General features: G+C 43.4%; 45 protein-coding genes and 1 pseudogene. 9 read left to right on the top strand and 37 right to left on the bottom strand.

Translation table 11 applies throughout. The features are described from left to right. The coding region (locus tag ACRRU2_RS24135) for an extracellular solute-binding protein (protein ID WP_432505632.1) at window positions 1-495 on the bottom strand (495 nt) is incomplete at its 3' end. 193 nt (window positions 496-688) lie between these two features. Between ACRRU2_RS24135 and ACRRU2_RS24130 the strand changes: the two genes are divergently transcribed. Both ACRRU2_RS24130 and ACRRU2_RS24125 read left to right on the top strand, forming a co-directional pair. Further along, window positions 689-2,518, top strand: coding sequence for a sensor histidine kinase (locus ACRRU2_RS24130; RefSeq protein ID WP_432505630.1), 1,830 nt, complete (start codon window positions 689-691; stop codon window positions 2,516-2,518). Further along, window positions 2,515-4,083 carry a response regulator transcription factor gene (locus tag ACRRU2_RS24125; protein WP_432505628.1) on the top strand — a complete coding sequence of 523 codons (1,569 nt, stop codon included), beginning with the start codon at window positions 2,515-2,517 and terminating at the stop codon, window positions 4,081-4,083. Before ACRRU2_RS24130 ends, ACRRU2_RS24125 begins: the two co-directional genes overlap by 4 nt. Here ACRRU2_RS24125 and ACRRU2_RS24120 read toward each other — a convergent pair. The 4 genes from ACRRU2_RS24120 to ACRRU2_RS24105 all read right to left on the bottom strand — a co-directional run bounded on the left by ACRRU2_RS24120 (window position 4,080) and on the right by ACRRU2_RS24105 (window position 8,011). Continuing rightward, on the bottom strand, window positions 4,080-5,033 hold the full coding sequence (locus tag ACRRU2_RS24120; protein WP_432505626.1) for a hypothetical protein: 954 nt from the start codon (window positions 5,031-5,033) through the stop codon (window positions 4,080-4,082). The genes ACRRU2_RS24125 and ACRRU2_RS24120 overlap by 4 nt on opposite strands. Window positions 5,034-5,077: 44 nt before the next feature. Further along, window positions 5,078-5,707 carry a bifunctional 4-hydroxy-2-oxoglutarate aldolase/2-dehydro-3-deoxy-phosphogluconate aldolase gene (locus ACRRU2_RS24115; protein ID WP_432505624.1) on the bottom strand — a complete coding sequence of 210 codons (630 nt, stop codon included), beginning with the start codon at window positions 5,705-5,707 and terminating at the stop codon, window positions 5,078-5,080. A gap of 318 nt (window positions 5,708-6,025) precedes the next feature. Continuing rightward, on the bottom strand, window positions 6,026-7,174 hold the full coding sequence (dgoD, locus tag ACRRU2_RS24110; RefSeq protein WP_432505622.1) for a galactonate dehydratase: 1,149 nt from the start codon (window positions 7,172-7,174) through the stop codon (window positions 6,026-6,028). A gap of 57 nt (window positions 7,175-7,231) precedes the next feature. Then, window positions 7,232-8,011: an SDR family NAD(P)-dependent oxidoreductase gene (locus ACRRU2_RS24105; RefSeq protein ID WP_432505620.1), complete on the bottom strand. Its 780-nt coding sequence runs from the start codon at window positions 8,009-8,011 to the stop codon at window positions 7,232-7,234. 149 nt (window positions 8,012-8,160) lie between these two features. Here ACRRU2_RS24105 and ACRRU2_RS24100 point away from each other — a divergent pair, with 149 nt between their 5' ends. Beyond that, entirely contained in the window at window positions 8,161-9,039 is an 879-nt protein-coding gene (locus ACRRU2_RS24100) for a helix-turn-helix domain-containing protein (protein ID WP_432505618.1), read from the top strand. Between the two features lie 91 nt (window positions 9,040-9,130). On the opposite strand, the gene ACRRU2_RS24095 is transcribed toward ACRRU2_RS24100, so the two are convergent. Further along, window positions 9,131-9,649, bottom strand: coding sequence for an ATP-binding protein (locus ACRRU2_RS24095; RefSeq protein WP_432505616.1), 519 nt, complete (start codon window positions 9,647-9,649; stop codon window positions 9,131-9,133). Between the two features lie 41 nt (window positions 9,650-9,690). Next, a complete protein-coding gene (locus ACRRU2_RS24090) occupies window positions 9,691-10,563 on the bottom strand; it encodes a PAS domain S-box protein (protein WP_432505614.1) in 873 nt (290 codons plus the stop codon). Between the two features lie 307 nt (window positions 10,564-10,870). Here ACRRU2_RS24090 and ACRRU2_RS24085 point away from each other — a divergent pair, with 307 nt between their 5' ends. Continuing rightward, window positions 10,871-11,026, top strand: a complete 156-nt coding sequence (locus tag ACRRU2_RS24085) for a hypothetical protein (RefSeq protein ID WP_432505612.1) — start codon at window positions 10,871-10,873, stop codon at window positions 11,024-11,026. 276 nt (window positions 11,027-11,302) lie between these two features. Here the strand turns inward: ACRRU2_RS24085 and ACRRU2_RS24080 are convergent, their stop codons facing one another. The 8 genes from ACRRU2_RS24080 to ACRRU2_RS24045 all read right to left on the bottom strand — a co-directional run bounded on the left by ACRRU2_RS24080 (window position 11,303) and on the right by ACRRU2_RS24045 (window position 19,631). After that, window positions 11,303-12,241, bottom strand: a complete 939-nt coding sequence (locus ACRRU2_RS24080; protein ID WP_432505610.1) for an NAD(P)-dependent oxidoreductase — start codon at window positions 12,239-12,241, stop codon at window positions 11,303-11,305. A 263-nt stretch (window positions 12,242-12,504) separates the two neighbouring features. Then, the gene (locus ACRRU2_RS24075; protein ID WP_432505608.1) at window positions 12,505-13,437 is read right to left on the bottom strand and encodes a sugar phosphate isomerase/epimerase family protein; all 933 of its coding nucleotides are present in this window, start codon (window positions 13,435-13,437) and stop codon (window positions 12,505-12,507) included. Further along, window positions 13,434-14,168, bottom strand: coding sequence for an HAD hydrolase-like protein (locus tag ACRRU2_RS24070; RefSeq protein ID WP_432505606.1), 735 nt, complete (start codon window positions 14,166-14,168; stop codon window positions 13,434-13,436). Before ACRRU2_RS24070 ends, ACRRU2_RS24075 begins: the two co-directional genes overlap by 4 nt. 41 nt (window positions 14,169-14,209) lie before the next feature. Next, window positions 14,210-15,553: an ABC transporter substrate-binding protein gene (locus ACRRU2_RS24065; RefSeq protein WP_432505604.1), complete on the bottom strand. Its 1,344-nt coding sequence runs from the start codon at window positions 15,551-15,553 to the stop codon at window positions 14,210-14,212. 100 nt (window positions 15,554-15,653) lie between these two features. After that, the gene (locus ACRRU2_RS24060; protein ID WP_432505602.1) at window positions 15,654-16,481 is read right to left on the bottom strand and encodes a carbohydrate ABC transporter permease; all 828 of its coding nucleotides are present in this window, start codon (window positions 16,479-16,481) and stop codon (window positions 15,654-15,656) included. 10 nt (window positions 16,482-16,491) lie between these two features. Then, window positions 16,492-17,379, bottom strand: coding sequence for a carbohydrate ABC transporter permease (locus tag ACRRU2_RS24055; protein WP_432505600.1), 888 nt, complete (start codon window positions 17,377-17,379; stop codon window positions 16,492-16,494). Further along, window positions 17,380-18,543 carry an alkaline phosphatase family protein gene (locus tag ACRRU2_RS24050; RefSeq protein WP_432505598.1) on the bottom strand — a complete coding sequence of 388 codons (1,164 nt, stop codon included), beginning with the start codon at window positions 18,541-18,543 and terminating at the stop codon, window positions 17,380-17,382. It lies immediately after the preceding gene. Beyond that, window positions 18,540-19,631: an ABC transporter ATP-binding protein gene (locus ACRRU2_RS24045; RefSeq protein WP_432505596.1), complete on the bottom strand. Its 1,092-nt coding sequence runs from the start codon at window positions 19,629-19,631 to the stop codon at window positions 18,540-18,542. Before ACRRU2_RS24045 ends, ACRRU2_RS24050 begins: the two co-directional genes overlap by 4 nt. A 250-nt stretch (window positions 19,632-19,881) precedes the next feature. On the opposite strand from ACRRU2_RS24045, the gene ACRRU2_RS24040 reads away from it, so the two are divergent. After that, window positions 19,882-20,448 (top strand): GbsR/MarR family transcriptional regulator, encoded by a 567-nt coding sequence (locus ACRRU2_RS24040; protein WP_432505634.1) that lies wholly within the window; start codon window positions 19,882-19,884, stop codon window positions 20,446-20,448. 79 nt (window positions 20,449-20,527) lie between these two features. Here the strand turns inward: ACRRU2_RS24040 and ACRRU2_RS24035 are convergent, their stop codons facing one another. Together ACRRU2_RS24035 and ACRRU2_RS24030 are read right to left on the bottom strand one after the other, a co-directional pair. Continuing rightward, window positions 20,528-20,602 carry a DUF3502 domain-containing protein gene (locus ACRRU2_RS24035; protein ID WP_331698997.1) on the bottom strand — a complete coding sequence of 25 codons (75 nt, stop codon included), beginning with the start codon at window positions 20,600-20,602 and terminating at the stop codon, window positions 20,528-20,530. A gap of 1,027 nt (window positions 20,603-21,629) precedes the next feature. After that, window positions 21,630-22,412, bottom strand: a pseudogene (locus ACRRU2_RS24030) (ADP-ribosylglycohydrolase family protein); the annotation flags it as partial. 222 nt (window positions 22,413-22,634) lie between these two features. On the opposite strand from ACRRU2_RS24030, the gene ACRRU2_RS24025 reads away from it, so the two are divergent. Then, window positions 22,635-23,543 (top strand): AraC family transcriptional regulator, encoded by a 909-nt coding sequence (locus ACRRU2_RS24025; protein WP_331698889.1) that lies wholly within the window; start codon window positions 22,635-22,637, stop codon window positions 23,541-23,543. Between the two features lie 84 nt (window positions 23,544-23,627). On the opposite strand, the gene ACRRU2_RS24020 is transcribed toward ACRRU2_RS24025, so the two are convergent. Next, complete coding sequence (locus ACRRU2_RS24020; RefSeq protein WP_432505594.1) at window positions 23,628-23,996, bottom strand: DUF4180 domain-containing protein; 369 nt, start codon at window positions 23,994-23,996, stop codon at window positions 23,628-23,630. 333 nt (window positions 23,997-24,329) lie between these two features. Between ACRRU2_RS24020 and ACRRU2_RS24015 the strand changes: the two genes are divergently transcribed. After that, window positions 24,330-24,734, top strand: a complete 405-nt coding sequence (locus ACRRU2_RS24015; RefSeq protein ID WP_331698888.1) for a RidA family protein — start codon at window positions 24,330-24,332, stop codon at window positions 24,732-24,734. A gap of 95 nt (window positions 24,735-24,829) precedes the next feature. Here the strand turns inward: ACRRU2_RS24015 and ACRRU2_RS24010 are convergent, their stop codons facing one another. From ACRRU2_RS24010 to ACRRU2_RS23920, 19 genes are all read right to left on the bottom strand, one after another. Continuing rightward, window positions 24,830-29,194, bottom strand: coding sequence for an S-layer homology domain-containing protein (locus tag ACRRU2_RS24010; RefSeq protein ID WP_432505591.1), 4,365 nt, complete (start codon window positions 29,192-29,194; stop codon window positions 24,830-24,832). A gap of 172 nt (window positions 29,195-29,366) precedes the next feature. Then, window positions 29,367-30,737: an extracellular solute-binding protein gene (locus tag ACRRU2_RS24005; RefSeq protein WP_432505589.1), complete on the bottom strand. Its 1,371-nt coding sequence runs from the start codon at window positions 30,735-30,737 to the stop codon at window positions 29,367-29,369. A gap of 133 nt (window positions 30,738-30,870) precedes the next feature. Beyond that, on the bottom strand, window positions 30,871-32,073 hold the full coding sequence (locus ACRRU2_RS24000; protein WP_432505587.1) for a pectin acetylesterase-family hydrolase: 1,203 nt from the start codon (window positions 32,071-32,073) through the stop codon (window positions 30,871-30,873). A gap of 570 nt (window positions 32,074-32,643) precedes the next feature. Further along, window positions 32,644-33,591, bottom strand: a complete 948-nt coding sequence (locus tag ACRRU2_RS23995; protein ID WP_331698883.1) for an aldo/keto reductase — start codon at window positions 33,589-33,591, stop codon at window positions 32,644-32,646. Beyond that, a complete protein-coding gene (locus tag ACRRU2_RS23990; RefSeq protein WP_432505585.1) occupies window positions 33,585-34,391 on the bottom strand; it encodes an SDR family NAD(P)-dependent oxidoreductase in 807 nt (268 codons plus the stop codon). Before ACRRU2_RS23990 ends, ACRRU2_RS23995 begins: the two co-directional genes overlap by 7 nt. A gap of 219 nt (window positions 34,392-34,610) precedes the next feature. After that, entirely contained in the window at window positions 34,611-35,237 is a 627-nt protein-coding gene (locus ACRRU2_RS23985) for an SGNH/GDSL hydrolase family protein (RefSeq protein ID WP_432505583.1), read from the bottom strand. Between the two features lie 206 nt (window positions 35,238-35,443). Next, window positions 35,444-36,082, bottom strand: a complete 639-nt coding sequence (locus ACRRU2_RS23980; protein ID WP_432505581.1) for an SGNH/GDSL hydrolase family protein — start codon at window positions 36,080-36,082, stop codon at window positions 35,444-35,446. After that, the gene (locus ACRRU2_RS23975) at window positions 36,072-37,715 is read right to left on the bottom strand and encodes a sialidase family protein (protein ID WP_432505579.1); all 1,644 of its coding nucleotides are present in this window, start codon (window positions 37,713-37,715) and stop codon (window positions 36,072-36,074) included. The genes ACRRU2_RS23980 and ACRRU2_RS23975 overlap by 11 nt, the downstream gene beginning before the upstream one ends. A gap of 39 nt (window positions 37,716-37,754) precedes the next feature. Then, entirely contained in the window at window positions 37,755-38,858 is a 1,104-nt protein-coding gene (locus ACRRU2_RS23970; RefSeq protein ID WP_432505577.1) for a sialidase family protein, read from the bottom strand. A gap of 56 nt (window positions 38,859-38,914) precedes the next feature. Beyond that, on the bottom strand, window positions 38,915-39,796 hold the full coding sequence (locus ACRRU2_RS23965; protein WP_432505575.1) for a carbohydrate ABC transporter permease: 882 nt from the start codon (window positions 39,794-39,796) through the stop codon (window positions 38,915-38,917). Window positions 39,797-39,806: 10 nt separating this feature from the next. Then, complete coding sequence (locus ACRRU2_RS23960; RefSeq protein ID WP_432505573.1) at window positions 39,807-40,658, bottom strand: ABC transporter permease; 852 nt, start codon at window positions 40,656-40,658, stop codon at window positions 39,807-39,809. Window positions 40,659-40,837: 179 nt separating this feature from the next. Then, window positions 40,838-42,409, bottom strand: a complete 1,572-nt coding sequence (locus tag ACRRU2_RS23955; RefSeq protein WP_331698875.1) for an extracellular solute-binding protein — start codon at window positions 42,407-42,409, stop codon at window positions 40,838-40,840. A 292-nt stretch (window positions 42,410-42,701) separates the two neighbouring features. Further along, the gene (locus ACRRU2_RS23950) at window positions 42,702-45,110 is read right to left on the bottom strand and encodes a helix-turn-helix domain-containing protein (RefSeq protein ID WP_432505571.1); all 2,409 of its coding nucleotides are present in this window, start codon (window positions 45,108-45,110) and stop codon (window positions 42,702-42,704) included. A gap of 243 nt (window positions 45,111-45,353) precedes the next feature. Further along, window positions 45,354-46,481, bottom strand: a complete 1,128-nt coding sequence (locus ACRRU2_RS23945) for a trans-sulfuration enzyme family protein (protein ID WP_331698873.1) — start codon at window positions 46,479-46,481, stop codon at window positions 45,354-45,356. Continuing rightward, a complete protein-coding gene (locus ACRRU2_RS23940) occupies window positions 46,474-47,619 on the bottom strand; it encodes a hypothetical protein (protein WP_331698872.1) in 1,146 nt (381 codons plus the stop codon). Before ACRRU2_RS23940 ends, ACRRU2_RS23945 begins: the two co-directional genes overlap by 8 nt. Before the next feature lie 54 nt (window positions 47,620-47,673). After that, window positions 47,674-48,696, bottom strand: coding sequence for a succinylglutamate desuccinylase/aspartoacylase family protein (locus tag ACRRU2_RS23935; protein WP_432505568.1), 1,023 nt, complete (start codon window positions 48,694-48,696; stop codon window positions 47,674-47,676). Window positions 48,697-48,708: 12 nt separating this feature from the next. Beyond that, window positions 48,709-49,587, bottom strand: a complete 879-nt coding sequence (locus tag ACRRU2_RS23930; RefSeq protein WP_432505566.1) for a dihydrodipicolinate synthase family protein — start codon at window positions 49,585-49,587, stop codon at window positions 48,709-48,711. Window positions 49,588-49,629: 42 nt separating this feature from the next. Beyond that, a complete protein-coding gene (locus tag ACRRU2_RS23925) occupies window positions 49,630-50,361 on the bottom strand; it encodes an MBL fold metallo-hydrolase (protein ID WP_432505564.1) in 732 nt (243 codons plus the stop codon). Between the two features lie 41 nt (window positions 50,362-50,402). Continuing rightward, window positions 50,403-51,428 (bottom strand): Gfo/Idh/MocA family protein, encoded by a 1,026-nt coding sequence (locus ACRRU2_RS23920; protein ID WP_432505562.1) that lies wholly within the window; start codon window positions 51,426-51,428, stop codon window positions 50,403-50,405. 253 nt (window positions 51,429-51,681) lie between these two features. Between ACRRU2_RS23920 and ACRRU2_RS23915 the strand changes: the two genes are divergently transcribed. Both ACRRU2_RS23915 and ACRRU2_RS23910 read left to right on the top strand, forming a co-directional pair. Next, window positions 51,682-52,779 (top strand): pyridoxal-phosphate dependent enzyme, encoded by a 1,098-nt coding sequence (locus ACRRU2_RS23915; protein WP_432505560.1) that lies wholly within the window; start codon window positions 51,682-51,684, stop codon window positions 52,777-52,779. Between the two features lie 68 nt (window positions 52,780-52,847). Then, window positions 52,848-53,534, top strand: coding sequence for a FadR/GntR family transcriptional regulator (locus ACRRU2_RS23910; protein WP_331698866.1), 687 nt, complete (start codon window positions 52,848-52,850; stop codon window positions 53,532-53,534). The last annotated feature ends 48 nt before the right edge of the window (window positions 53,535-53,582 follow it).

Genomic DNA, 53,582 nt, shown 5'->3' with positions numbered 1-53,582 from the left:
GTCTACGTTCCACGTCATGAAGCCGCTAATTTTATCGTTGATCGTCGTACCTGCCTTGGCGTAAGGCGCATAGCGCGATACCCATTCTTCATTGGATAAATCCGCAAAGTATTTTTCCGGCAAATATTTGTATGCTCCCGAGCCTGCACCGACCATGAATATATCCGGCACTTCGCCGGAAGTCATTTTTGTTTTCAAAACGTTGGCGTACTGATCATCAGGCACCACCTGCAAATCGACTTTAATGCCCGTTTCTTTTGTAAAGGCTTCTATTAATTCCGAATCTACCTTTGATCCTTTATTCACCCAGTTTTGCGAGGCGACAAAGGTCAGCGTAACATTTTTCTTTTCTTCACCGTTTTTTGTCGCCGCAGGCGTTTCGGTATTGCTTGAGCTTGGATTATTGCCTGTCTTTGACCCGCACGCCGCCAAAACAACAAATATGCAAAGCATAAGCAGACTGATGATCCATCCTCTTGATCCCATTCTTTTCATTTCTGATCCTCCCGTTAGTAACTGATCTGTTCTTTCTGCAATTAAATTGTAACCCCTTTCAAATAGGTATTGAATATAAAATACTGACATAAAACTGTGGACATTATTGACCTTTTGCATTTTCATTTTCAAAAAGACAAATAAAATTATTATGTTATAATCAACATGATTATTTGCTGATTGGGAGGATATCGTGTTTACATTCAAAAGTATACAATCCAAATTATTCATCAGTTATTCCAGTTTAATTTTAATTATTTTAATCGGGCTTGGCATATCCTTCTATGTTTCCACAGCAAATGCCTTAAAGAAACAAGCTGCTGAATCCAATCACCAGCTTTCATTAAATCTGTCCGATACGCTTGACTCTCAGTTTAAATACATGGATTCAATTGCAGAAAGAGTCATCAGTGCAGAGCCAGTCAAACAATTATTTTTTTCCAAGAGCACCGATCGAGATATTACTATTCTTCATAATAAATGGGATATTACGAGCATGTTATTTTCAATAACCGGCATTCCTTTGCAATTTTATCAAATGAATCTGTTTGATTTGAGCGGCCACTTCGTCAAGTTTGGAAAAGAATACGATGTCCAAGACCTTGACCCTGCTATTATCCAAAGTAAAAAATGGATTGACCCGATCTTACAATTGGATGGCAGACGAAGTATTTCTATACCTCGCCCTAATGATTGGGATCCATCCGGCACGATCATTATTTCGCTTTCCAGAGCATTCTCCGAAGTTTTCGGCTCCAAGGTTGACAGCATCGTAGAGATTCAACAGGAATACAAACAAATTGAGGCTCTCATCGAGCGATCCGTGAATCAGGATAATCCTCACTCTTCCATAAACACGGCTGTATATGTATACCATTCAGATGGTTTCCTTGTTTATCCTTACCAGCCCGAAAATAACAGCTTGAATGAGCTATCCGCTTTTTACTGGGACAATATGCAAAAACATTCCGAAGCTAAAACCTTTTCAATTAAAAACCCTTTTAATCATCAAACAGACAGCATTTCGTTCACAAAATCAAAGTTCACGGGATGGACTGTCGCATTGGTGCAGTCGGAGGCTAATCTGCTGCAGCCAGTCGTTCATTTTCGCAGCAAATTTCTTTTCTTTGGCGTCATTATTTTATTTATTACAATGATCGTTACATTCTTCGTATCCAAAGGCCTCACCTTGCCTATTAAACGGATTCGAAAATCTATTAAAATGCTCAGTCTGGAAACATTAGAACCGAGGCTAAATAATAATGTGTCATTAAATGAATTAGAAGAGCTTAATCAATCTTTCCTTGACATGTGCAATCGCTTAAAATCCTCACTTGAAGAGGTCGTATCTGCAAAATCACATGAAATACAGGCTAGGCTATTCGCACTGCAAGCTCAGATGAATCCGCATTTTCTATATAACACGCTAGCTATAATCAGCATTAAAGCGGAAAATCAAAATCAGGATGAAATAGTAGAGATGTGCCACAATCTTTCTGAAATGCTGCGTTATATTGCTGTTGAAAGCTCAAAGCCTGTTACGATAGAACGAGAAATCGATTATACACTAAAATACTTGGAACTGATGAAAATACGTTATATGAACCAGTTTCATTATGATATCGACGTACCTGCCGAAATGAACGAGATTCAAGTGCCTCGCCTGCTTATTCAACCGATCGTAGAAAATTGCTTTAAGCACGGCTTTACACAAAAGCCTCCTTGGACGATTTCAATAAAAGGAGAATATACGGATCAGTTTTGGAAAGTAACGATCCGCGATAATGGCGTCGGGTTTGATGAACAAACAATCAGCCAGATCAGGAGCAAAATTAATGAGCAATCGGTCAAATATGGCGATGATTCTGAGCTGTTGAGCAATATTGGCTTAACCAATATTTATTACCGGCTCAAGCTGTTAAACAATCATCACGTCGTATTTGAAATTTCAAATGCTCCCACTAACGGCGGCGCTGTGATCATCATTGGCGGAAAACGATTAGATGAAGGAATGATAAAATGAAAACTGAACATAGCTACACCGTTATCGTTGCCGAAGACGAGCAAATTATTTTAGACAATATCATTCAAAAAATTGAACAAACAGACCTGCATTTCAAAGTTATTGCTTCCGCATTAGATGGAGAGGATGCTTTATCGCTGGTCGAGCAAATGAAGCCTGATATTTTGTTCACGGACATTCATATGCCTGCTATGGATGGCCTGGAGCTGATCCAGCGCGCCAAAATAATGAGGCCGGAGCTGGAAATCGTTATTATTAGCGGCTACAATGATTTTTCTTATGCGCAGCAAGCGATTCGATTAGGTGTGACTGATTATATCCTTAAGCCTGTAAAAAAAGATTTGCTTATGCAAACTATGGTTGGCATCAAAACTAGACTTGATAAAAAAGCTAACAAGCTGGAAAGCGACATTATTGAAAGACTGGTGCATGGCATCAAGCCAGCGTCAGCGTTGCCCGAATCGATCAAAACGGAGCAGTTCCATATGTATTTCATTTGTCTAGGCAATCAATATACATATACTGCCGATGTTCTCGATACCGACTTCTTTGACAGGCTTTGGTCGATGATCGATTGGTCTAAAATAGCAGCGAGTATTTGGGACAAAGCCATGTCATGGCGGGTAATCGACGACAAATTCTTTAATCAGAAATTTCTTGTTCTGTCCAGCAGCGAACAGGCTTATCATGCAGAGGAGCTGATAAATGCGATCTCTTCCTCGCTTCTGGACTCAATTCCTATTACAATCTGTGCCGAGGAGTCGCCTGTAAGCTTGGAACATATTCGGGATACAGCGCGTATGCTGAGGGCTTCCCTTGAACGAAATTTGCTATGCTGCCTTTCCTCGATTATTACGACGAAGGAACGAAAAGCGCCGGACAGACCATCCCATAATTACGATTCTATACACATGAATTCCATGAAATTATTCGTCAAGCAGCAGCAGTTTGATTCGCTGCAAAGCGAACTGCTGCATCTATTCACCGAATGGCAGGCGAGCAGCATGACACAGCGGCAGCTGGAGAAGCTGCTGGTCAATCTGGCGGTGGAGCTTATGGGGCTAATTGGCTGTGAAGACGACGACATTATGGCATCCATCGAAAAAGAGCTTTATGAAATTATTGCGATATCCATCGACAACGAAAGTCTTTTCAACGATGCTTTACAAGTATTGAATAGCTATATGAGCTCTTATATTAATCCACGGAAGAAAGTAAGCGACACTTCGGAGGAGCTATACAACAAGCTGGAAGAATATATTCGTATGAATATATCTGAGCAAATTACAGTTTCCTCGCTGGCTGAGAAATTCAATTTCAACTCGTCCTATATCATCAGAGTGTTTAAAAAATGCAGTGGAGAGCCACCGATGAGATACCTCACCTTGCTGCGAATAAACGAGGCTAAGCGATTGATCGAGAGACAACCCGAGCTGGATTTCAAAGACATTGCTGAAATTATAGGCTATTCCGAGCAGCAGTACTTTTCTCGTGTATTCAAAAATATAACCGGTATGAGTCCTTCCGAATACAGAGAGTCTGCAAAAAAGAGCGGACTATCTTAACGATAGTCCACTCCCAGTTTTACATGGATTGACCAGCTAGCTGATGCTCCTGGTTCTAGCAGCAATGTTTTTTTTCGCTTATGTGCTTCATCCAAGCTATCGTAAAAACCGTTACTTGGCTCGAGAGCGACCATCAGCTTGTCATTGTAATAGCCCTCATTGATCCACAGTCCAAAGTAAGGCAGCTCCTTGACTGACCAAGACAACTGTACAAATTCGCCTGTGTCCTGCTCATACAGCCCCGCCAGTCCTGTTGCAAACGGAATTCCAGCGTAAAATTTCCTCGAATCCTGCGCCGAGACCGGGGCAAGCCGATCTATAGCCATTCCGCTATGAACTACAGCCCCTTGATTCCACTTGTATGACTTTCCCTTTTCGTATCGTTTACCCCCCACTACGCAAAGTACCGAATCAAGCTCTGGCGGTATTTGTATTTGCGTATGCTCAGTAGCGGAAAACAAAGGATGCGCGCACCAAAAAGCGGTTATCGGCTCCTCAGAAGGATTCCTAACCAAATATGAAAATTGAAGAGTCTGCTCATTAATAAAGCTGATCGTTCTAGTAAAGGAATAAGGCAGCGCCTTTCCGCTTGTTTCTGTTACTAAGCTATGTTCTGTCATGTTATACGTCCACACAACAGACCACAGCTCGCCATGATCGGGCAAATAAGTATGTTTATGAGAGCCAGGCAGCGGGTAGTGGCATGCGTCAATCGTCGGGAAGCATTCATCCCAGCCATGCATCATCTCCTCCGAGAATGTATCGCCATAGCTTGCCTGACGAATTCCTTCTCCTAGCGCATTAACAAGCCATTCCTTACCTGTTTCCTTGTATTGCAGTGATACAATGCTGCCTCCCGCTTGCGGCAATACGATTAGCTTAATAGCGGCGCTTTCCATAAGTATGGCGTAGCTGCCTCGAAAGTCCGTTTGCTTGACTATGATGTTCACTCCCAAGACCCTCCATCCAATTCCGTTTTCATTGCGAATTTCGTTTAAAGCTGCTGCGCCGCAGCTGCGTATTGCATAGCATGCTCTTTTAAGCCTTTAAAATCTCCTTCTTGAATGAGTGCCCTATTCACTAAACTTCCTCCCAAACCAAAAGCTCTCGAGCCCGCTTCCGCATATGCTTTCATATTGTCCAAGCTTACTCCCCCAGTCGCCATCATCGAGATATGAGATAAAGGCCCCTGTAGCTCTTTCATATATGAAATACCGAGACTGCCCGCTGGAAACACTTTTACGACATGCGCGCCAAGTGTCCATGCCTTTACAATTTCAGTGGCCGTCATAGCGCCTGGATAGAGGTCAACCCCTGCCTCAAGACCGCATTGAATGACGCCTTCATCAACATTAGGCGAAATAAGAAATTGAGCGCCAGCTTCCACCGCTTCCCGCGCCATTTGCTCATTAAGCACCGTTCCTGCGCCAATGAACATTTCACTGGTGTACCTTTTTCTCCAGCGCGCAATCATGCCGGCCGCGCCTTCCGTGTTCATCGTCACTTCCATAAAACGGATGCCGCCCTGATACAACGCTTCAGCTACATCATCTGCCTTTTCCTCCGGCACGCCCCGTATAATGGCTACGATTTTATGCTTAAATAATTGCTCCGTCAATGACATAGCGTATACCGCCTCTACCTCGAGTCAGATTAGACTGTCGATTCATTATGGATAAGACAACAAGCAATAGAAAAGGATGGCGCTGCGATCCAAGATTGGACTTACAACCGCTGTTGTATTACAATTTTTATTGATTTCATGACCCATTAATTTGTTAAAATTGTAACACAAAGGCGGCCACTATCGTTTCTCCAGTTCCAATCTTGCCCTCCGCTTCCCCTTTGTTTACTTGACGTATTGTTATCCATAATGAATCGACAGCTTCTAGATTAGCCTCACAACCGATGTTGTCCACATTGAATCAAGTCGCTACTGCTCTTACCATTCCGTTACGGATCCGTCCACGTTGCGCCATATAGGATTGCGCCAACGATGGCCGACCGCAGCCATTTCTCTTACCTTTTCCTCATTAATTTTGACTCCCAGACCCGGTGTTTTCATTCTTTCAACAAAGCCATCCTTATAATCAAATACCGAGCGGTCTTCCAAATAATCAAGCAGGTCTGAGCCCTGGTTATAATGAATGCCGAGGCTTTGCTCTTGGATGAATGCATTCGGCGTACAGAAATCCAACTGTAAGGATGCCGCCAGTGCAATCGGTCCGAGCGGACAATGCGGAGCTACGGCAACATCATAAGCCTCTGCCATTGCCGCGATTTTGCGAACCTCCCAAATGCCTCCCGCATGGCTTAAATCGGGCTGAATAATATCCGCGGTTCCCTCGGCAAGCAATTGCTTAAAGCCCCAACGCGTATACATCCGCTCGCCTGTCGCGATCGGGATAGAGCTGATTTGGCTTAGCTGCTTCAAAGCTTCGTTATTTTCCGGCAGCACCGGCTCCTCTATAAACATAGGCTTGAACGGCTCCAGCTCTTTAATAAGCGCCTTGGCCATTCCTTTATGAACCCGGCCGTGAAAATCTATGCCGATTCCGATGCCATACCCGACAGCTTCTCGAACGGTGGCCATATTTTGCACCGCTTGCATAATCTTTTCACTGGAATCGATCCACTCCATGTCAGCCGTACCGTTCATCTTGAGCGCGGTGTAACCGGCAGAGACTTGAGCTTTGGCAGCTGTCGCAACATCCTCGGGACGGTCCCCGCCAATCCATGCGTATACCTTCATCCGGTCGCGAACAGCGCCTCCCAGTAGCTCATACACCGGCACTCCCAGCCGCTGCCCTTTTATATCCCAAAGCGCTTGCTCAATGCCTGATATAGCGCTCGTCAAAATCGGGCCGCCCCGATAAAAGCCGCCCCTGTACATGACCTGCCACAAATCTTCGATTTGTCCAGGGTCCCTGCCTATAAGATAGTCACCAAGCTCCTCGACAGCCGTGCGAACCGTATCCGCTCTTCCTTCAACTACCGGCTCGCCCCAGCCAGCAATTCCTTCATCCGTCGTAATTTTCAGAAATAGCCAGCGCGGCGGCACTTGAAACAGCTCCATTGAAACAATTTTCATATAAATCCTCCTTTTAAATTAGCTTCCGGCATTGAATTGGCAGCCTTTCGTAATCTATTAACAAAGCTTCGAATGATACAGCCTCGTAGATAACCCTCCATCTAGCAAAAGCTCGGCACCTGTCATCATCGCGGAATCATCTGAAGCGAGAAATAAAGCAAGCTTCCCCACATCTTCTGGAGTACCGATCCGGTTGCCCGCATGCAGCGAAATGACTTCCGCTTCAATTTCAGCAGCTTTCCCGTCATTTTCCAGCCATTGACGATAATGTGGGGTATTCGTAAATCCTGGGCAAATCGCATTGACTCGAATACCGAGCTTGCCTAAGCTCAGCGCCATGCTGCGGGTTAAACCGTTCACACCTGCTTTGGCTGCGGCGTACATTTCTGCATCAGGCAATGTGGCTACTGAATGATTCGAAGAGATGTTAATAATGGAGCCTTTTCCTTGCCGCTTCATATGCTCAGCCGCATATTTGCTGCATAAAAATACGCCCCGCAAATCAATGTTCATTAACCGGTCCCAATCGGCTGACGTCGCCTCCAATATTGGCTTAAATACAGTAATTCCCGCGTTGTTAACAAGCACATCAATTCGGCCAAGTGCTTCCACCGTTCGCTTAACCATACCGCAAATGCTCTGTTCACTTGCTACATCCGTTTGGATGAATAGAGCAGATCCTCCTATTTGACGCAGCTCTTCAGCTGTTTGATTACCCGACTGCTCATCTATTTCGCTGACTACGACTAATGCGCCTGCTTTTGCAAATTCCAAGGCAATCCCTTTGCCAATGCCATTGCCGGCTCCGGTTACGATAACTACTTTTCCGTTGTGCAACGCCTCATCCCCTCTCCATTTATTTTATTGCAGCTTATAGCCTAACTTTACTGCGATGTCAGACTATATTAAAATTCATATTAATATGATTGATATGGACAATAGTCTGATAGATACCAAATTAGCACGGTTATGGAGAGGTTTAAACAATGCGAAAAAAAACGGGATTTCCATCCGAGAAGCTATTTGTGCTTCATGAGAGGCTGATCGAGGAATTATCGCAGCACCCGCTTATTAAACCGTTATTTATAACGGATATCGGATTTTTCCCAAAAGCCAAGTACCATTATCGTGAACGAGCCGAAGGCTCGTCCTCTTATATTCTGCTTTTCTGCATAGCTGGCGAAGGCTGGGTGAAGCTTGGTTCATCTGGCAAGCAGCATGTACAAAAGCATGATCTTATCGTCATACCGCCGAACATGCCTCAGAGCTATGGAGCAGCGGAAGCAAATCCGTGGAGCATTTATTGGATTCATTTTACCGGAATCTTAGCTGAGCATTACTTCGAGCTGCTGCCGCTTCAGGAGAATAAAATGCAACTTTCTGGGGCCAGTCCGATTCAATGGATTAAATTATTTGACAGCTGCTACGATACGATTTCGGAAAAAATCTATTCGCTTCCTCACTGCATCTATGCCAATCAGCTGCTTCAGCAAATGCTCTCTTTGCCCTCGCTGCAGCCTGCTGATCCGTCTAACCAGGCTTCAAGCAACTGTGTAGACCGTTCAATCGAATATATGAAGCAGCAGCTAAGTGCTAATCTTACAGTCGGGCAGTTGGCAGAGTTTGTCCATCTTTCCCGGTCACATTATTTATCTGTGTTCAAACGTGTAACAGGAATATCGCCAATGCATTATTTTATGCGATTGAAAATTCAGCAGGCCTGCCAATATCTTGACTTTACCGACTGTTCTATCAAGGAAATCAGCCTAAAGGTCGGCTTTCAAGACCCGCTTTATTTCTCAAGAGCATTCCATAAAATAATAGGGCAATCACCAAGTGATTATCGGAAGATTATGAAAGGGTAATTTTTATAAAAAAACGGCCGTCCCCATAAAAAAGATCCGAACATTCACAAATTGTGGATGTCCAGGTCATTTTTAGGTTATCTTATGCTGATCATTCATGGTAAGGTAAAATAACATCAATTGTTGTTCCTTTATTAACAACACTGTTAATATGTATCCATCCTTTATGGTCATTAATGATCTTATAACACATCATCAAGCCTAATCCAGTTCCGTTATCTTTAGTGGTAAAAAAAGGTTCGCCTAAGCGGGGGATAACACTCTCATTAATCCCTGAACCTTGATCGATGAATCGAATGAGGAGGTTATCTTTTTGGACAACAGCTTTGATACGTATAATTCCGCCATTTTGCATTGCCTCTATTGCGTTTTTTAATATATTAACGAATACTTGTTTAATTTCGATTTCGGAGCTTTCTATTAAAGGAATATTGTCCTTCATTTCAACATGGAATTGAATATTATTTAGAGCAGCCTGTGCTTCAAGTAATGTTACAACGCTTCTTAGAATCATCCCTATATTATTTTTCCGAAAACTTGTTTCATGCGGCTTCGAAATAATTAAGAGTTCATTTACAATACTATTTATGCGATCAATTTCTGAAATCATTATATCGAAATATTCTGCTTTTCCCATGTGGCCGGACATAATTAATTGTAAAAAACCCGCAAAGAAGCTAACGGATTACGGATCTCATGTACAAGTCCAGCAGCTAGCTGCCCAACGACATTCAGTTTATCTGCTTTCCGGAAAAACTCTTCCGATTTTTTTCTTTCCGTTATATCCCGGGTTATGCCAGTCAAAGCAACAACAACATTCCTCGCATCCTTTATCGGCGATAAGGTTAAAAAAACATGTATCAATTCTCCATCTTTTCGTTTACGTATCGTTTCGAGACTTATAGATGATTCCTTTCCAGTAAGTACCGGTTTACAAATTTCTACAAGGCTATCGTATATATTTTCAGGGATACTAGGCAGTTGCTTTCCGATGAGTTCTTTTTCAGACCAGCCGTATATTCTTTCGAATGCATCGTTTACTCGAATAACTTTTCCTTCAGTATCAGTCACACATATACTATCTGCGGAGTTCTTTATTACGGACTCTAGCAATTCCTTTGTTGCCCTTAGTTCTTCTTCTGCTTTCTTTCGTTCGGTAATATCCACACATGAAGCGATTACTTCGATCACTTTGCCGAATTGCCTAATTGGTTGCAGGGATGCCAGATAATATACCCCATTCAATTCACCCTCATATGTAATATCTTCTTTCCCTTCCCATGCCTCCCTATAAAACGATTCTTTATTTTTTGCTATTTCAGCGGGAAGAATCTCGCTTAGTTCCCTCCCAATAACGATTTCCGGTGTTAAGCCTATTTTAGATAACAATTTTCCTGCAATAAAGGTATGAATAATACGACCTTCTACATTTTTGAATTTAAATGTCATACCTTGCTGTTTTATTAGAGTTTCTCCTAATTCTTCACATGAGATTTTCAAGGAATCTTCTGGGGATTTTTCCATAGGCTTTTCATGCTCCTTAGTTGAAATTAAGTGAATAAGAAATTGTTACGATAAATGATTATTCTACATGAATTGTTTTTCACCTTCTCGGAACTTCTTTGTAACCTGTGCTTTCTTTTGGATTTGGTTGAAAAAAGATAGACATTGAGGAACTCCACCTCAGGTATAAAAAGATACTGTTTGGTATTAATATTCCTTACTTCTTCTGTATACTCTTTTAGTTCTGCCTGTTAATTTAACATCTTACGATTCCGCGTTGTCCCCAGTTAAACATCTTATAACCTGCCCACAGTGAATCGACAGCCTTATGGCAACCGTTAGCGGGAACAAGAGAATAGCGAAGAAACAAAAGAACAGTGGTACAGCGAAACAGCAGAGCGGCGGAACAACAGAGCTGCGGAACAGCGGAACAGCAGAGCAAAGAATGACCCTAACGGTTGCCACAGGCGCTATTCAAGCTTAATTTAGTGTCTATTCGCTGACGCGCTAAATTGTACTTTCTGCATGAAAAAGCTCCCCTTTTAGCAGCAGGTTTTGTTATTTCACCTGTCTACTTAAAGGGGAGCTGTTCATTTATGGGTTAGCCCCTATGTGGTAATCACAAATCTAATTATGCTATTCCGTTCTTAGCAGCAAATTAAGCGCTTTGCCCTAAAATGGCTGATGGCCTTGTCCTTAATACAAAAGGGTAAGGCCATTTGTTGAATTGTTTCACTGTACCGTTAAATTTAATCCCCAATTAAATCTGATTCAAATTGTTTTGCGGAGGCTCATTCCCCATCACACGATTAATGTTGGCGACGAAGAAGCGGTATCTCGTTTCATGGAACTTCATTCCATCCGGCATACCTGCTGTATGCGGGGTTAACGTAACGTTGTCCATCGAACGAAGCTCGCTATCCAAGCTTAGCGGCTCTTCGGTGAATACATCGAGACAAGCACCGCCAATTACGCCATTCTTCAAGGCTTCAATGAGATCAGGTTCGCATACAATCGGTCCTCTTGCCGTGTTGACCAATAGCGCGTTGCTTTTCATTTTGTTCAAAAATGCCCGATCAACTAGGTTTCTTGTTTCCTCATTAAGGAAAATGTTAATGGTGATGATATCTGAATGGGCTAGCAATATATCTAGATCCACAAGCTCCACACCATCGCTTGAAAGTGTTGGATTGTTGTCATAGGCCAGCACTTTCATATTAAAAGCTTGAGCAAATTTGCCAACCTTTGAGCCAATTGCGCCATAGCCAATCGTCCCGATGGTTAGTCCTGACAGCTCGCCGCCCGTATACGAGAGCCTGGTTTCATTACCTTTATTTTTCATAAAACGATCCAAGTACGAAATGTTCTTATAGTGGTTCAATATTAGCGCCATAATATGCTCCGCTACTGCATTGGCATTCACGCCAGCTGCATTGCTCACCCAGATGCCGCGCTTCGTGCAAGCTTCAATATCCACATTGTCGTAGCCAGCACCGGTTTGAACTAATTTCAAGCTCTGAGCTTGGTCCAACAAAGCCTCGTTCACTTGAATATGCTCTGGAATAAGCACCTCTGCATCTCCGATGAACTGTTCGATTAATTGCGGCTCAATAATATGAATTTGCCAATCATGCGGAAAGGTTTGTACGACTCGCTGCTTGGAATCATCGTTAAAATAGCCCGTAATGAGTACATTCATGTCTAACTTTTCCCCCTGTTGAGAGTGTCGATTAATTGTGGATAGGGCAACAAGCAATTGAAAGGGCGCTACTATGATCAAGTTTGGGATTCCGACCGCTGTTGTAGTCCAATTTTTTTGAATGAATAACCCCGGTAAAGGATAAAATTGGCCTACAAAGGCGGACGCTACCGCTTCTCCATTCCCAAATCTTGCTCTCCGTTCCCTTTTCTTATTGCTTATCAATAGTTGCCCATAATTAATCGACCCCCTCCTGTTATTCGTTATGCATTAGCCCATGCTTCAAAAAAAGTCCGCTTTATATTAGCAATGACAAGCTTTGGAGATTCCTGCTCGAATCGGCCTACTTCAAAGGTAATGACCGGTTTTCTGGTTGGTTTGGGACTAGTAAAAAATCCAATTTCTCTTAAAGTAGTGATGAATGCGGTTAGCTCGGTTACACCAACCTCTGAATCCTTGATGCCAAATGGCAGATGCTTGTCTCCAAAATAAGAAGCTTGACGATCCTTCATATAGCTGTTGCCGATATGAATATGCGTTAAATAATCTTTGGCCAGCCAAAGTGACTTCCTCGGATCTTCACCCATAAGCGGCAGATGGCTTTGGTCGAGCAACAAGCCAAAGTTATCATATTCGCTGCGAATGATCTGCGCTGCATGAACGGCTTCATTCGTAGGCCCAAGCAAATATTTGCGATCCAAATATCTGTCTCCGGTTTCCAGGCTGATACAAAGCTCATAGGTGTCAGCTTTCGCCTTCGCATACTTGCAAAGCTCCATGGCAGAGGCAATAAACGCATCGATGTTATGCCGTTTGTTTTCTTCACCCTCAAACTTCCCTGTTACGATATGCATAATTTTGGCATCCATCTCGTAGCAATGATCAATAAGCATGAAGCATTGCTGGATAGATCGCTGCCTAACGTCCGCATCCAAGGAGCTCAAATTAATGCTTAATTCCCGAAATGCATCGCCGCCGTTAAAGATCGTTTCCACGCCGCTATACTGCATATACTTTTTGGCAAGCTCCCTAGTTGACTGATCGGCAATGTAGGAAACTTCCACCGCTGTAAAGAAAGGGTCCTCCAATATAGTTAGCAAATCCTCAATCATCAGCTCAGGCTTGTTTTGCGGAAAAGGAAACAGCTTGGGCAGTACAATTCCGATGCCGGCTGTTTTTTCGAGCTGCTCCATCATACGATTTTACCGGACATAATCAGCTCAGGAAGCTCTTTTACAGTATGAATAACATGCGTGTGGTAGTATTTGCCCCATACTTCGATTGGCGTGGAGCCTTGTGTTACACCAATGACTGCTTTGCAGCCCGCATTATAGCCTTCGAGCATATCGGCAGGCGTATCGCCAATTTTGATCACATGTCTCACATTTTGAACATTCAAATATTCCATTGCTTTGAACAGCATGAACGGAGCCGGACGTCCCTTACCTTCTGGTACCATGTCCAAATCTACCGCATAATCGATCAATCCATCTTTTACCCAGCCAAGCGACTCCATAATGACACGATTAATCTCTTTGTGAAATCCTGTGCCAGTCGCTACTTTGATCCCATTTTCCTTGCACCATTTCAAAGTTTCAGTAGCGCCCTCGATTTCGCGGCAATTTTCTTTGTAGTATGCAATCATATACTCCGTATATTTCTCGTAGATCTGAACAGCTTCATCATGCGTAGATTCGTCAATCTCAATCTCAAAGTTTTTGAAATCTATTACATTTCCTCTCGTTCTTGCAATTAAAAATTGGTATAAATGAATTTTGTTCGTGCCCATATGCGTGCTGATCTCATCTCTTGTTACCTGCAAGCCGAATTCTACCGCTGCCTGATAGAGACAGTCCCTTACTCCATTGTTATCCTCTACAAGCGTACCTGCCAAGTCAAAAACGGCTAGTTGAATGTTATGATTCATTGTTAAGTTCTCCTTTGTGGGTCGTTTATTTTTTGGGTATATTATTGGTTTAAAACTTTATCAAGCTCGCTCTGCGCTTTTTTCTTCGCTGCTTTCAATACTTCTGCAGCCGGCTTATTGCCGATTAGCAATTCATCCTTTGCCAGCTCGATTTCCGCATAGATTTTGCCGCCTGTAGGGTCAACAAAAGGTGGAATGCCATTCGATTTGGCTTGCTCAAGTGGAACCGACAAGTACGGATTTTCTTTCAATTTATTTTGATAGATTTCAGTAGTCACAGCGCTGTCTCGAATTGGAATATAGCCTGTCTCAACAGCCCAGAAAGCTGTTTTCTCTGCCTGCGAGAAGAACTTTACAAATTCCCAAGCACCCTCTTGCTGCTCTTTCGGAGAGTTTTTGAACAGATTGAACATAACTGAGACCGCTACTGGTCTAGGCTTACTGCCCTTCAATCCTTTTTGCATACCCGTTGCCACTTTCGTGAAATCCAAATCTCCGCCGTCACCGGAAGAGCCTGTGTAGCCTGCCGACTTGCCGTTCATAACGCCATCAATCGTTTTATACCACCATTCCCAGCCGTTGCCGCCGTACACAGTATTCATAATTTTGTCGTCATGAATCCACTTTCTAATATTTTCCCAAGCGTAGATCCATTCCTCGGAGTCGATCATGATAGTCTTGCCATCCTCGCTCACGATGTCACCGCCTGCGGAACGAGCGTAGTCAATCATATGCTCCGCATACCACATAATGGACCAGCCATGAATGCCTTCTTTTTCCTTGATCGTTTTTGCCGCCTCAGCCACTTGCTCCAAGCTTTCCAGCGCATCGTAATCGATATTGTATTTGTCAAAAATATCTTTTCTGTAATACATCATTTGTGTAGATACAAATGCCGGCACACCTAGAGCTGCTTGATTATAATTGCCCTGCTCCAGCAAAAGCACATCGTCTTTGTTATACTCCGGCTGGTTAATATACTCGTCTAACGGCAGCAGCACATCATTTTTAGCAAGCTTCATAAATTCCGGATAGCCATTGATAGCAAGTGCAGGCGGCTTACCCGCTGCAAGTGATGATTGCAAAGTTTGCAGCGTCTCGCTGTAGTTCCCTTGAATAACGGGGACAACCTCGTATTTCTCGCTGCTGCTGTTGAAGTCTTTAATGATCGTTTCCATCGTTTCGCCAAGCTTGCCGCCAAGACCGTAATAAAATTCAAGCTTCACTTTATCTTTATTGTTTGATGTGGACGTGGCTGTTGCTGTCGCACCCGCTTCTTTCCCCGGGGATGCGCCGTTGGAGCAGCCAATGACTCCTGTGAAAATAAAGGTCATACACATCACAGACAAAATAGTTTGTTTTAGATTCATTTTGCGATTTCTCACCGTTTTTTCCTCCCGATAAATTGCTGTTTTAGTGTGTTTTTCGTCAATCCGATATTTATCAGTCCATGGAATGGAATACAGCTAAATGCACATCACCACCTTATTTATTCACGTATAGGTTCGCCATCGAATTAATAATCTTTTTATTAGAAACGGCTAGCAGGATGAACATTGGCAGCAGTGAAATTGCACAAGCAGCCATCGCAAGCGGGAAGTCCATTCCATAACCAGCCTGGCTCATAAATAATCTGCGCAAGCCGATCGTGACGAACATGTTTTCTTCCGACTTGATAAGCAAGGAAGGCCACATATAATTGTTGTAGCTATAAATAAATGTAATTAACACGAGAGAAGCAATCGCATTTTTGGCATAGGGAATATATACCGTGAAAATAAGCTTCAAATGTCCCGCCCCATCCAGCTTTGCCGCGTGCACCACCTCTTTGGGCACTTGAATGAACGTTTGCCGCAGAAAAAAGATTGCAAAAATACTAATTGCTTCGCTCAAAATATAGCCCAAATGCGTATCCAGCAGATTTACTTTGGAGATAATGATGAAAGATGGAATGTACGTCACTGCCGATGGCAGCATATACGTAGCCAATATGACAACGAAGCATAATTGCACCCACTTCTTTTTCATCGTCGCAAATACGTATGCCGCCAAAATCGCTGATAAAATCTGAAACACGATAATAATGACACTGACGTAGATGCTATTCCACAGATAAAGCAGCATTTTCGTATCGGTAAATACTCTGATGTAATTTTCAAAATGAAAGGTATCTGGGAAAATCCCTCCGCTATACAGCTTGTCCTTTGCTTTCACAGAAGTCATAAACATCCACAGATACGGAAAAACCATGATGATGCCAATTGCTGTTAATGCCGCGTAACTGATGCCTTTTTTCAACCTTGCCAAGTACATTGCCCTCCCCTCACTTGCTGAATAGAAATTTAGATACTACATAATTTAGACCGCTTATGAGCAAGCAAATCGCTAAGAAAATCACTGCGAGAGCAGACGCTGGTCCAGTCTCGTACCACTCGAACGCAAGCACATAAAAGTAGTAAAGAATCGTCGAGGTTGCTCCCGAAGGGCCGCCCTGCGTCAAGATATAAATCTGGTCATAAGCTTTAAGCGAGTCGAGCGTGAACAAAATAAACAAAAATACGAGTATGGGCGAGATTGCCGGCAGCGTTATTTTCATCAGCTTTCGCAGCCCTTTGCCGCCATCCAAATCATTTGCTTTTTCCACTTCAGGATCTAATTTGGCTAATGCTGATGTGAGCAGCAGCACAGCTAGGCCCAAGTATTTCCATATGGTAACGATAATGACGACAATCATGGAGGTCGTTTGCCCGCCTAGCCATTCAAGTGGTTCCAATCCGACCGCTTTAAGGAACGCATTCACTATGCCATTTTCCCCATCAAAAATACTGACCCACACCATGGACACCACCACAGTAGGTGTAATCCAGGCAGAAAAAATGGTAGCGACGAAGAAATTGCGCAGCACTTTGATTTTGTTGAGCAAAGTAGCTATAAATAGCCCGATAGCAATTGGCGGAATGACTGTAAATAGTGTAAACACAAGCGTATTGACCAGCACTTTAGTAAAAAAAGAATCATCTAAAAAGTTGGTATAGTTATCGAAATTCACATAGTTATAGGTCGGTGAAATATAGTTCCAGTCTGTAAAGCTAATATGAAAGGTTTTGATCATCGGATAAATCCAAAAAATGAATAACGGGATAAGTGTCGGCAACAGCAGTCCCAACGACCACAGATTGTCTTTGACATTTCTGCTTGTAAATCTGGTCATCTACTCGTGCTCCTTCAAGATGTCTGTAATCGCCCCACCGTCACATTGGTGAAGGATGTGAAGCAGCTTTGCTATAGTAGGTGCAATATTGACAAGATGCGAATGCTCTATTACCTGACCTTGCTTAAGCTGATCACCAATGCAAACCATAAACCCATTCATTTCCTCGACATTAGCAGGATCGTAACCGTGCAAGCTGCGCAGCGTCTTATATTGCGGCTGATCTGGAGGGATTGTATCCTCCCCGCATACGGTATGCTTCAAGTCCAAGATGCCGACTGGTCGAAACGTTTGGCAGGCTGAATCTGCCGGTTCCTCTATTTCATGAAAATGCTGCACAGGCTCCATTTGATTGAAGTGGTCCATAATCTCTTGATTTTTCTGCTTAGTCAGCTTGCTATAGAACAATAGTGCTCCGCTCCCATCCCCAACAAAACGAATTTGCTTGTTAAGTAAATGTTCAGACCAACGACTTTGCGCCAAAATCTCGTTAGGGTAGAAAAACGATTCTACATCACTTTGACCATGATCTGAAAAAATAAATAGATGGAATGGCTGCTTTAATTCATTTAAAGCGTGATGAATCCGATGAATATGCTGCAGCAGCTTTTCTGCGCAAAGAATGGCTTCGCGTGAATCCTTTCCATACTCATGCGACCATGCATCATACCCAACGAACCTCGCTGCTACGAAATCAAATGACCCTGACATAACCGCCTCAATCGTCTCTTGCGCCGCCGTTTGATCCAGCTCTTCATAAGAGATTGACTCCGCTGCTTTTTTCTTGCTGCTTGATTCCGTTATAAGCTGTTGAATGTACGGGTTGCCTGTCGTTAATGGCCAATGGATACAGCAGCTCTTCAAACCTTGCGCGGACAGTGAATGAAAAATCGTTTGCTTATGCAGCGCTTCGTTGCAAAGCGCTTCATGATCGCCATACAACGCGATTCTGTCCATCCTCGCCGCGTCAGCTACTATATTGTCGTAGACCGAATGCCGATCATGACTGCTTCCCGTCATGGCTGTTGCATGAGCGTTGAACGTAACCGAAGGAAATGTCGTCATCATTTGCCTGCAGTACGCGAAGCCTTTGTCTGTGAATGACTGTGACCATCGTTCAAAGTTTTTATAGCCTAATCCATCCAGTGAAATAAGAACAATCATCGTGGACTCCTTATATTTTTTTGCGTGTGCGGATCAAACAAATGCATATGCTTTGGCTGCAGCGCTACGTATAGCTTTTGACCCTTCGCATAGGTTTGATCAAAGCTTTTTTTGACGATAAAATGCTGGGTTTTATACGTTAAGTGCAGAAGCACATCGGTACCGATGATTTCAGTAAACAAAATTTCCATCGGCAGCGTATTAATAGCTTTTTCTACCAGGATGATGCAATGCTCCGGTCTAATGCCCGCTTTTACTTTAGGGTGATGTTTTATAGCCTCAAGCGGTAGGTTCGTTTCCACCAGCATTCCATCCATGTCCGCGTAAATTCGCCCTTCTCGTTCCACTAGTTCAGCATCCAGATAGTTGATTGGCGGCGAGCTGATAAAGTTGGCTACAAACATGTCTACCGGACATTCCATAATTTCTAATGGCGTCCCGATCTGCCTGAACTTCCCCTCCGTCATAATCGCAATCCGGTCTCCCAGCGTAACGGCCTCCACCTGATCATGCGTTACATAGATAAATGTGGAGTTTAATCGCTCATGCAGCTTTTTGATTTCAATACGCATCTCATTTCTTAGCTTCGCATCCAGATTCGATAACGGCTCGTCCATCAAAAATACTTTTGGCTCCTTCACAATAGCTCTGCCGATTGCTACTCGTTGCTTTTGCCCGCCGGACAATTGACTCGGCAGTCTTTTCAATAATGGATGGATCTGTAAAATTTCCGCCGCTGCTTGAATTCGTCTTTCTCTTTCGCTTTTCTTCATCTTTTTGATTTTCAAGCCGTAGGCCATATTCTCGTGAACCGTCATATGGGGATACAGCGCATAGTTCTGAAAAACCATCGCTACTCCTCGATCCTTTGGCTCCAGCTCATTCACACAGACATCCCCGATGTGTACTTCGCCTTGGGAAATATCTTCAATACCAGCGATCATTCTTAGTAAAGTTGATTTGCCGCAGCCTGACGGTCCGAGCAGCACTAGAAACTCTTTATCCTTAATATCCAAGCTTATGTTTTCTAAGGTGTGTTTTTCATTCGTGTATTGTTTTGATAGTGATTTTAAGGAAATACTCGACAACTTCATCCCCCCATCTCAATTTCATTACATGAACAGTTTGTAAAAGTTAGGTTTAATTGTTCAATTTTTATTGAAAGTTTGATAATATGATCGTGTAAAGCGCGATAAACATCATTTGTACAAAAAATATTGTACATTCAATGTAATCCTAAACTGTTAACGCATGATCAACTTCAATTTAATTTCTTGTAAATAAACGATACATAGGTGGACATTTAGAGGGAGTGACGATGTGAGGCAAGAAGCAAAAATAGAAGCGTTAGAGAGAAAAATAGAGGAAGAGCTTGAGGTGTCGCGACGTACTGAGCTGCGGGCACAAATTATTGAAGCGATTGCGGAAACGATGGATTTATACGGCGCCAATCATTCATTTGGCAAGCTATATGGGATTATGTTTTTCGAGGATAAACCGATGACGCTTGAAGACATGAAACAATATATGAACATGAGCAAGAGCAATATGAGCTATGCGGTCCGCTCGTTGCTGGATGCGAGCATGGTTAAGAAGCTGGAGGAGAAAAAGGAGCGCAAGGATCAATATATAGCGGAGACTGATTTCTTCATTACGTTTCGCAACTTCTTCACGATGAAGCTGCAGCGCGAGGTCGATGTTATGCTTGGCGCAATTAATGAAGTCATTCCAGAGTTGTCGGAAATGGCCTTAGCTGAAGAAACGACCGATGAGGAAAGACGAGAGTGTCTGCGCGACCTGCACAAGCTGCGCCACGGCGTTACCTATTACACCTGGCTGCAGCAATTTGTAAATCGACTAAGAGATGGCGAGTTTCTGGATGGGGAGAATGGAGAGCTTTCGTGAACGAATTAAAAAGGAGGCATGTTTAACCATGCCCCCATAACTATCCAATAGCAGTGGCTCTCTCGCCACGCTTTGCAGCCTACTTATTTTTAGCCCACTCGTCCAACTGCCTTTGCTTCTCCGCGATTACCTTGTCCAATCCGGCCGCCTTCATCGATCGAGAATAGCATGTCAGTATAATAGTAGCAAGGGCCAGGATCTGCCGTTTTCATGGTCGCTACAGGCAAGATATAAACTTGGAGAGGGACACTATTCTTCCATGCTGACACGTCCAATTCATAGCTTCCAGCCGCAAGCGTAAACTCAATCCACTGATCATTAGGCGCACGGTGATAGGCAGGCATAAATTCAGGCGTTTGCTTGCAGTCTATGATGATCTTTCCATTAAGCTTTAGTTGAATGGGAGCGTTCGCTGCAGCAATGAGTCTGACTTGCCTTTCTGATGGATTAAAGAGCGACGTTACTGCTCTGTAACACCCATCTACATCCGTGTCCAATACCTTTTCCCACTCCAGGCGGTTCCCCGGGAACATCGCTTCAGTACCTTCGCTGCTCTTAGGTCCCCATACCTTCCAAGAGGAGGATCCAAGAAGTGTAAACGTCACCTTCTCCGTTGCCCACACTGCATGATCGTGAATCCTTGTCCAGAGAAGCGCAAGTTCATGGTAGGCCCCTGCTGAAGCAGAAGCAGTAATGTCTACGGTCCATTCCACACTCTCATTCGGCTGCATGATAACTTCAAACGAATCTGGTCCGACCAAGCCCTCAGGCAGGTCAAGTGAAAGCTCCCCTGCCATTGTGGATGAGGAGCGATTAAGCAATGTGACTTGTATTGTTTTCGTTTGATATGCGCCTATTGCTGGCCCCTCAGCCCCATAATCAATGATGAATTCGAGAGTAGGGTACTGCGAAGTTCCTCGCGGCAGCAAGTAATGATTGGATGTCGCTGATCTTTCCCAAAGCTCTTTTATTCCTTGAAGTGAAAACTCCTGTCGATCCCAGTGACTCGGCTCGTTGGGATGTATTCTAATATCAACGTCGGATGCTGCCAGCACCTGTTTGCCCATACGAATGGTTCGAAGTGTTAATTCATCCAAGCTTTTGGGCGCTGGGAAACCATTGATCGGAGGACTGACGACGACACGGTCGCCAACCGGCTTCACCCATTTTTCCGGAAGCCCTTCCGGTCCCAGTAACATGCCCAATATTGCACCAAGCGTTGCTGCTGTGCAATCGGTATCATATCCACAGTTAACCGCCTTCAGAATCGCATCCTCGAAATCATTGCCATACAGCCAGCCAAGGATTGTAAACGCGATATTTTGGGGAGCATCTGTAAAGTTGTCACTGCCGTGATGCTCGAGAATTAACGATCGGGCCTCCGTCCAGCTTTTCCCTTCTTGGTGCCAACGAATCAAGTCTTTTAGTGCTTTATAAGTGCGGCTATAGGTTGGTATAAACTTCATGCCGATGTCAATCAGACGGTCGCGGTCCTTCTCGAAAAAAATTGCGCTTTCAATGGCAGCGAAGAACATTTCCCCAAATACCCCTTCGCCTCCCGCATGATCGACGATCGCATCCTGGTATGCATAAGATGCAGCTTTTTCTGGCAAGCCCGGAGCGACCATCGCCCATATCTCAGAGCGAATAGGAGAACCCATGCAATTAGTGAACGGATTATTGAACGATCCAGCAACAGGAGGAATCAACCCTCTCCGCAGGTTGGTCAATGCATAACCATATTCATCGAAAGGAAAGAAAATATGATCCATCCATTCTTGACCGAGCTCACGAGCAGTTAAACCGGGACCGTACTGCTCCAAAGCATGCAGCCATACGAGCTGCAGGTCAAGATCATCATTCTCGAGCGGGCCGTCAGGCAGCTCCGGATAAAATGTTAAGGCAAGCAGCTCTTTTGCACCTTCTACCGGTGCGCCAAGGGTGCCCCCGATATTTTTTCCCAACCATCCGCCATATACGATTCGATAATAATCCTTTTCATTCAGAATATTCAATCTATTCTGCCTCCTTTGGTTTCTCTTACATCATATCAACCCGTTTGAATTCATCTTTATCCTCGCAAGCTTGCAAGGAAGCACTTTCATGCTATGATTGTAGCACAAGCATTTCAGCCATTATATGGACCATAATAACGTCTGTAAATTCATAAAAATGCGGAGGAATCCATGGAATATTTGACGATGGCGCGTTTATCCAGAATCGATGTAAAGTGGGCGAGTATTCACAAGGGCAATTTCGATTTCTATCGGTCGGTGCACTCCAACCCCTACTACGAGATCCTCATCGTTATTGAAGGTCCCATTTACATGCAGGTCGGCAACGAAAGGCTGGAGCTCAAATCCGGTGAGTTGTTCTTGCTGCGGCCATGGGAGGCACATAGCGGATGGAGAGAAATTTCGGAGGAGAGTTGTTTCTTCTGGATACAATTCCAGTGCGATCCGAATTTGGAGGAATTCAAGGAATGGACAAAAACAAGGAGAGATATTAATTTTATCCATGATGCTCGAAGTGATTTGCGAACCAATTTTGACGAAAATATCGATAAAGTTCTATTGCCGCGACGCTTTCGCCCGAACCGTCGACATTTAATACTCTCGCAGTTCGAGAACATCATTCATCAATTTGCCCACCCCTCGGGTTACTTCCGATTTCGGCTAAGCCTGTTGCTGGGCAATCTGTTTGAAACAATAGCGAATGACTTGCTGGAGCAAGATCATCACAATCGGGCAGTCTCCGCTTCCTTTTTCACATATAGGAATTTAATAAATATGCTAAATGAGAACTTCGCTAAGTCACTCGATAGAAACTGGATTGAACGAGAAACAGGGCGTAAATATGAATATCTCTGCCAAGTGTTCAAAAAAAATTCAGGCATTTCCATTTCCTCTTATGTTCAGCAGCTCCGTATTCAAAAGGCAAAGTATCTGCTCATGAATACTAGCTTAAGCATACAAGAAATTGGAGAAGAGGTTGGTTATCAGGATGCGTTATACTTCAGTCGCGTATTTAAAAAAATAACCGGAAAAAGCCCTTCGCCATACAGGGAACAATTGGGGAATGAACGTGAAGGATGACCGCAATTCTCGGTGCGGTCACCCTGTCCTGTTAGAGTTAGGGTCACGACTGGGGAGTCCGGATCGTTGGGGTGACCCTAGTTTTTAATTTATATTATGCAATGCTTGAATTGCAGACTGTCTGTCTTTTAGAAAGAAAACCTGCTTGCCTTTATTACATTCATAAATAAAATCATTCAAACTCTTACTGTTGTATTTATCAAAATCGCCAACAATCGCCAGTTTTATATTGTAATTCACATACTTCTGCAAGATTTCTCCTGCTAATCTGGTCTTTAACTCGAAAAACTCCTCAGTCAGGTTAGACTCTCCAATAACAAATTTATTGCTCTCATGGTTATATTGAATAGATGCCATCAAATCCAATGCATCCTGAACATTGCGTATTAAGGTTTCAGAGCTATCAATAATGACAACCTTCGAATCGCCTTTTTCGTCGATTATAATGTTCATATAATTCTCCCCTATCTACAAATGCTTCCAGTTTGCGGCTATTCAGTCCCTATGTTGACACATCTCAATGTCCTTTTAAGCTAACTAAAGACTGACGGCGTGCACTCCCTGGCTTGTTGTTTCTTCCAATCAGACTGTGCTATTCTTATTAAGGGTAAGATTACTTTTGAATGGATGGAGGATACCCGATGAAGAAAAGAGCGCTTCGCCATTTGTCTCCCGGAATCGGGTATTCAACAGCTGTTTTTTTCTAGAATGTAAGCAGACGGGATAAGTCTGCCTAATTTCAACGATACGAAAACAGTAGATCCATTATAAAGGAGACCCTAATCTATGACAAATCTCAATGAACTATTCGTTAAAAGATCAAATCCCGACACGATTGCGCAGCCTGTTGGTAAATATAGTCATGTAACCAAAATCAGCCGAAATGCCGAATGGTACGTATTCTCCGGCCAAATTGGCACGGACTCTAAAGGCGATATCCCGGCCGATTTCAATCAACAAGTCGTCCATACAATGGACAATATTGCGAAGGTCCTTGCATCTCAGCAGTTAACACCAGACCATGTGGTTAAGATCAACATTTGGGCGGTGGATCCGATCGATTGGGATTTTTTCGATCGCGTTTGGGAAAAAACGTTCGGACCCACGCCTCCGTCTATGACGATTGCCTACGTTCAAGCTCTTGGCCTGCCTGAAATCAAAATCGAACTAGATGTTTGGGCAGCCGGGTAATTTATAATTGTGCTGATCTATCTAATATGAAATTGATTTCCAAAAAAAAAAGCACCTATGCAAAACAGGTGCTTTTTTTTGTTAATTATTGAATTCTACTTCATGCTTAATACTTTTTCCATCATAGCAGATGCCGCGGCACGTGTCAGTACTGCATCTGGCCTAAAGCTTCCATCTGGATAGCCCTCAATGATGCCATGCTCTACAGCAAGTCGCAGCGAGGCTGTTGCCCAGCTTGCTGTTTTGTTGCTGTCGGTAAATGTCAGGGCGGTCCCCTCTCCTGTCAGGCCCAGCGCGCGAACAATAAGCACAACCATTTGTTCACGCGTAATTGATTGGTCCGGGGCGAATTTGCCATCGCCATTCCCTTGCACCAATCCGTTCGAAAAGGCTGCTTCAATGTAAGGCTTAGCCCAGTGGCTATCGCTTACGTCATCGAACGTGCTGCCCTCTGCCAAATGAAGACCAAGCATACGGACCAGCATCGCCGTTACTTCCGAGCGCTTCATCGCCAAATCCGGCTTAAAGGAACCGTCTGGGTAGCCGTTCAGCAAACCTTTCTTAACCAGATACTGAATGGATGGGAAGGCCCAGTGCCCGGATGCCAAGTCTTTGAATACAATCGGTTCAGTCGGCTTTGGATCTACCGGCTCCTTCGGATTTTCAGGATTTGCAGGGTCGGTTGGATCAGTTGGCTCAGTTGGATCAGTTGGGCCAGTCGAACCGCCCGGATCGGTCGGTGTTTCCCCGCCTGGGCTAGTGCCGCCCGAAGCTTCGACCTTAACAGATAGCGGAATAACGCGGTCACCAATAACAACTTCAAGCTGCGCCTCACCTTGTGAACGTGCTGCAACAACGTTCTTAGTAATAGATACTAAACCGGTTGTCAGAGATCGGATCGACAGATCAGATGTGACATCCTTTGTCAGAGGCCCGAACTGGGCTCTTGCATAAACCGGGAAGGTGTCGCCAACTTTCAGCGTCAGTTGTTCTCCAGTGTTCAGTACGTAATTGTTCAGCTCATACACAGTAACAGGCGGCAGCATAATTGAATTACTCCTGCCTATACCTGGCATATTGGCATAAACTTCGTAATGATGCGTGCCAGTCGAAGGTGCCGGGATCACAACTGTAACCGGCGTATCATTCCCTTCCCCTTTCGCGATGGCAACTGTGTCAAATCCATTCTTCACGATAATATCGGAATCAGCTGTCGCTGTCATAGTAAATACAGCATTGTCGCCATCGATCATGCTTGTTGCTGCAGCACGTTGAAGCTTCGCACTTACAGCCTCATTGCTTTGCACCACTGTAGTTGCTGTCACATTATCAACGTAGACGGAAGACACCCAAGCTTCCGCGCTTATGAAGATCAGCTTCATATACTTTGCATTAGGCTGAGCCTTTGACTCAAAACCTTCATTAGACCAGACCTTCAAAGGAGTCGTGATTTCTTTACTCATCGTTGTCCCAGAGCCTGAAGGATTAATCAGCTTTTTGTCTTCATCATAATATCTTACCTGAAGTGTTGGACGGTTGGAACTTCTTCCTTCAGGAGGGTCTGTTCTGTAAAAATCCGCGCTTAATCTGTATGTCCGCCCGGCAATGACCGGAATCAGATCGGACTCTATCGCGACTGTCAACTTCGTATCATTATCATACAAATACAGACTTTGATCTCCCGCTTTTACAAGATTATCCGATAAATTAATTTCAGCATCTTTATCTATTAATGAATCCGGATTTTGTATACTCCAGCCTGAAATCGAGCCATCTTTTCGCAATGGCTGCTCGAATCCTGCATTCTGAACATCCAAAGACTGCGTTGACTCCCCTTCAAACGGCGGCTCTGCTATTCTTCCTTCATGTAAATGTATGTTATCGAAATAAACCGTCCCTGTCCAAGCTTGCGAGACAAACAACACGAGTTTGCCCGTTACCGCATTGACTGGCGCAATCGACTTAAATTCAGCCTCAAGCCATGTCCCTTTCGGTCCTTCAATATATTGCGCTGGAGCCGGCGATGGCGTAACCTCTTTGCCCTCAGCATCATAATACTTCATCGCAAAAATCGCTCCCCGTCCCGCTTCCAAGAACACATCTGACTTTGCTTTATACTCCAAACCTGGCTGTACGGGAAACGGAATGGAAATGACACCCGATTCTGCTTTGTCTGACGTGTCAGTGATTTTCAAGCTGCCCGCACCGCTTTTCGTCTTCTCCGCACTTACTTCAAATTCTGCCAAGCCCGTTACAGATCCAAAGCTGTTCCAGCCTGGAATCGTATTATCCTTGTTCAATTGCTCAAATCCGCTATTAACGATCGGAATTTCTACATCCATTTGAATTGGCGGCGCGCCTGGTGTTACGGTAATCTTTTTCAATAATGAAGCTTCATTATAGTAAATCGCCGTCTTTTCCGGCTCATCCTTGTCTTTGCCAACAACCATCAAATTCGTTTTCGTTCCGGGGATAACCGTATGTGCCATTGTTAAAGGATCAACAACAGTCAATACACCGCCCAATGTCGTATATAAGAATCCATCATCTCCCCAGCGTAGCTTGGCCGGTACCCACGAGTGACTGAATGCCCAGTTTGTAGGATGAATCTCCTTCTGCTTCACAATCTGGTGTGTATCCGGGTCCATGGCAAACAACGTTCCGTAAGCTGCGCCCCAAAGCAATCCGTCAGCGCCGAAGGACAACGCGCCGATTGTTTTCGGTCCAATATTATTTTGCTGCGCAATTCCTGGAACAAACTCATCGACAAGCTTGCTTTCGGCTACATCCCATATAAAAATCTTAGCGTAGCTTTCAGTCGGTTCTGTGCTTATGCCGCCCCAAACGGTCGTTGAACCGTAGAGAAGTCCGGTTTCTTCCTGATAGGCAAGAGACATAATACTTTGATTATGAATCAAGTTTTCATATTTCTCCCAAGACGTGCCATCGTAGATGGATAGAGCTCCGCCCAAAGATCCCATCTTCGGCACAGTTCCGACGAATAGCTTATTATCCCCCGTTGCCAGTGCAAAGGGCCGATCCTCGTTGCCTCCAATAATGTGAATTAGCTTCGGATTTTCCCCGTTTTTGTTAGGTAGCTCCGGATCCATCCCGTACATATAAGCACCCGAGTAGACACCGAACATCATCTTTCCGTTATACGGAATCATGCCCTCCGCCTGACCCATATTAAACTCTTTTTTCTCCCCGGTTTGCGTATTATAGCTCGACCCAAAGGCCCCCAGATAGCCTGCTCCATACAATAATCCATCCGGTCCATATTCCAGTGATTGAATGGATACCGCTTGCCCAGGCACGATAGGCTCATAAACCTTCTTATTCTTCGTTTTAAAATTAATAAGCACGATGCCGCCATTGTATAGAGTAGCCAACGATTTTCCCGGCATGTCGCCATCCTCGTTGCCTAACTCTACCCATCCCGCCCCGCGAACATACTGCTCGTACGGAATACCGGTCGCTTCCATTTCTCCTGTGTTTAGGTCAAAAGAGTAAAATTCTCTGTTCATGTTCAGATATACTTTGTCATCCATTGGAGGCGATACGTACATGCCGCGATAATATTGCTTATGCTGTTCATCCGTAGACCATCCCTCATACCAATCTTGCTTCTCCAGATCGTAGATCAGCAGGTTCTGATTGCTTGTTAGAATAAACATCAAGCTGCCAGCAATGCTTAACGTATACAACTGCTTTACTTCACTTGGCACACTGTAAGTCGATGTCTTCGGAAAAGGGATTTGTTCCCCTTCCCCAGTCTCTGGATTCAGCTTCCACAGTTCACCGATCGCGCCCGTTCCTGCATAGAGCGTACCATCGTAATAAGCAATAGATTTGACATACTCTTTCCCAGCTGAAAGCCGAGGGAACACAGTAAGCTCATCGGAGCGAGTATCATACTTGAACACGCTGCCCGTAGGATATGTACCTCCGTATATCGTATCATTCTCGTCGATTGCAAGACCGTAAAGTGCGGAAGCCCCCGAAATGCTGGCTAATCTTTCGGCTGTTGCTGAACCTGGTACGTAACGGAATAAACCATTGCCTGCAATTACGTAGACATTCCCTCGTGAATCGATAATATGTCCGTCCGCCGCTCCCTTCCCTCCCTCCAGTGGAATGGTGCGTATCAAACTGTAGTCTGTCATGTCGATCACGCTAAATGTAGCCGGAATGTCACTCCCTCCGGTTACGGTTGTATACATGACCGGCTTCCCGTCCTCCATCGCATATACTGCGCTATTCGTGACTGGCGAAGATGCCATCGTCCCAAGCACCTCTGGCGGTGAAAAAAGCAATGGGACAACGGGATCAGACGCCGCTCGCACCATTTCTTTCGGTAATAAAGGGGTAAATGAGGTTATACCAAAAACTACGATAAGTGCACAGATCAGCAGTTTTCTCGTCTGCTTTGTCCATCTTTTGTCAATCATAACTAACATACCTTCAACTCCTTCTTCATTTTTTGCAATCGCTTACACATTGGTTCGTAACTAGTTCTCATTTCCACAAAAAAATCCTATCACAACGTCCGTAGTTTGTCTACTAGTTCTTTTCTAGTTCTTAACTATACAAAAAATTAGCTGCAAAAGCAATGCTTTCCGCAGCTTGCTCTCATTGAGCATTTATTTTGGCGGAGAACATCGCTAGCAGTTCATCTTCGTCGATGAGATTAGAGAAATATTGTTTTAAACAATCGCCCAGAATCAAAATCTCGCTCATCGTCAATCCCAATTGTTCATGAGTAGCGTAATTCGCTGCAATCTCGCGATAAAGCTCCATTCGCAGCGGTTTATTGCCATGCAAGGTTTCAACCGATTCCGCAATCCGTTTATTCGCAGACAAGCTATATGTAGTTTCCCGAATATAAGAGAGAACGCCTTCAGAGGTCAGAAAATTTGCAAGCTTACGTGCAGCTTCTTTTTGTGGCGACTTGTCATAGATTCCAATGCCAATCGAAAGCAGCAGTGTTGCATTATTTTTCCCGCGCGGCAGTTGAGCGATATCGTAGTTAAATTCGGCATCTTTCAATCGATTTAATTTAAAATAACTCGATATAATTACCGACACTTTTTCTTGCATAAATAAAATTTCTTCCCCGTAATTCCCGAGCCCGACCGGATACATCCCTTCTTCATGAATGAGGTTCCGAAGCATTTGCAATAGTTCGCAGAATCTAGCAGGATCTTCAATCGTGATCGAACCATCTTCCTTGCGTTCGAATCGTATACCTTGCTGGATTAAAAAAATGGGCCACCTATTTATCGAGAACAAGTGAAAATACAGCCCCCTGCGATTCATCCCTTTTAACTGCCTTAGCAATTGATGCAAGTCATCCCAAGACCAAGAGCCATCTGGTTCTAACAGCTGTTGTTCCCGCAAATGATCTTTGTTATAGCACAATATGACGGGAGAATAGACGAAAGGCTGCAGCATCAGCCCCTTGCCGGCTGCACTAAACAAATCATTTAGGAACGGGTATGTATTCGGCAATACAGTCTGCTCTTCCAACAGCGCTAGGCCGTCATTATCTTTAAAATAATTAAAATCGAACACATTCACTGTCAGTACATCAAAAATCCCCAGTTCTGTCAAACTCTTAATGCTTTCCACCTGGTGATAAGGAAGTTCGATTAATTCAACCTTGATATGCGGGTATTCCTGATGAAACATCGCAATAACTTCCTTCAATCTCGCTTCTTCATACAGTGAAGGATAGACACCAAAGCGAAGAGTAGTCTGTATGGGGGACACATAGCAAACGCGCGTGCCTACGCGATCGATTTTCTCAATTAAACCTTCCTTCACCAATTCCTCCAATGCAGAACGCACTGAATGCTTGCCCAGACTGAATTGCTCCATCAATTTAGTTTCGGAAGAAAGAAAATCCCCCGGCAGGTAGATTCCCTCCTTTATTTCCTTACGAAGCGTATTAATCATATTCCTATAACGAAGATGAAAGGTTTGACGGTCTTTCGTATTCATAAGGCAACGTCCTATCAATAATTTTATTGGAACACCCTCATATTAGCGCAAAAAAGCCCCTTCCACAAGTTCCAGTTCGATCTGCCATTATGGTGCAAATAGGCCCCCTGTAAAGACCTTGCAGCCGACGACGTCAGCCCTCTTTCTCTACAAAATGCCGCCCCACGGAGTAATATTCATCCTTATTCACGGCATCGTCCAGCCATTTCATCAGCTTTACCCCGTCCTGCTCGGCTTTGTAGAAATGATTTAATGGGGAGAGTGTATGTGGTGTCCTACCCGTCTTCTCGTTACGACCGTAATCGGTGATGTAGTAATAGTAGCCCGGCACTGTTTCAGCGAGCTGCCCGGCAGATTGCAGCATGCGCGCTGACCAGTGCTGAATATATTCACCATCGTCCGACATGTCCCCATTCAGATCCTTTTCAAAGTCAAACAGCAGCTCATCATAGAGCGTATTGGACTGCAAAAGTACCGCATTGTCTGGGAGCCGCTTGCGGTTCGCTGTGAATACGGACGAAATCAAATCACCGTTTACTTCATAACCAAAGGTCTCTGCAAAGTTGGCCTGCCACTCGTTATCGATAATATCCGGCCAGCGGTCGGCATTTAAATAAGAACCGTCTGAGTATTGATAAATGCGGGCATCCGGGTACATTTTCGCAATCTCAGGCGCCCAGAAAGCAGCCCCGAATCCACCTGCGCTTTCTCCCGCAATGAGAATCTTTTGCGGTGCAGCGAAATGAGTTGCAATCCATTCTAATGCTGTCCCCGTATTGGCTTGACCGTTGTAGTGCATAGTGAACGGCTTGCCTTTGGCGTCCGCATATTCCTTGGATGCATTCCCGATATGCAGATCACCGGTAGAATAAGGGATATATACGATGTTCCAATCCTTGAATGGATTATTGGGATTATTATTTTTCAGTATGCCGCCAAGCGTATTTACTTTAAAGAATGGAATGTTCGGAAAGTAATATTTGATCTCACCGTTTTTCATTACATTGCTCAGACTGATCGGCTGCGCGGCACTCACTGCATCCCAGGCCACTCCACCCCCTGAAAAATAAATGATCAATTTATCTGCATCTGCGGCTCCCTTATTGGCAAGTAAATAGTATTCTGAGCCATCGGCAGAAATTACTTGTTTATCCTGGCTAAAACTGATTTTATTCCAGATATAGCGCTCAGCAACAGCCCATTTATCCGGCTTAGCAGGCTTTTCGAGTATGAAGAAATAAACGTACCCCACCAAAATCCCCAGGATAAGCACAGTTCCGCTTATGGTCGTTATGAGAAGCTTGTTGATTCTTTTCACTGTTTTCTTTTGTACCACGCAAAGACAGTCCTTTCGACCACTTTCTTCCTATCATACCATACGAAAGAAACTGCCGGGCATATTCCGCGGCAGCTCGTTCCTCTTCCATCTCCATGAATAAAGATGGTTTCGATCCTAGAGTCGTCAATTCGATTTGAAACGGAGGGAAGCTACTGAGTAGAGGATCATTGGCCAATATATCGGTTAAACCGTATCTTTATATTTTGCCCATGGTGATCCTTCGGGGTGTTCAGTGTTTACCCCATGCTGCGAACTGTATATCTATCCTTATGGATACTAACGTCAGCTTTACCCAAATGCAATTTATCGGTCTTGGAAACTATGAGGCCATCAGCGGGGATCGGCACTTCCGGCGCATTGTTGGGAACACAGCCATTTACGGCTTTGCCCAAGTCATTTTCACTGTGGTGCTGGGGTTGCTGTTTGCCGCAATAGACACCAGATCATAAGCCTGCACAAAGCCACTCTCCCGTTTCAACGTCCAGCGACCCAATCTAAGTCAGGCTCACCCTGTGAGTATGGATGCCAGGCCAATATCTCGAAATAGTCATCTCCGTTCATGGGCTATTATCTCCACATCGCTGGTGTAATAAGTATTTCTGGTATATCAGAGAAGCTGCGCTCAATATGTTCCCTAGTACTATCCTTTAATTTAGGCCCATTCATTAATCGTAAATTTTCCTCAATCTGCTGCTTACTCTCAGCACCAATAACAAGACCAAACACACCTTCCATATCTCTAATATATGAAAAAGCTAGTTGTGCTATGGACATGCTTTCAGCTTCAGCAATCTCTTTCAACTGATCTAAATAATATTCCGCAATTCCACTAAGCTTACTGGGTACACAGTCCTTATTCATGAAGAATAATCCTTGCAAATATACACTTCTAGCTACAACAATCTTATTTTCGAGCTGTAAATCCTTTAATGCACCGCATCCAATTAAGCGTTGATCGAATATATTTAATGGAGCTTGAACTACCTCATAGATCTCATCTTTAATATATTCAGAAATAGCAGCATACCGATCTACAGGGACAGCATCAAGCGAAATTCCACCTCTTTGTATTAAACCTTCCTTTTTCAGCTTTGTTAAGACCTTTGAGATAGAAGCTCCGTATTTATTAACCATCTCTGGATTATGCACCATAAGTGCGGGAATGCTTCTTAATTGTAAACGAGAGAGAATAGCTTCGGCTTTCTGTACCATTTGACGTTCAATCTCTTGTTCTGAGATTAAATTCATATCGATCTTTAGCTTCGAAGCAATAAAAGGAGGAGTTTTTCCTTTAAAGAAATGACCGAGTTTAATCTCGGCATCACCATATTCATAGGCCGTATCGTAGCAATTAATACCCGATTGTTCACATACACTTAAGAGCTCATCTGCATTTACATGTTCTGCTTGATTATTGACTCCATATCCCTTTAATCCCATTTGTGCCGTTCCAAGCATGAGTCTCGAGATCGTTAATCCATTAATTGTTCTTTGATGCATGACCTGATTTACCAACTACTCCAACCCCCATCAAGAACAAGGTTATGTCCAGTAACATACTTTGAAGCAGGAGAAGCAAGGTAAACAATTGCGCCTTTTATGTCATCCTCATCCGCCATTCTGCCTAGAGGAGTTCTTTCCAAATAATTATGCAGAAAAATTTCATTTGTTATTTTATAGTCTCCATTTTGAGTTGGGTTATAGCCGCCTGGAGAAATACAATTTGCTCGAATATTATATTTACCATAATAATTAGCCAGCCACCTAGTTATGCCTACAATTCCCCATTTGGCGTAAGTATACTCGATGCCACTAGACATGCCTGTATCCCCGTACACAGGGAAATGAGGTCCTAGAATGCCTTGAATCGAAGAAATATTAATAATATTGCCTTCATTTCTATTACGCATCCTGCTAACAACAGCTTTTGATATGAGCATAGTGCCTAAGCCGTTCACCATCTGCGCTTGTAACCAGCCCGAAGAAGTTGTCTGTTCAATATCATTCAACCCCACTCTAGAAACTGCATTGTTTACTAGAATATCAATTTGTCCAAATTCCTCAATCGTTTGTTCTACCAAAGCTTCAATGCTCTGCTCATCTGCCAGATCAAGACTTCGCCCAACAGCCTGAATACCTCTAGAACGTAGGTTTGCAGCTAGCTTCTCACATTGCTCTATGCCACGTGACGCTACAATGACTAACGCACCTGCTTCCCCCAAGGCAGTGCTAATATGCTCTCCGTATAATCCCGAGCCTCCGGTAACAATAGCCACTTTCCCATCTAATCGAAACTTATTCATAACATTCATCATTTTCTCTCCCGAGTTTAAAATTATGAATAATCATATCTAGTTCTTGTTTCGCACCTTAATGGCAGCCCTGACTTGCGGTATGAATCAATCAGTTCTTCTGCGTAAAAAGAATATAACATCTTGTAGTGTTACATACTGGGCTGCCCGGAGTATGGACCGAATCACTCGAACGCTTTATTATGCAATTAGGGATTGCTGCCGTGACCGATTAAATCCATCCTATTCAGCGGCAATGCCCAGATATTTGTATAATGCAGAGGCCATTAACTTATGTCCATGTTCGTTAGGATGAATGCTATCATTCATTAGCATCAGATGAGTGTTCGTATTTCCATTTACATGAGCTGCCCATTCTGCACATAAATCACAAAGGGGTGTTCCAGTATCCGCAGCCACCTCACGAATAACAGCCGTGTATTCCGGATAATCTTTCCTCAATGCGACTGCACCTTCAACTACATTGTAATCTAGCATATTCTGTGTAAGCAGCAACACTTCGCTTCCTGACGATTCGATGTCATGAATAATGGTTTGTAGATTTTGTCTAAAATCATCAATGGTTACCCTTGCTGAATCATTCATTCCGATCATTACCATAACAAGATCCGGTTTAAACCGCAGTGCATCCCGCTCCAGCCGCCCCAGAAGCTCCACTGTTGTATGTCCACTCTTCCCCGCATTTACAACCATCGAACGCCGACCATACTGCTCCATCAATCTCTCGGTTAGTTGTCCAACATAGTTCAGCTTGCCATGCAGGTGATAATTCTGTTCAGTAATAGAATCGCCAATGCACACTATTAGAGCATGTTCGCCATTGGCGAGCTTCTCCATCGTTATCGGCATATCGAATCGCTCCTTCAACTTGATTAACAAACATATATATCTTTTGCACCTAGGATTCATTCACAAAAATACCGTCGCTCGGATGGATTCGCAAGGGCGACGACGGCTAATCGCCTTCCACGCGTCGCGAGCGACGGTATAGTTGACACACATTAGTGAAATAATTTTTCTCTCACTCAAACCCAATTACTAGAATGATTTGACTTCTAAGCCCGCTGCTCGATGCAAATTTGTCTAATAAAGGGCACTAGCCATTTCTGACCTACTGAATTCAAGTGCACTCCGTCATTTTGATCTGTATAGTTATCACGATATAGCTGTCCATCGTGCAGAGTGGCCTCTGCAGTAATGGCATTCACATCTAAGTAACCTGTATCTAGCTCGACACTCATCTCATGAACAGCTCTCACATAGTTCAGCAGTCTAATCTGACTTGCCTGTGTACCCGCAGAGTTCGTCTCTGTTACAATAAAAGGAGGACTCATCAGCAATATATACGGTGCCGCATTTCCTCTTTCGTGAGCAGAGACTCTAATTTGACGAACGATTTCACGCAAGTTGGATTTGAACTGGTCTAATGAAACAGCTGGCTCTTCCTTCCCCTTATAGATGGCATGGTCATTCGTTCCCAGCATAATCGAAATAAATTGCGGCTGGTGCTGTAGGCATCTTTCTTCCAGCTTATCCAGCAGGTGAAGCGTGTTCCAACCGCCTATGCCGTTGTTGATCATTCTGTGGAAGCCAAGCGTCTCCCGCTCCTCAAACAGCCATTCCATATAAACCTTGACATTATTTCGATAGGCAGTAATAGAGTCGCCTAGTGCAACATAGGTTCTATCCTTCATGCTGAACCACACTGCTTTTAATAGACTTTATTTGCAATCCCCCGCTTGCTTCGGCCATATGCAAACGTACATAGGAAATACCGCGGCCTTGCTCTAACTGAGGAAGAACGCCGACACTCTCTCCATTTAGGAGTACATTCGCATGCTCTTGGCGGCAATCCCACTTTAGTGTCAGCTCTGCCCATTGATGGCTTTCGAGCTTCTTAGTTGTTTTTAGTGGGTGATAAGGTCCTTCATTCATGTATTGTACATGCATACTGCCGTCAGAAGTAATCTGAAGTCGGAAATGTCCTCCCTGCCGATCACTTGGCTTCAGGAACGATTCGGATACAGAGAGATAACAACCGCCAAACTGCTCCTCCAGTAAAAGCTGGAAAGTCACGGCACCTTGCTCGGAATACGGGAAATTTCGTGTCAAGCCAACATTCGTCTCCGCTACCTCTTTCTTCAGCCTAACAATCTTATCATGGTCAGTCTGCTCAACCATGACACCATCGTTTGTTACAGAAGAGCCCTTGAGGTCATCTTCCCAGTTCTCAAGCTGCTCCCTCTCGCCAACCCACTCCGGGTCGATCTTCACAAGCTTGAAATCTACGGTTCCCATCCAATCACGCAAATGAACGGACAAGTAGCCTACCAGCACATTTCCATCCCCTAGCTCAGACAGCCAAGGATAACATACGCTATGATTCTCATGCTCTTCCTGACTCAAATGAACAATTTCCCGATAACCGCTCCATTTGCCATCATGATCGCGGATCGCCGCTACGAGAGATTGACGAGAGTAGCTGACACCATGACTAATCGGCTCACACTTGCTGTGATTCCAGCACATCAGCAACCGATCATCCTTCAGACGGACAATGCCTGCCGGAGCATTAGAAGCAAAAAACGGCGTCGGCTCGGGAACGGACCACGTTTCACCCTGATCTGTGGAATACGATTCATAGAGTCGACCGGTCTGCGTACGAATAATCATCCAAACGCGGCCATCCGGCAGCTCCACCGTTACAGGCTCGACCGAACCCGATTCCAATGCCCCTCCACCGTTATCAATAACAAGATCCGCATGTGCATTGCGCCACGTAAAGCCCTGATCATCGGACAGGATTACCTCACTGACAAAGCACGCAGATGTTCGATCCGACAAGTACGAAAAGGGCATTACAATCCGGCCACTAGACAATTGTGTAATCGCATTCAACGAGCCTGTGTAACTGTGGCCATAGTCGATCATGTCCGGTCCTTCCCAAGTATGACCGTTGTCTCGGGAATAAAGATGGTACATGTCGATCTTTCTTTCCCGATACGGAATATCATTATCCCAATCCTTCAGAATAAATCCATAGAGATGTACGGTACCATCTGTTGTCACTAGAGGTGCATGATCCAAGTCGATCATTTTTACCGCTCCGGGCTCTGCTGCAAATTCAAACGCCAGCTCAGGATCGCCCCAGGTGAGTCCATGATCTGTTGATCTGCGTACATAAAGTCGCTGAGGGATCGATGTATCCTTCCATTCACTCGGCTTCTTGCCGACCGTATAAATGGATAATACCGTTTGATCCGGTAGGGTTACGAAAGTTCCTAACTTTCCTGAAAAGTTGATCGGTGTTGGCGATTGTGCTGGCATCTCAGTTACATCTCCTTCACGCAATGTATAGTTATTTCATTACTCCGTATATATGTCACTAAGCAACACTTTTGTCATTTTCAAACGAGCCAAGCAAATGCCATCCTCTGGCTCTCCGGCGCAATAAGCAAGGAGTACAGCATCAGAGGTGAAGTGTATGGCCGTATAACAATAACCGCCATTATCCTCTTCCGTCTGTATGGCGAAATGATTCGTCCATGTTTTACCTTCATCCTGACTGATCGCACCTACGAGGGGCGCTCTTCCCCAAGAATGCTTTCCGATTTTCCGCAGCTGATAGTTTGGAATCGGGTTCCATACCGCAAGCAAATGTCCATTTGATGGATTACGCTTGACACTCAAGGGCGATACCGAGGATGTGAATTGTGAAGGAACAGCCTCAGACCATGTTTCTCCCCCATCGACTGAGAAGCTCTCATATTGTCTGCCAAGATCGGTTCTATGGTACATCCACAGTGCCCCGTTCTTCAACTCAATGATGCCAGGCTCCTGCAGACCGCTGCGGGTGTGAGGGACAGTGAGCGAGCAACTGTTAGTCGCTTCACGCCATGTCACCCCATCATCGTCGGAGATCATTACATATACCGTTCCTCGAGAATCAAAGGAACCCCACTTGATGGTATCCGTTGTACGCATTTTATGAAGTGCGGAAGGCACAAGTAGCCGACCAGATGACAATCGAACGACTCGATCGTTGTTAACAACGTAATATCCAAGTCCAGGCACGCAGCACACAGGTTCGCTCCAGGTAAGCCCCTCATCGCTAGAACGGAACAAATGCAGTCTAGCGTCATGCCATCCACGCCTAATTACGTAAAACAAGCCGATATCTCCGTTTTGCATGCGCAGCAAGGAGACGCTCATAATATTTAAAGCCTCATGACGATCTGGATGATCGATCACCCTTTCATCCTGCCAGGTTTCACCGCAATCAGTAGAAAATACTGCGACGATACAGGCCTTGGCATCGTCACTATGGGATTCTCCGATAAAGCGGCTGTACACGAACATGATTCGTCCGTCTTTTAAATCAAGAAAAGCGCCCTCGCTATTCCGCGGATTGTTCACCCCTGATCTATAATCGAGTACAGGATAACCTTTCTTCTTTATATCGACCAACATATCAATACCCCTCTTTCTTAGTTTGGAACAGCATTCGCTTATGGTCTTAGCCCTTATTACCCTTTGACAGAACCAACCATTACCCCTTTAATGAAATGCTTCTGCAAAAACGGATATACGCAAATAATCGGAAGTGTCGTAATCATAATAATGGCACCTCTCAATGCTTGCGGAGTCGCTCTTTCCTCCATGTTGACCAAGAGGGAGGTGTCTAAATCCTGATTTGTCATCGTTAGTACAATTCTTCTCAGCAGAACTTGAACCGGCATCAAATCTGAATTTGTAATATAGATGGTTGCATCGAACCAAGCGTTCCAGTGATTAACTCCGTAGAAAAGTCCGATGGTCACAAGCATAGGCATACTGAGCGGCACAATTATACTGACGAGCACTCTGAATGGAGAAGCACCATCGATCGTTGCGGACTCCTCCAAGCTTTCAGGGATTTCCTGAAAGAAGCTCTTCATGATGAGAAAGTACCAAGCACTAATCAATGATGGAATGATCATGACCCAGAACGTATTAGTTAAATGAAGGAATTTCATTAATAAATACGTTGGCACAAGTCCACCGCTGAATAACATCGTAATAAATATGAGCGTAATGAAAACACTGCGGCCTGGAAGAGTTCTTCGGGAAACACCAAATGCCAGCATTGCAGTAAATAGAAGGTTCAGAGTTGTACCGATTATGACTCGCATAATCGTAATTCCATAAGCTTTATATAAGGTAGACCCTTGACTCAATAGTGTTTCATAGGCCGTAAAATCTATTTTCTCTGGGATGAGAATAAAGCTGCCCCGTCTAATCAACTCTTGTTCACCGACTAATGAGGTAGATAAAATAACAAAAAAGGGAATGATAAACAACAGAGCCAATACAGCCATTAAACTGTAGTTAAAATAATTAAAAATCCTTCCTCCTGCCGACTCCTTCAACCTGTATCACCTACCATATTCCTTCATGTCCTAACTTTTTAGCTAGTCTATTAGCCCCAATGACTAAAATCAGAGCAATAACTGCTTTAAATACCCCAACTGCCGCAGCGAATGAGTATTGGAGATCAAGCAATCCTTTACGATATACATAAGTATCAATAATATCGGCCACTTCATAAACTGGCGGAGAATAAAGGAGGAAAATTTGCTCAAAGCCTGCATCTAAAATATGACCTATCTGTAAGATAAATAAAATAACAACAATAAAGCTGATACTAGGAAGCGTAATGTTCCACATTTGCCTAAAGCGTCCTGCGCCGTCTACTTTCGCGGCCTCGTAAAGCTGCGGGTCTACGCCAGCAATTGCAGCGATGTATATGATACTGCTCCAGCCCACCTCTTTCCATATACCAGATGCCACTAGTACGGTGCGGAAAAACCTTGTATCTCCTAGGAACATAATCGGTTCCATGCCTAGTCGTTGCAATAAACCGTTGACAAAGCCTCCATCAGTCGTCAGCAAGACGGTCACCAGCCCTGCCAATACAACCATAGAAATAAAATGAGGCAAATAGGAAATCGTCTGTATTGTATTTTTAAAGTACTTATTTTTAATTTCATTTAATAACAATGCTAAAATAATTGGTGCCGGAAAACCAAATAGCAGCTTATATGCGCTAATCGTCAATGTGTTTCCTATAATATTCCAGAAGTAATATGAATTAATAAATGCTTTAAAATGCTTCAAGCCTACCCAGTCGGCGGAAAAAATACCACTCAAGCCATCAAACGGAGATATATCTTTAAATGCAATTATAATTCCATACATCGGTCCATACTGAAAAATGATAAAATAAAGCATTCCTGGGAGTATCAATAAAAAGTAGAGTTTATGTCTTTTGATGCGACCCCATTTAGAGCTATTCAAATGCGAATCAACTCACTTCCATTAAGCTTCTCTTGTGTAGGTTCTTACTAACTACAATGCCGCCTCTATAGGAATAGGGAAAGAGGCGACATTGCGGTAAATTAAAGTTTGTTCTATTGATTCTTCAAAGCGTTATATTCTTTCGTATACACTTCAATCCATTTGTTAATTCCAGCACTTTCAAGCTGGCTCAAGAAATTGGAATATTCGCTCAGCGGTCTTGCGCCCATAACAAACTTCGTAACCTCTTGTTCAATCATTCTTTCGATATCACTCAACGTAGGTACTTGTTCACCAATTTTTGCTTTGTCAAACAAATAGCTAACATCGAAGGTTCCTTCATATTTTACCTTTTCAGTTTCAGTCAAGTACTGTGCAAAGAATGGTCTAACCCATTGGTCATTACTTTTCGGATCCTCTTCGCGGAATTGTACCGTCATTGCAAAAGAGAAGCCTGTCATAAATTCGCCTTGATAATCCTGATTGATTCTGCGATAGACACCTTTTTCTTTGTCTGTCCACTCCCAATGCTTTCCTGGAATTCCCCAGAATGCAGTCAAGTAGTTTTCAACATCGGATAACAGCCAATCCAAATAACGTATAGCGCCTTCCGGATTTTTAGAATTCTTACTAATCATTGTACCGCTTTTGCCAACTGTTCCGACTAAACGCCCATAACCCTTAGGTCCTTGAATATCAGCGGTAACATATTCTGCATCCGGATCAATTTCCCTAATCATCGTTGTATTTGCCAAAGTACGAGAGTGCCATGTAGCAGCCACGCCTACACGATTGGACCTTACAAGCTCGATCACCTTCGTCGCATCAGTTGCAAAGGATTCACGATAAATATAGCCCTTCTTATACCAATCAGCCATAAGAGTGAGGAACTCCAGGTAACCTGGATGCTGAACAGTAGGTCTCACCTTGCCTTCTTCATCTATCCAGTTTCCGTAACCATTCTCCATGAATAGCCCAGACAGCACCGCATTCATTTCATTGAAGGAGGTAATCATCGGGATTGTCTCCCCGTTGCCTACCGGGTCCTTCTCCTTAAATGCTTTCATGACTGCTTCCAACTCTTCGAGATTCGTCGGTACACCAAGGCCTACTTCATCGAGCCAGTCCTTACGAATCGTTATTGCATTCCCTGCCATTGGCGGAGATACAGGCGTCGCCCATTGCTTTCCGTCTTTCTGCAGCGCTTCCCACGAAGCCTTGGACCAGCTTTCAGGCCATACGCCAGTAACGTTCGGCCCGTATTTCTCCAGCAATTCATTAAGAGGGTATGCCGCACCATTTGCTTGATGAAGATCCATAGAACCTGTGAAAATATCAAGCGGCTCGTTACCAGCAAGAAGCAAGTTCAGACGATCTGCTTCCGATCCCTTAGGTGGGACAATTTCAATAACCTCAACACCTGATTTCTCTTTAATATATTGGCGTACTTCTTCAAGAGCTTCTTTCTTGCTTAGATCAACAACATTACCAAGATGGCCATAGTTTGCATACACATACACTTTGCCGTAATCCTTCACACCATTATCTGCGTTGCTATCACTGCCTGTGTTTGTGCTGCCAGTGCTTGCTGTAGGCTTCGGTTCATTATTATTAGAGGAACAAGCCGCTAACAATGAGCCAAGCATGCATAATGTGAGTAATAGCAATCCGATTTTTTTTGACATACTAACCCTCCTAAATAGTGTATGACACATCCCTCCTGGGCGCTGAAGTAAGTTTAAAGCGCTTACATATTGGGCTCAGGGTAAGATTGCTTGATTCAAATTATAGGCTTTAAACGCTTCTATTGGATATGCCTCAATCTTTACAAACATATAAAAATTATGACTTTTTAGCGTTATTACGCGCTTTATGGCCATTCTTAAAAGCATAAAGGGAGATTTTCGGATGGAAATTTCCCCTTCATATATCATCACTCAACGTTGATCGAAGTAAGCTGTAAAAGATTGTTAAAGATTATCCCACTTCATTGTCCTCTAAATCATTTGCAAGCTGATTCGTAAGCTTGCGGTAGTCCCCAGGAGTCAATCCCGTATGCTCCTTGAACAGCTTAATAAAATAATTTGTTTTGTAATAACCCACCTGCTCCCCAATCTCCTTAATCTTGAGATTCGTTTGAGAAATAAGCTGTTTGCTCCGAGCAATTCGAACTTCTGTTAGAAATTCCAGGAAGGTTACACCCTGCTCATCTTTGAAGATACGGCTCAAGTAAGAAGGATTTAATCCTAATTGCTCAGCCACATTCTGGAGAGTCATCGTTTCACCACAGTTGTCGTCTATCATACGCAACACCTGTTCAATATGTCGATTTTTCTTGTCTCGGACAGCATGAACCAAATTATTAGACAGTTTCGTTATGAGCTCATCAAACCAGCTTGTAATTTCAAACCAGTTGTTCTTTTGATTGAGCGAATTGAACAGGTTCCCTTCTTCCTCCAACAGATCATTCAGATCAATCCGTATATCATTGGCCATCTTGACTAGTCTGTTCAGTAATTGAACTAACGCATGCTTAATTTGGTGATAGTAAACTTGCCCCTCATGTGATTTAATATCATGAATCATTTGATTCAAAATTTTCCTCGACTGAGTTAGATCACCGTTAATGAGAGCTTGAATCAATATTTCCTCTTTGTCTTTAGGGTAATTAAAAACAGGTGTCCCGGTCATGCGAACGTCCTCGATATAGACAACCTCGCATGAGCCCGCCATTCTCCGATACAAGAGTGCTTCCTTCGCCTGCTCATAGCTGTGCGGCAATTGCATAATGTCCTCGCAAAATTGTGCAATACCAACAGTACAAATGATGCCGAATTTCGATTCCACCGTATTAATAATAAGCTCTGCTAGCTTGAAGCCTTCCTGCAGTTCACTCTTTTCACCATTAAAGAGTACAATGATTTGATTTTCAACAATTTCCATTACGATATTAGGACGATCCGAAGGCAAGCTTTGCTCCACGTAATTAATCATGCGCAGCTTATTCAAGCTTTTGTCTTCTTCACCAGCGTTAAGATCATGGAAGCCCTCAATTAATATTAACCATACGTGAATTCCACAAAATTTAAGCTCAAGCTCAAAAAAAGCCATTTTCTCATTCATTTCATCCCTGCTCAAGCTATGGTCATGTAGTAAGGTGTATACAAATTTTTCCTGATTTGCGGGCAGGCTTTCTCTCAATTTCTGTTGCAGACTTTTACGGTCCTCCATAATTTCTTCAAGACTACCTCGAATCAAACGAAGTTCAGACCAATGCGAATCTGCTTTCTTGCCGCCAGACTCGAAATTATGATGAATAAAATCGAGCAAATGGCGAATTGGATTGTATATATTTCTAGTTGCCGCGAAGATCAACAATCCGATAGCCACGACAAGAATGGAGCAGGTTATTAGAATCATATCCCCGATCCTGGATACGGCAGCGTAGACCTCATCAAGGGATGTGATCGTAACAAACTTCCAGCCCAAGCTACTAGATGATTGTACGTTGATCAATACAGTTTCGCCACGATCCACATACTCAATGGAACCCGCATTCCCCATTTTATCAATTTGTGTCAGCATAGCTTCATCCACAACCTCATGACGTGTTAGACCCTGGTCATTATCTTGCAGAAGCATCTTCCCGCTGGATGAAAGTACAAAAAAAGTATTGCCAGGTTTAAGTTCAAGCTTGCTGACGAATGCATGCGATAATGCTTCAACATCCAAATTCACAACAACATAATTGTTGCTTTTATCCAACATACGTGTGTTGGAAACAAACACCATTGGAATAACAGTTTTATAGCTATGATCTTTTGCCTTAGCAAGCCTTGGCTCCATTATCGTCGGAAAATATTGTATAGATTGAATATCCTTGTCCCAATCGAAATCGTAGAAGAGATTTTTTTGAAATTGCATCTTATCCGAGGTAAGTATCATTTCTTTATCACTGTCATACATATACACGGAATCAATATATTCGTTAGAACCTTTAAGCTTGCTTATCGTCTGAATTAACCGTTCCTTTGTTTGGATGTAAAAATAAAGTCCAGGTAAGTCCAATGAACGGTACTCTCCCGACAAGGACTCATAGTAATTTCCTCTAGGATAATTTTCAAATTCTTTTAATGCAGTATCAATGGATAGTTGTCGAAACTGATTGCTGATTTGCCCAATCATAAATTCCATTGTACTGGCAGTCTGCTGGATATGCTGCGAATTGGCAGCTAGAAGCTCTTCCTTCATTGAAGAACGAATATTTCGATCTAGGATCGTCCCGATGATAAGCAGCGGCAGTAAGGAAATAACAAGAAAAAATGAAATTAGCCTGATTAGCATTACGCGCTGCTTGGCTTTAGAAAGTAAGCGCTTACGGAACATAACATTCATCCTCCCATAAATAGTAATATCCCCTTATATAACAATATTATAGTGAACACAATATATCATTTCTATTTCATCAACGTCAAACCTTGTAACGCGGACAAAAAATGACTCCTGTACAATACAGGAATCATCCATTAAGTTCGTAGGGTTTAACTCCAATTCAGCATATAGTTGGTATCAATCTTGAAAATAGCCTTTCTAGCGTAGCCTGGTTGTCCATTAGCACAGCCTGGGCCCTTAAATTCGTCTAAGTCCGCCATCTAAGTCATCCATTAATGTTTGAATATCCTCTAGTCCTACAGACATCCGTATAAGTCCAGTGCCTAATGGCAAGCCTGTTGCTTCAGAGAACAGCTCTTGTATAGGTATACCGCTGATCAAGCTTTCAAATCCGCCCCAGCTAGGTCCAATTTCATATAATTGAAGACCTCGAAGCATCGTATTGATCTGATCATAGGTCCGGTCAACGATAAAGCTCATGACTCCTGAATAACCAGAGAGCTGCTTCTTGCCAAGCTCATAATCAGGATGGCTTTTCAAGCCAGGGTACAGTACACGTGTCACCTTTGGATGCCCTTCCAGGAAATTAGCCATAATTAAAGCATTTTCTTGATGCTGCTTCATCCGTACTGGAAGTGTTCGCAAGCTGCGTATAAGCAGCCAAGCCTGATGCGGATCCATAATGGCCCCGAGCATCTCTCGTTCCCTAACACGAATAAGATCTATTCTAGATTTCTTACCCACAATAATGCCGCCTAATATGTCACTATGACCGCCTAAATATTTTGTTGCCGAATGGATAACTAAATCGATTCCATGCTTTAATGGATTTTGAAACAAAGGTGTCGACCAAGTATTATCTATCGCTGTTATGATGCCATGCTGCTGTGCAAGCTTTGCAATTTCAGTCAAGTCCTGCATAGAAAATATAAGCGAGGATGGACTTTCCAAATAAATAAGCTTTGTATTCGATTGAATAGCTGCTTCAAACTGATCTACAGTTCCCTTACTGATGTAGGTTACACTAATGCCAAATCGATTCATGTATTCATTCAATAATGCTCTTGTTCGCGGATACACGCTGCTTACACAAATTACATGATCATCCTTAGACAATGCATGCAAAATAGCAGCACTAATAGCAGCCATACCGGATGATAAACAAATTGCCGCTTCACCTTCCTCTAAAGCAGCGATTTTTTGTTCAGCAATTTCAATAGTTGGATTGGATGAACGTGTGTATATATAGCCATGATCCTTTGTTTTGTTCGTGAACAGAGTGTTTTGGAATATAGGAGGTACGATCGCCCCGTGAAAGCTATCGTAATCATCCCCATGATGAAGGCATATGTTATGTTTATCCATTACGCAAATCTATCGCTTTCCATAAATCTTTTACCTCTACATTTAACGCCTCGTGCAGGGCAACTGTATTCAAATTTGGATATGACGCTACAGTCTTCATCAGCTGCTTAACAACATCAAATGGCTTTGTCGGACAAGAATCAGTTTCACGATTCACATACTTATTGCTCCAATCCCACAGACGAATCCACACATTCATCTTCTTACCATGCTGAATACAATAATCTGCAAAATCTATTCCGATTTCATCAAGCCATTCCTTTGAATGATCATGAAAATCTTCACCTGCGCACATTGAGACTTCATCGACAAGATTATTTTCTACCCAATGCCGCCAATTATAATGAATTTTAGCATAAGGGTACATATTCATCGCTTCATGCTTTCCTTTACGCAGCCCTACAATCAGCGGGATGCCTTTAGCTTCCGTTCTAGCTTTGACAAGTGCAAGAAAATCAGTAAAGGACTCTCCACGAATGGCTGATAGTGCATCTGAATCAAAATCCTTTGTCAGAATATCAACGCCGAAGCGTTCTTTGTACTTACGTACCCACGGCTCATTAAAGCCATAGAAGTCCTCCTCTAATACAGGGAGGCTATGCTTAGCATGACTTCTCGTACATAAATACAAGCCATCAATATCATAAGATAGCACTTCTTCTATTTCCTTTAGACGATGCTCGACCACTTCAGGGTAATCATAACAAATGGCTCCTAGCATATGGTGCTTTCCATCACGGCTAATCCAGGTGTACTCTGGATGCTTAACAACAAATTGACTTTCGAGACCTACCGTATCCCCTTTTCGCATGTAATACTCGTCCATCAATGTAATCCATGCATACACCTTTAGGCCGTATTTGTGTGCCATTCGAGTTGCGACCTCAAGTGGGTCGAATTTCTCTAATATATTTCTAACTTTACTGCTGTCCACATTACTAGGACCCTCTTGGAACACATCCTCGGCTCGAACTTTACTTGGATAAAACAGCTTACCACAAATTGAAAGGCGCCAATGAATGATCTCAACACCATTTTCTTTGCATTTCTGCATAAACTCTTCAATTAAGGGCTCATCATAAGGCACATCACTCGAAACTACGTTGTCATAATAGTCCATATTCAATATAACGTTCATATTCATGCCTCACTTCTTTTTTCTATACGCCATTAGTAGGAAGCATTGTCCCTATCAAGCCCGCATTTCTTCTGGAAAGGCTTGTGTAATGGCACAAATTATGCCACCTTTATCGACTTTAGGCATTACGGTAATTCCAATCATGATTCCATCTTGAGGAGAAATCACTTTCTCCTTGATCTCACCAAATAAACCGTAAATGATACCTATCAAATCTCCAGCCTTTACCTCGTCAAGAAGCTTAACCGACGGGATAAAAAAGCCTTCTTCCTTACTCGTTAAAGATAAATCAAAATTCCCATCGCCATATAGCCTATACTTTATCGCTCGACTAGCTTCCTCCGACAACCAAGCCTCCGGCTCCCGCAGCATATCAAGATGATGAAGCAGTCGATAGGTACCTTTCCGATATTGCTGTTGTCCTTCTATACATACTCGGCGGCCACCTTCTGTCTCCGTATACAGCCATGGAATTCCTCTATCCGTAGCACGCGATACAGTTCGACCAGGTCCTACAGTTGAGTGTGCCCATATCGTATCCACTCCGAATGCTTCTGCAGCTGCTCTCGAGCGCCTTCCATGCTCATGTTCGTCATTGTGATAATAACCAACCAAGGTCGGCACGGATGCAATCATGCCGCCACTATGAAAGTCAAGCAGGAAATCTGCCTTAGCCAGCAGCGTTTGATCTAGATGCCATGCAAGTCGTTGTGTATAGGTCCCCTCTGGGTTTCCAGGAAATTCTCTTGCCAAATTACGTCCATCTAAAGGTGTTTCTCTGGATATTCCTTCGTACGATAGCTTATTCGTAATGGGCACCATCAGTACGGTTCCATTTATTTTTTCTGGAGTCAGCTCATTGCATAATTCAACGACAGTTTGAACCCCATCATATTCATCACCATGTACGGCTGCTAGTATAAGCAGTGTAGGGCCTGCTGAGGCTCCCTTTACTACTCGTAATGGAATCGTTCCTTCTACATCCTCAGCAGTTTCAAAGGTTAGCTGCCAGTTGCTGCACGACCCCAGAACGATCTGGTCTAGATTAAAATCCTTAACCGAAATGGTATTTGTCATCTTAGTCCTCCACTAAATTAGCTTCAATTGCTGCATAAACGCTTTCACTTTTTCTTGCTGCTCTGCGTTTAATGCAATAGTATAATCCGGAGCAAAGTTTCCTTCGAATCCCAGTAGGTTCATGGCATGTGTAAAGCCGCCAAAAACACCTACACTGACAAATAGATCACGAAGGCTCACAATATCATCCAATGCTTTAGACGCTGCTGCCATATCATGATTTGCCAGACTATCATACAGCTTCATATTTAATGGAGTTGTACAAGAAAACATACCGTCTAGCTGTCTATTCAGTCCAAACCCATAGGCGGTATCGAACACATCAAGTCCGCTGAATAAGATGGAGAATTGCGGATCAACCTCGCCCTTCTGACGCTCTAGCATTCTAGCTGTTGGCAAATCGCCTGTTTTGATACCTGCAATGTTGCGATGAGCCATTAACTGCATGGCCGTATCTACTGTAATTTTCGTTTTGGTTACACCTGGCAAATCATACAAATAGACAGGATATGGAGACTTATCAGCAATTTGTTCAAAAAAAGTTTTCACTTCTGCTTGATTCATTCCAAAGTAGAAAGGAGTAGTAGCCACCACACCGCTAACATTCAAGCCGTTAAGACTTTCAATACGGTCAAGCACCCTGCCAATCGAATTATCCATTACACCAACCATAACTGGCAATGCATCCTTCGCAGCTTTAATGGCAATGGAGGCAACCTTGACATATTGCGATTGCCTCACTTGAGCTTCAATTCCCATCGAACCCATAACTAGAAGACCTGATGCTTTACCACGAATTTGATCTTCCACGTGAAGGGTCAAGCTTGATTCAATCACATTGCCCATTTCGTCTTGCGGTGTCCCAAGTGCGGGATAAAATCCTTCTCTCATTTTTTTCTCTCCTTCAGAAGTTTAATTTGCATAATAAGTGATTTAAACTATGCTCCCTGGTATGATTCCAGCATCAAACAGTTTAATGGCTTGATGTAAAGTAGCGCCTCTATCTGCTCGAAGTGGTTCCCAATGACCAGGATACAGATCTGTTATTTGTAATTTAGACATCTTACGTATCGATTGCTCTAATTCAACTAAGGAAAAGTCAGCTGCTTGCTGTACTGCTATTTTCCCCCCTGCAAATATAACATCACTGCAAAATAATGCTTCAAGCTCAGGACAATACACACTTATTTGATCAAAGCTATGTCCCGGCGTCTCCAAAAACTGAATCGACAGCTCACCTAGCATAATTTGCTCACCATCAAGAACGATCAAATCAGGTGTAATCGGTATAAAGTGATAATCTTTGGGATAAATTCCTTGCTCCTTTGCTGCCTTTAAGCCCATGGCACTCTCACCGATTTGAACAATGGAAGCAGTACGCTGTGAACAGATAATCTTTGCTCCGGTGCGCAATCTTAGCTCGTGGGCACCACCAGAGTGATCGGCATGATTGTGAGTAACAACGATCCAATTGATGTCAGTTGCTTGATAGCCAAGCCTATTCAAATTTGAAAGGATAGCTTCAACGCCCATGCCCGAGCCGCAATCGATAAGCATCCGTTCACTTCCGCCATCTATGAAATAAATATTGCAATCGTAAGCATCCGTCTCATTGAATCCAAGGGCGCCACTTCCTACCAAATATACCTGCTCCGTTAGCCGCATATTTCACCCTTCTTTTCTCTATTTAATCTATCCTTATCCCGTCAGCTCAGCTTAATAGGAAGTCCCGTTTTGCTGGATTGAACTATCGCTTCCGCAACCTTTACTGCTTCAAGCGCATCATAAGGATTTAAAATAGAGGATGGTTTGTTTTGACGAATGCATTCATAAAAATGATTCATTTCATTATGTAAATCGCCATAATATTGACCGTACACTTCATTCCAGGAATAAGAGGCTGGAGCTGTAACAGCATCATCGACCCAAAACTCTAAGGATCGATCTGGCTCTTGAAAATGAATGGTTCCGCTATCTCCAACAATCTCCATACGAATATCCATCTCTGCCGGTGTGTTGTCTGGCATAAGCCAATTATTTTCAATGACACCTATAGTCCCATTCTCATACTTGAGCATTGACCATATTAGATCATGTTCGGAGTCAGAGGAAGAGGAAGAGCGAGCGAACACTTCCACTACACGTGATCCTGTAATCCAGTGCATCAGATCAATGTCATGAATACCTAATATATAGATAGGACTAGAACGGCGATAAATCGGAAAATACTTTTTAGGATTATTTCGTCTGGCATAAATAGAGCGCAGTGAGCCTAGTCGTCCTTCCGTTACCGCTCTCTTAATCTTCAATAAACGAGTATCAAATCTTCCTACATGCCCAACCATTAACAATCTATTGGCTTGTTCGGCAGTCTGCACCAGCTTTGCTGCTTCTTCATGCTCCAATGCCAATGGCTTCTCGACAAAAACATGACAACCCTTAGACAGCGCTTTCAAAACGGGCTCAACATGATACATTTCTGGCGTTAATACAATAACCGCATCCATGCTTTCATTGTCAAGCATAGCATTCCAATCCAAGTACCCTTTGCAATTCCATTGTTCAACTACTTCATTCACTTGATCCTTGTTAAGATCAGCAACCGCTACTAGCTTTACATCTGTTTGCTGACTTAAGCATATGAGGTGGTATCTCGAGAATCTACCTAATCCGATTATGCCTAGACGTATAACTTGTCTAGCCTCTCCCACCGTTTGATTGTTGGCCTGCATCACCTTATCACCTACCTACATGAAGTCTTAATGTTAATTGGTACGCAATATTGGTATTACCAAAATGGTATTACCAATTCGAATATAGCATTTTACTCAGGTCTTGGTCAATATACTTATTTTTTAAAAAAGGATTGACTGCCGGATAAAAGATCAAGTACATTAAAATTGGTAATACCAATTACCTTTGTCTCTTATTCACGCTCATATTTTCATGATGATAATCATTACTCTACGAAAGGAAGAAATCATAATGTCTAGCATGGGATCACAGGGCATTTGGAAATATGCGCAATACTTGCCAAGCGTTGCCGAGGAGAACAGAGTAACGTTGGGGGAGGGGCATACTCCTCTCATTCCAAGTGTATCCATTGGAAAAGAGTTGGGATTGACTAACCTATATTTTAAGCTAGAATCACTAAATCCGACTGGCTCCTATAAAGATCGAATTTCTGCTCTCGCTCTGTCGCTTGCCAAGCAGGCAGGTAAAACGGCTTGCATCGGTACTACCTCAGGTAACGCAGGTGCATCCCTTGCCGCTTATGCAGCAAGAGCCGGACTTCCTTATTATGTTTATGTGCAAGAAAATATCATTCCTGCAAAGCTGGAGCAAATTGTCGTTCACCAGGCCAAAGTATTTAAGGTAAAGGGCATGGGATATAGCCCGGAGATCGGAACAAAGGTATTTGAGATGGTAAGAGAAAAGGCAGAGCGAAACAATTGGGAGCCTGCTATTACTGCCTTCGCTTATGCGCCTAAAGCTATGGAGGCCGTTAAAACCATTGCTTGGGATATTCATAAGGAGCTTGGCTTCACACCCGATGCTGTATTCTCACCTGTTGGCGGTGGTGGTCTATTCAGCGGCATATACTATGGATTTCGAGACTTGCTTCTTCGTAATTCCACCGACAAGCTTCCACGTATGGTCGCTTGTCAATCAGCTGGTTGTTCAAATTTAGTTCGTGGCTATAATGAAGGCTTGGGTCGACCTGCTTCAGGATCCTCAACCTCGCTCATCTCCGGCATTCAAGTACCGAGTCCACCAGATGCAAGTATTGCATTTGAGGCTCTCCGTGAAAGTAATGGCTTTGGTGAGGTAATTGAAGATACATTAACCTGGAAGTGGCAGGAAGAGCTCGCTGCCAAGGAAGGCATTTATGCTGAGCCTGCCGGTGCTATCGCTCTTGCAAGTGTGGTTCAAGCCATGAAAGCAGGCAAATTAAATCCTCATGACAAAATCGTTTGTATCGTTAGCGGAGCTGGGTACAAGGATGTAGATCGACAGCATAACATGGTTGCTCCTTTCATGGATCTGCCACTTCATGATCTGGAGCAGCTTTTGAATGAATAGATGTGCAGTACAGCATAATTTTGCTACAATAGACTGAAAACGTTTATTGAGGAGGAAGCAAAGCCACAGTGGAGCATTTGAATAAGGAAGACGTTACCTCTCTCTCTCGCATTGTGAGTGATAGAATTAAAGAATATATTGTGACCCATAAGTTAGAGCCAGGTGATCGCCTACCAACTGAAAGAAATCTAGCTGAAACTTTAGCTGTAAGCAGACCTGTCATACGCGAAGCACTTAGTCATTTGGAAACCTTGGGGCTGATTGATAAGAAACAAGGCAAAGGGCTTTTCATTAAAGAACAAAATATGTCACGCTTATTTCAAGAAATGATGTTTATTACAAGAGGGGATCAAGAAAAGTTTACACAGTTACTTGAGTTTCGCACCGCGCTTGAGCAGGCTGCTGTCCTTCAAGCTATGGAGAAGATTACCAGCTCTGAGCTCGAAGCATTAACTGCTATTATTGATCAAGCAGAGAAAGAGGAAGCCTACAAGGAGTTCATCCAGCTCGATCTACAATTTCACCGAATGATTGTAAGCCTTTCTTCCAATCATTATTTATTAAATTTAACAGAGGTTATTGATAATTATTTCACCTTACTGGATACATCTAAAAAGAACGAGATCGTGTCTGAAGAGGTCAAGAAAAAAACGCTTGAAGGGCACCGTCAGCTTGTCGAACTACTGCAAAATCGTGATCGTATCGCAGCTCTTGACCTCTTGAATGAGCATTTGCTGCACAAAACAAACAAGTAATGCTATCTCCTAAGTTTGCTTGCAGGGTTTCCCTCTCCTTTCGAATTG

The organism is Paenibacillus sp. GXUN7292, from assembly GCF_050864975.1.
GTDB lineage: Bacteria > Bacillota > Bacilli > Paenibacillales > Paenibacillaceae > Pristimantibacillus.
The sequence above is the reverse complement of the archived record's forward strand: the minus strand, read 5'-3'. Positions and strand labels throughout refer to the sequence as shown.

What these genes read in the sequence shown, in the direction of transcription:
- ACRRU2_RS23980 (WP_432505581.1), bottom strand. Translation starts at nt 36,082, where the DNA reads ATGAAGGATAGAACCTATGTTGCACTAGGCGACTCTATTACTGCCTAT.
- ACRRU2_RS24005 (WP_432505589.1), bottom strand. Translation starts at nt 30,737, where the DNA reads ATGAATACGAAAGACCGTCAAACCTTTCATCTTCGTTATAGGAATATG.
- ACRRU2_RS24070 (WP_432505606.1), bottom strand. Translation starts at nt 14,168, where the DNA reads ATGAATCATAACATTCAACTAGCCGTTTTTGACTTGGCAGGTACGCTT.
- ACRRU2_RS23915 (WP_432505560.1), top strand. Translation starts at nt 51,682, where the DNA reads ATGTCTAGCATGGGATCACAGGGCATTTGGAAATATGCGCAATACTTG.
- ACRRU2_RS24085 (WP_432505612.1), top strand. Translation starts at nt 10,871, where the DNA reads ATGGCAACCGTTAGCGGGAACAAGAGAATAGCGAAGAAACAAAAGAAC.
- ACRRU2_RS23990 (WP_432505585.1), bottom strand. Translation starts at nt 34,391, where the DNA reads ATGATGAATGTTATGAATAAGTTTCGATTAGATGGGAAAGTGGCTATT.
- ACRRU2_RS23940 (WP_331698872.1), bottom strand. Translation starts at nt 47,619, where the DNA reads ATGAACGTTATATTGAATATGGACTATTATGACAACGTAGTTTCGAGT.
- ACRRU2_RS24015 (WP_331698888.1), top strand. Translation starts at nt 24,330, where the DNA reads ATGACAAATCTCAATGAACTATTCGTTAAAAGATCAAATCCCGACACG.
- ACRRU2_RS23955 (WP_331698875.1), bottom strand. Translation starts at nt 42,409, where the DNA reads ATGTCAAAAAAAATCGGATTGCTATTACTCACATTATGCATGCTTGGC.
- ACRRU2_RS24090 (WP_432505614.1), bottom strand. Translation starts at nt 10,563, where the DNA reads ATGGAAAAATCCCCAGAAGATTCCTTGAAAATCTCATGTGAAGAATTA.
- ACRRU2_RS24080 (WP_432505610.1), bottom strand. Translation starts at nt 12,241, where the DNA reads ATGAATGTACTCATTACGGGCTATTTTAACGATGATTCCAAGCAGCGA.
- ACRRU2_RS24010 (WP_432505591.1), bottom strand. Translation starts at nt 29,194, where the DNA reads ATGTTAGTTATGATTGACAAAAGATGGACAAAGCAGACGAGAAAACTG.
- ACRRU2_RS23975 (WP_432505579.1), bottom strand. Translation starts at nt 37,715, where the DNA reads ATGCCAGCACAATCGCCAACACCGATCAACTTTTCAGGAAAGTTAGGA.
- ACRRU2_RS23945 (WP_331698873.1), bottom strand. Translation starts at nt 46,481, where the DNA reads ATGGATAAACATAACATATGCCTTCATCATGGGGATGATTACGATAGC.
- ACRRU2_RS24125 (WP_432505628.1), top strand. Translation starts at nt 2,515, where the DNA reads ATGAAAACTGAACATAGCTACACCGTTATCGTTGCCGAAGACGAGCAA.
- ACRRU2_RS24025 (WP_331698889.1), top strand. Translation starts at nt 22,635, where the DNA reads ATGGAATATTTGACGATGGCGCGTTTATCCAGAATCGATGTAAAGTGG.
- ACRRU2_RS23985 (WP_432505583.1), bottom strand. Translation starts at nt 35,237, where the DNA reads ATGCCGATAACGATGGAGAAGCTCGCCAATGGCGAACATGCTCTAATA.
- ACRRU2_RS24115 (WP_432505624.1), bottom strand. Translation starts at nt 5,707, where the DNA reads ATGTCATTGACGGAGCAATTATTTAAGCATAAAATCGTAGCCATTATA.
- ACRRU2_RS24095 (WP_432505616.1), bottom strand. Translation starts at nt 9,649, where the DNA reads ATGATTTCAGAAATTGATCGCATAAATAGTATTGTAAATGAACTCTTA.
- ACRRU2_RS23930 (WP_432505566.1), bottom strand. Translation starts at nt 49,587, where the DNA reads ATGAGAGAAGGATTTTATCCCGCACTTGGGACACCGCAAGACGAAATG.
- ACRRU2_RS24055 (WP_432505600.1), bottom strand. Translation starts at nt 17,379, where the DNA reads ATGACCAGATTTACAAGCAGAAATGTCAAAGACAATCTGTGGTCGTTG.
- ACRRU2_RS24060 (WP_432505602.1), bottom strand. Translation starts at nt 16,481, where the DNA reads ATGTACTTGGCAAGGTTGAAAAAAGGCATCAGTTACGCGGCATTAACA.
- ACRRU2_RS23950 (WP_432505571.1), bottom strand. Translation starts at nt 45,110, where the DNA reads ATGTTCCGTAAGCGCTTACTTTCTAAAGCCAAGCAGCGCGTAATGCTA.
- dgoD (WP_432505622.1), bottom strand. Translation starts at nt 7,174, where the DNA reads ATGAAAATTGTTTCAATGGAGCTGTTTCAAGTGCCGCCGCGCTGGCTA.
- ACRRU2_RS23970 (WP_432505577.1), bottom strand. Translation starts at nt 38,858, where the DNA reads ATGTTGGTCGATATAAAGAAGAAAGGTTATCCTGTACTCGATTATAGA.
- ACRRU2_RS24050 (WP_432505598.1), bottom strand. Translation starts at nt 18,543, where the DNA reads ATGATTGTTCTTATTTCACTGGATGGATTAGGCTATAAAAACTTTGAA.
- ACRRU2_RS24020 (WP_432505594.1), bottom strand. Translation starts at nt 23,996, where the DNA reads ATGAACATTATAATCGACGAAAAAGGCGATTCGAAGGTTGTCATTATT.
- ACRRU2_RS24075 (WP_432505608.1), bottom strand. Translation starts at nt 13,437, where the DNA reads ATGATGGAGCAGCTCGAAAAAACAGCCGGCATCGGAATTGTACTGCCC.
- ACRRU2_RS23920 (WP_432505562.1), bottom strand. Translation starts at nt 51,428, where the DNA reads ATGCAGGCCAACAATCAAACGGTGGGAGAGGCTAGACAAGTTATACGT.
- ACRRU2_RS23960 (WP_432505573.1), bottom strand. Translation starts at nt 40,658, where the DNA reads ATGCTTTATTTTATCATTTTTCAGTATGGACCGATGTATGGAATTATA.
- ACRRU2_RS23935 (WP_432505568.1), bottom strand. Translation starts at nt 48,696, where the DNA reads ATGACAAATACCATTTCGGTTAAGGATTTTAATCTAGACCAGATCGTT.
- ACRRU2_RS23925 (WP_432505564.1), bottom strand. Translation starts at nt 50,361, where the DNA reads ATGCGGCTAACGGAGCAGGTATATTTGGTAGGAAGTGGCGCCCTTGGA.
- ACRRU2_RS24100 (WP_432505618.1), top strand. Translation starts at nt 8,161, where the DNA reads ATGCGAAAAAAAACGGGATTTCCATCCGAGAAGCTATTTGTGCTTCAT.